Annotated in this window: 45 protein-coding genes and 2 pseudogenes (1 of these 47 running past the window's edge); 11 read left to right on the top strand and 36 right to left on the bottom strand. The window is 55.0% G+C overall.

Annotated features, from left to right (window positions below; all coding sequences use genetic code 11):
* Window positions 1-987, bottom strand: partial view of a glutamine-hydrolyzing GMP synthase gene (gene guaA, locus F7Q90_RS07390; protein WP_006120616.1) — the 5' portion only. The gene continues 594 nt to the left of window position 1, outside the view; only the first 987 of its 1,581 coding nucleotides appear in the window; the start codon lies at window positions 985-987; its stop codon lies beyond the left edge, outside the window.
* 72 nt (window positions 988-1,059) lie between these two features.
* Window positions 1,060-2,526, bottom strand: coding sequence for an IMP dehydrogenase (gene guaB / locus F7Q90_RS07385; protein WP_006120617.1), 1,467 nt, complete (start codon window positions 2,524-2,526; stop codon window positions 1,060-1,062).
* Window positions 2,527-2,694: 168 nt separating this feature from the next.
* Here guaB and xseA point away from each other — a divergent pair, with 168 nt between their 5' ends.
* The 3 genes and pseudogenes from xseA to F7Q90_RS07370 all read left to right on the top strand — a co-directional run bounded on the left by xseA (window position 2,695) and on the right by F7Q90_RS07370 (window position 5,451).
* On the top strand, window positions 2,695-4,068 hold the full coding sequence (gene xseA, locus F7Q90_RS07380) for an exodeoxyribonuclease VII large subunit (protein ID WP_006120618.1): 1,374 nt from the start codon (window positions 2,695-2,697) through the stop codon (window positions 4,066-4,068).
* A 40-nt stretch (window positions 4,069-4,108) separates the two neighbouring features.
* Window positions 4,109-5,122, top strand: a pseudogene (locus F7Q90_RS07375) (M4 family metallopeptidase).
* Entirely contained in the window at window positions 5,119-5,451 is a 333-nt protein-coding gene (locus tag F7Q90_RS07370) for a protealysin inhibitor emfourin (protein WP_006120619.1), read from the top strand. The pseudogene F7Q90_RS07375 and the gene F7Q90_RS07370 overlap by 4 nt, the downstream one beginning before the upstream one ends.
* A 138-nt stretch (window positions 5,452-5,589) precedes the next feature.
* Here F7Q90_RS07370 and F7Q90_RS07365 read toward each other — a convergent pair whose 3' ends face one another.
* The 12 genes and pseudogenes from F7Q90_RS07365 to F7Q90_RS07310 all read right to left on the bottom strand — a co-directional run bounded on the left by F7Q90_RS07365 (window position 5,590) and on the right by F7Q90_RS07310 (window position 25,900).
* The gene (locus F7Q90_RS07365) at window positions 5,590-8,031 is read right to left on the bottom strand and encodes a glucose/quinate/shikimate family membrane-bound PQQ-dependent dehydrogenase (protein ID WP_006120620.1); all 2,442 of its coding nucleotides are present in this window, start codon (window positions 8,029-8,031) and stop codon (window positions 5,590-5,592) included.
* An 806-nt stretch (window positions 8,032-8,837) separates the two neighbouring features.
* Window positions 8,838-10,322, bottom strand: a complete 1,485-nt coding sequence (gene der, locus F7Q90_RS07360; RefSeq protein WP_006120621.1) for a ribosome biogenesis GTPase Der — start codon at window positions 10,320-10,322, stop codon at window positions 8,838-8,840.
* A gap of 174 nt (window positions 10,323-10,496) precedes the next feature.
* Entirely contained in the window at window positions 10,497-11,678 is a 1,182-nt protein-coding gene (gene bamB / locus F7Q90_RS07355) for an outer membrane protein assembly factor BamB (protein ID WP_006120622.1), read from the bottom strand.
* Between the two features lie 19 nt (window positions 11,679-11,697).
* Window positions 11,698-12,315, bottom strand: a complete 618-nt coding sequence (locus tag F7Q90_RS07350; protein WP_006120623.1) for a YfgM family protein — start codon at window positions 12,313-12,315, stop codon at window positions 11,698-11,700.
* A gap of 38 nt (window positions 12,316-12,353) precedes the next feature.
* A complete protein-coding gene (gene hisS / locus F7Q90_RS07345) occupies window positions 12,354-13,628 on the bottom strand; it encodes a histidine--tRNA ligase (protein ID WP_006120624.1) in 1,275 nt (424 codons plus the stop codon).
* A gap of 105 nt (window positions 13,629-13,733) precedes the next feature.
* Window positions 13,734-14,855, bottom strand: a complete 1,122-nt coding sequence (gene ispG / locus F7Q90_RS07340) for a flavodoxin-dependent (E)-4-hydroxy-3-methylbut-2-enyl-diphosphate synthase (RefSeq protein ID WP_006120625.1) — start codon at window positions 14,853-14,855, stop codon at window positions 13,734-13,736.
* A 39-nt stretch (window positions 14,856-14,894) separates the two neighbouring features.
* A complete protein-coding gene (rodZ, locus tag F7Q90_RS07335) occupies window positions 14,895-15,911 on the bottom strand; it encodes a cytoskeleton protein RodZ (RefSeq protein ID WP_006120626.1) in 1,017 nt (338 codons plus the stop codon).
* Window positions 15,901-16,632: a type IV pilus biogenesis/stability protein PilW gene (gene pilW, locus F7Q90_RS07330; RefSeq protein WP_006120627.1), complete on the bottom strand. Its 732-nt coding sequence runs from the start codon at window positions 16,630-16,632 to the stop codon at window positions 15,901-15,903. Before pilW ends, rodZ begins: the two co-directional genes overlap by 11 nt.
* Window positions 16,633-16,713: 81 nt before the next feature.
* Entirely contained in the window at window positions 16,714-17,883 is a 1,170-nt protein-coding gene (locus F7Q90_RS07325) for a bifunctional tRNA (adenosine(37)-C2)-methyltransferase TrmG/ribosomal RNA large subunit methyltransferase RlmN (RefSeq protein ID WP_006120628.1), read from the bottom strand.
* A 174-nt stretch (window positions 17,884-18,057) separates the two neighbouring features.
* On the bottom strand, window positions 18,058-18,489 hold the full coding sequence (gene ndk, locus F7Q90_RS07320; RefSeq protein WP_003848684.1) for a nucleoside-diphosphate kinase: 432 nt from the start codon (window positions 18,487-18,489) through the stop codon (window positions 18,058-18,060).
* A 176-nt stretch (window positions 18,490-18,665) separates the two neighbouring features.
* Window positions 18,666-20,990: a peptidoglycan glycosyltransferase PbpC gene (pbpC, locus tag F7Q90_RS07315; protein WP_006120629.1), complete on the bottom strand. Its 2,325-nt coding sequence runs from the start codon at window positions 20,988-20,990 to the stop codon at window positions 18,666-18,668.
* 12 nt (window positions 20,991-21,002) lie between these two features.
* Window positions 21,003-25,900 (bottom strand): annotated as a pseudogene (locus F7Q90_RS07310) (alpha-2-macroglobulin family protein).
* A 145-nt stretch (window positions 25,901-26,045) separates the two neighbouring features.
* On the opposite strand from F7Q90_RS07310, the gene sseA reads away from it, so the two are divergent.
* Window positions 26,046-26,888 (top strand): 3-mercaptopyruvate sulfurtransferase, encoded by an 843-nt coding sequence (gene sseA / locus F7Q90_RS07305; RefSeq protein ID WP_006120633.1) that lies wholly within the window; start codon window positions 26,046-26,048, stop codon window positions 26,886-26,888.
* A 35-nt stretch (window positions 26,889-26,923) separates the two neighbouring features.
* On the opposite strand, the gene sseB is transcribed toward sseA, so the two are convergent.
* The 5 genes from sseB to trmJ form a co-directional block, all read right to left on the bottom strand.
* Window positions 26,924-27,688, bottom strand: coding sequence for an enhanced serine sensitivity protein SseB (sseB, locus tag F7Q90_RS07300; protein ID WP_170317975.1), 765 nt, complete (start codon window positions 27,686-27,688; stop codon window positions 26,924-26,926).
* Window positions 27,689-27,740: 52 nt separating this feature from the next.
* The gene (pepB, locus tag F7Q90_RS07295; protein WP_006120635.1) at window positions 27,741-29,027 is read right to left on the bottom strand and encodes an aminopeptidase PepB; all 1,287 of its coding nucleotides are present in this window, start codon (window positions 29,025-29,027) and stop codon (window positions 27,741-27,743) included.
* 123 nt (window positions 29,028-29,150) lie between these two features.
* Window positions 29,151-30,311 (bottom strand): IscS subfamily cysteine desulfurase, encoded by a 1,161-nt coding sequence (locus F7Q90_RS07290; RefSeq protein WP_006120636.1) that lies wholly within the window; start codon window positions 30,309-30,311, stop codon window positions 29,151-29,153.
* Between the two features lie 89 nt (window positions 30,312-30,400).
* Window positions 30,401-30,898, bottom strand: coding sequence for a Fe-S cluster assembly transcriptional regulator IscR (iscR, locus tag F7Q90_RS07285; RefSeq protein ID WP_006120637.1), 498 nt, complete (start codon window positions 30,896-30,898; stop codon window positions 30,401-30,403).
* Between the two features lie 133 nt (window positions 30,899-31,031).
* Window positions 31,032-31,781 (bottom strand): tRNA (cytosine(32)/uridine(32)-2'-O)-methyltransferase TrmJ, encoded by a 750-nt coding sequence (gene trmJ / locus F7Q90_RS07280; protein ID WP_006120638.1) that lies wholly within the window; start codon window positions 31,779-31,781, stop codon window positions 31,032-31,034.
* Between the two features lie 119 nt (window positions 31,782-31,900).
* Here trmJ and suhB point away from each other — a divergent pair, with 119 nt between their 5' ends.
* Complete coding sequence (gene suhB, locus F7Q90_RS07275) at window positions 31,901-32,704, top strand: inositol-1-monophosphatase (protein WP_006120639.1); 804 nt, start codon at window positions 31,901-31,903, stop codon at window positions 32,702-32,704.
* Window positions 32,705-32,750: 46 nt separating this feature from the next.
* Here suhB and F7Q90_RS07270 read toward each other — a convergent pair whose 3' ends face one another.
* From F7Q90_RS07270 to F7Q90_RS07260, 3 genes are all read right to left on the bottom strand, one after another.
* On the bottom strand, window positions 32,751-33,764 hold the full coding sequence (locus tag F7Q90_RS07270; protein WP_006120640.1) for a TIGR04086 family membrane protein: 1,014 nt from the start codon (window positions 33,762-33,764) through the stop codon (window positions 32,751-32,753).
* A gap of 190 nt (window positions 33,765-33,954) precedes the next feature.
* On the bottom strand, window positions 33,955-34,935 hold the full coding sequence (locus F7Q90_RS07265) for a nickel/cobalt transporter (RefSeq protein WP_006120641.1): 981 nt from the start codon (window positions 34,933-34,935) through the stop codon (window positions 33,955-33,957).
* Window positions 34,926-35,552 (bottom strand): DUF1007 family protein, encoded by a 627-nt coding sequence (locus tag F7Q90_RS07260; RefSeq protein WP_006120642.1) that lies wholly within the window; start codon window positions 35,550-35,552, stop codon window positions 34,926-34,928. The genes F7Q90_RS07265 and F7Q90_RS07260 overlap by 10 nt, the downstream gene beginning before the upstream one ends.
* 155 nt (window positions 35,553-35,707) lie before the next feature.
* Between F7Q90_RS07260 and csiE the strand changes: the two genes are divergently transcribed.
* Window positions 35,708-36,976, top strand: coding sequence for a stationary phase inducible protein CsiE (gene csiE / locus F7Q90_RS07255; RefSeq protein ID WP_006120643.1), 1,269 nt, complete (start codon window positions 35,708-35,710; stop codon window positions 36,974-36,976).
* On the opposite strand, the gene F7Q90_RS07250 is transcribed toward csiE, so the two are convergent.
* Both F7Q90_RS07250 and glyA read right to left on the bottom strand, forming a co-directional pair.
* Window positions 36,958-38,106: a 3-phenylpropionate MFS transporter gene (locus F7Q90_RS07250; protein ID WP_006120644.1), complete on the bottom strand. Its 1,149-nt coding sequence runs from the start codon at window positions 38,104-38,106 to the stop codon at window positions 36,958-36,960. The genes csiE and F7Q90_RS07250 overlap by 19 nt on opposite strands.
* A gap of 127 nt (window positions 38,107-38,233) precedes the next feature.
* Window positions 38,234-39,487, bottom strand: a complete 1,254-nt coding sequence (gene glyA / locus F7Q90_RS07245; protein ID WP_006120645.1) for a serine hydroxymethyltransferase — start codon at window positions 39,485-39,487, stop codon at window positions 38,234-38,236.
* A 324-nt stretch (window positions 39,488-39,811) separates the two neighbouring features.
* Between glyA and hmpA the strand changes: the two genes are divergently transcribed.
* Entirely contained in the window at window positions 39,812-40,996 is a 1,185-nt protein-coding gene (gene hmpA / locus F7Q90_RS07240; protein WP_006120646.1) for an NO-inducible flavohemoprotein, read from the top strand.
* 238 nt (window positions 40,997-41,234) lie between these two features.
* Here the strand turns inward: hmpA and F7Q90_RS27080 are convergent, their stop codons facing one another.
* The 7 genes from F7Q90_RS27080 to purL form a co-directional block, all read right to left on the bottom strand.
* Window positions 41,235-41,741: a hypothetical protein gene (locus tag F7Q90_RS27080; RefSeq protein ID WP_237166114.1), complete on the bottom strand. Its 507-nt coding sequence runs from the start codon at window positions 41,739-41,741 to the stop codon at window positions 41,235-41,237.
* Window positions 41,742-42,170: 429 nt separating this feature from the next.
* Window positions 42,171-42,509, bottom strand: a complete 339-nt coding sequence (glnB, locus tag F7Q90_RS07230) for a nitrogen regulatory protein P-II (protein WP_003848647.1) — start codon at window positions 42,507-42,509, stop codon at window positions 42,171-42,173.
* A gap of 90 nt (window positions 42,510-42,599) precedes the next feature.
* On the bottom strand, window positions 42,600-43,934 hold the full coding sequence (glrR, locus tag F7Q90_RS07225; protein ID WP_006120648.1) for a two-component system response regulator GlrR: 1,335 nt from the start codon (window positions 43,932-43,934) through the stop codon (window positions 42,600-42,602).
* Window positions 43,934-44,548 carry a hypothetical protein gene (locus tag F7Q90_RS07220; RefSeq protein ID WP_006120649.1) on the bottom strand — a complete coding sequence of 205 codons (615 nt, stop codon included), beginning with the start codon at window positions 44,546-44,548 and terminating at the stop codon, window positions 43,934-43,936. Before F7Q90_RS07220 ends, glrR begins: the two co-directional genes overlap by 1 nt.
* A 3-nt stretch (window positions 44,549-44,551) precedes the next feature.
* Window positions 44,552-45,979, bottom strand: a complete 1,428-nt coding sequence (locus tag F7Q90_RS07215) for a sensor histidine kinase (RefSeq protein ID WP_006120650.1) — start codon at window positions 45,977-45,979, stop codon at window positions 44,552-44,554.
* Window positions 45,980-46,202: 223 nt separating this feature from the next.
* On the bottom strand, window positions 46,203-46,520 hold the full coding sequence (locus tag F7Q90_RS07210) for a hypothetical protein (RefSeq protein ID WP_141119391.1): 318 nt from the start codon (window positions 46,518-46,520) through the stop codon (window positions 46,203-46,205).
* Between the two features lie 26 nt (window positions 46,521-46,546).
* Window positions 46,547-50,437: a phosphoribosylformylglycinamidine synthase gene (purL, locus tag F7Q90_RS07205; protein ID WP_006120651.1), complete on the bottom strand. Its 3,891-nt coding sequence runs from the start codon at window positions 50,435-50,437 to the stop codon at window positions 46,547-46,549.
* A gap of 270 nt (window positions 50,438-50,707) precedes the next feature.
* Between purL and mltF the strand changes: the two genes are divergently transcribed.
* Window positions 50,708-52,165, top strand: coding sequence for a membrane-bound lytic murein transglycosylase MltF (mltF, locus tag F7Q90_RS07200; RefSeq protein WP_006120652.1), 1,458 nt, complete (start codon window positions 50,708-50,710; stop codon window positions 52,163-52,165).
* On the opposite strand, the gene tadA is transcribed toward mltF, so the two are convergent.
* Together tadA and yfhb are read right to left on the bottom strand one after the other, a co-directional pair.
* Window positions 52,162-52,656 carry a tRNA adenosine(34) deaminase TadA gene (gene tadA, locus F7Q90_RS07195; RefSeq protein WP_006120653.1) on the bottom strand — a complete coding sequence of 165 codons (495 nt, stop codon included), beginning with the start codon at window positions 52,654-52,656 and terminating at the stop codon, window positions 52,162-52,164. The two genes, mltF and tadA, sit on opposite strands and share 4 nt — an antisense overlap.
* A 72-nt stretch (window positions 52,657-52,728) precedes the next feature.
* Window positions 52,729-53,367 carry a phosphatidylglycerophosphatase C gene (gene yfhb, locus F7Q90_RS07190; RefSeq protein WP_006120654.1) on the bottom strand — a complete coding sequence of 213 codons (639 nt, stop codon included), beginning with the start codon at window positions 53,365-53,367 and terminating at the stop codon, window positions 52,729-52,731.
* A 155-nt stretch (window positions 53,368-53,522) separates the two neighbouring features.
* On the opposite strand from yfhb, the gene F7Q90_RS07185 reads away from it, so the two are divergent.
* From F7Q90_RS07185 to F7Q90_RS07175, 3 genes are all read left to right on the top strand, one after another.
* Entirely contained in the window at window positions 53,523-54,362 is an 840-nt protein-coding gene (locus F7Q90_RS07185) for a MurR/RpiR family transcriptional regulator (RefSeq protein ID WP_006120655.1), read from the top strand.
* Window positions 54,363-54,910: 548 nt separating this feature from the next.
* Window positions 54,911-55,090, top strand: coding sequence for a type II toxin-antitoxin system HicA family toxin (locus tag F7Q90_RS07180; RefSeq protein ID WP_012906750.1), 180 nt, complete (start codon window positions 54,911-54,913; stop codon window positions 55,088-55,090).
* Between the two features lie 22 nt (window positions 55,091-55,112).
* On the top strand, window positions 55,113-55,523 hold the full coding sequence (locus F7Q90_RS07175) for a type II toxin-antitoxin system HicB family antitoxin (protein WP_006120656.1): 411 nt from the start codon (window positions 55,113-55,115) through the stop codon (window positions 55,521-55,523).
* A gap of 232 nt (window positions 55,524-55,755) precedes the next feature.
* On the opposite strand, the gene F7Q90_RS07170 is transcribed toward F7Q90_RS07175, so the two are convergent.
* The 3 genes from F7Q90_RS07170 to F7Q90_RS07160 form a co-directional block, all read right to left on the bottom strand.
* On the bottom strand, window positions 55,756-56,262 hold the full coding sequence (locus tag F7Q90_RS07170) for a DUF2612 domain-containing protein (protein ID WP_006120657.1): 507 nt from the start codon (window positions 56,260-56,262) through the stop codon (window positions 55,756-55,758).
* On the bottom strand, window positions 56,259-57,449 hold the full coding sequence (locus F7Q90_RS07165; RefSeq protein ID WP_006120658.1) for a baseplate J/gp47 family protein: 1,191 nt from the start codon (window positions 57,447-57,449) through the stop codon (window positions 56,259-56,261). Before F7Q90_RS07165 ends, F7Q90_RS07170 begins: the two co-directional genes overlap by 4 nt.
* Before the next feature lie 125 nt (window positions 57,450-57,574).
* Window positions 57,575-57,671: transposase domain-containing protein (locus F7Q90_RS07160; RefSeq protein ID WP_151160719.1), on the bottom strand; the 97-nt coding region annotated here is incomplete at its 5' end.

The raw sequence follows: 57,671 nt of genomic DNA, 5'->3' as shown, positions 1-57,671 counted from the left end.
GTCTTCCAGGCGCAGCGCCTGCTCGTCAAAAACTTCGACGAAAACGCGGCCAATGATTTTACGCTTCGCTTCAGGGTCACTTTCTCCGGCCAGCGCATCCAGGAAGCGCGCTTCACCATCGACGTGAACAATGTTCAGACCAAAGTGATCGCCAAACATATCCAGCACCTGCTGCGCTTCGTTCAGACGCAACAGACCGTTATCCACGAAAACGCAGGTCAGATTTTTACCAATCGCACGGTGCAGCAGCATCGCGGTCACAGAGGAATCGACACCACCGGACAAGCCCAGAATGACTTTGTCGTCGCCCACCTGTGCACGCAGGCGCTCAACGGCATCCTCAATGATTTTGGCCGGTGTCCAGAGCGCTTCACACTGGCAGATATCGATAACGAAACGCTCCAGCATGCGCAGGCCCTGGCGCGTATGGGTGACTTCCGGGTGGAACTGCACGCCATAGAAGCGCTTCTCTTCGTTCGCCATAATCGCAAACGGACAGGTTTCCGTGCTGGCAACGGTGACGAAGTCAGCCGGAATCGCGGTCACCTTGTCACCGTGACTCATCCAGACATCCAGCAACGGTTTGCCTGATGCGCTGATAGCATCCTCGATATCGCGAATCAGTGCGCTGGCGGTGTTCACCTCTACCTGCGCATAGCCAAATTCGCGCTCGTTAGAGCCTTCGACCTTACCACCCAGCTGCATAGCCATGGTTTGCATGCCATAACAGACGCCCAGCACGGGCACGCCAGCCGTGAAAACGTAGTCAGGTGCGCGCGGACTGTCGTGTTCTGTGGTGCTTTCCGGGCCACCCGACAGGATGATACCGCTGGGATTGAACTCGCGAATCTGCGCTTCGGTAACGTCCCAGGCCCAGAGTTCACAGTACACGCCAAGCTCACGGACGCGACGCGCCACCAGTTGCGTGTATTGAGAACCAAAATCGAGAATCAGAATGCGGTGCTTATGGATATTTTCCGTCGTCATTGAGGGTTTTCCAAAACGGTGACTTGATAAAGTAAAGCGCCCGGCTGTCGCCGGGCGGGAAATCTTGCGGGGTTATGAACCCATGCGGTAGTTCGGCGACTCTTTGGTGATGGTCACATCGTGCACGTGGCTCTCATTGATGCCCGCACCGCTGATACGGACGAATTCTGCTTTAGTGCGCAGATCGTCAATGGTCGGGCAACCGGTCAGACCCATACATGAACGCAGACCGCCCATTTGCTGATGCACGATCTCTTTCAGGCGGCCTTTATAGGCTACACGGCCTTCGATGCCTTCCGGCACCAGCTTGTCAGCGGCGTTGTCGGTCTGGAAATAACGGTCTGATGAACCTTTAGACATCGCACCCAGTGACCCCATCCCACGATAGGATTTAAAGGCACGGCCCTGGTAAAGTTCGATTTCACCCGGCGATTCTTCTGTACCTGCCAGCATAGAACCTACCATGACACAGGAAGCACCTGCCGCGATGGCTTTGGCGATATCACCTGAGAAACGGATACCGCCGTCAGCGATAACAGGGATGCCCGTGCCTTCCAGCGCCGCAACAGCGTCAGAAACGGCGGTGATCTGCGGAACACCGACACCGGTAACGATACGGGTCGTACAGATGGATCCCGGACCGATGCCCACTTTAACGGCGCTTACGCCCGCTTCAACCAGCGCCAGCGCACCCGCGCCAGTCGCCACGTTGCCGCCGACGATTTCGAGATCAGGGTATTTCGCGCGGGTTTCCCGGATGCGCTGCAGTACACCTTCAGAGTGGCCATGAGAAGAGTCGATCAGTAAGACGTCAACACCGGCAGCCACCAGTGCATCCACGCGCTCTTCGTTGCCCGCACCGGCACCGACAGCAGCACCCACACGCAGACGGCCCTGCGCATCTTTACAGGCATTAGGCTTACGTTCGGCTTTCTGGAAATCTTTTACGGTGATCATGCCCAGCAGATGGAAGCTGTCGTCCACGACCAGGGCTTTCTCGACGCGTTTTTCGTGCATTCTTTGCAGAACAACGTCGCGGGCTTCGCCTTCTTTCACCGTCACCAGACGCTCTTTCGGCGTCATCACGGCAGTGACAGGCTGGTTCAGATCGGTCACAAAGCGCACATCGCGACCGGTGATGATGCCCACCAGTTCGTTTTTCGCGTTCACCACAGGGTAACCAGCAAAACCGTTGCGCTCGGTCAGCGCTTTAACTTCGGCCAGTGTGGTGGTGGGCAGTACGGTCTGTGGTTCGGTAACCACGCCGCTTTCATGTTTTTTGACTTTACGGACTTCGTCTGCCTGGCGTTCAATTGACATGTTTTTATGAATGAAGCCCAGACCGCCTTCCTGTGCCAGCGCAATCGCCAGGCCCGCTTCGGTCACGGTATCCATCGCAGCAGAAAGCATGGGAATGCTCAGGCGAATATTTTTGGTCAGTTGCGTGCTGAGGTCGGCCGTATTAGGCAGGACGGTGGAGTGAGCAGGAACGAGCAGGACGTCGTCGAAAGTGAGTGCTTCTTTAGCGATTCTTAACATGGCAATACTCCACCTCGGGTGCGTGAGAATAGATAAAATATTGCCGCGGCATTATACAGGGCGTAATCGATTGCCTCCACTAGTTTTTTAGAAAAAGTCTTGATCCGCGCAACAGGGCCTGTAGTATCGACTAATTAACCTACTGATTTGGAATTTGATCTTCGTCACATGTCGCTGCCACCGAACGCCAATATTTTTACCGTAAGTCGTCTCAATACCACAGTGCGTCAGCTGCTGGAAAATGAGATGGGCCTGGTGTGGCTGAGTGCCGAAATCTCTAATTTTACCCAGCCGGCTTCTGGCCACTGGTACTTCACGCTGAAAGATGATGGTGCACAGGTGCGCTGCGCGATGTTTCGTAACAGCAACCGTCGTGTGACCTTTCGCCCGCAACATGGTCAGCAGATCTTAGTTCGCGCCAATATCACGCTGTATGAGCCGCGCGGCGATTATCAGCTGATTATTGAAAGCATGCATCCCGCCGGTGAAGGCCTGCTCCAGCAGCAGTTCGAACAGTTGAAAGCAAAGCTGGCACAGGAAGGCCTGTTCGCACCAGAACATAAGAAGCCCTTGCCGCAACCGGCAAAGCAGGTCGGCGTCATAACGTCTGCTACCGGCGCGGCGCTGCACGATGTACTGCGCGTGCTTCACCGTCGCGATCCCTCACTACCGGTCGTGATTTATCCCACCGCCGTACAGGGCGTAGATGCGCCTGCCGCGATCGTACGTGCGATTGAAATCGCTAACCAGCGTGCAGAGTGCGACGTGTTAATCGTGGGACGCGGCGGCGGTTCGCTGGAAGATCTGTGGAGCTTTAATGACGAGCGCGTGGCGCGCGCTATCTTTGCCAGCCACATTCCCGTGGTCAGTGCTGTCGGGCATGAAACTGACGTCACGATTGCTGATTTTGTCGCTGACCTGCGCGCCCCAACGCCATCGGCTGCGGCAGAAATTGTCAGCCGTAATCAGCTTGAGCTGTTGCGTCAACTTCAGTCACAGCAGCAGCGGCTGGAAATGGCAATGGATTACTATCTGGCGCGTCAGCAGCGCCTGTTCAGCCGTTTAGATCATCGCCTGCAGCAGCAACATCCGCAGTTGCGCCTTGCGCGCCAGCAGACCCTGCTGTTCCGGCTACAACAGCGCCTGGGCGATGCGATGGAAACACGGCTTCGCCACGCCAGCCGTCAGCAGGATCGCCTGGCACAGCGGTTGGCCCAACAGCAGCCACAAGAACGCCTGTATCAGGCACAAAAAAGTCTGCAGAACTGGCACTATCGCCTGCAGCAGGCCATGGAAAAAATGCTTAACCGCGATAAACAACGTTTTGGTCAGCTTGCCGCGCAACTGGAAGGCGTCAGCCCGCTCGCCACGCTGGCGCGGGGTTTCAGCGTTACGACGGATACCCATGGACAGGTCGTGAAAAAAACTGGTCAGTTGAATAAGGGCGATCGGTTACGCACCCGCCTTGATGATGGCTGGGTTGAAAGCCAGGTCACGCAACTTATTCCTGAAAAACCGAGACGAAAGAAAAGCATTTCTTAACTATACTTCCTGGTACATCCCTCATGCCAAGGAGTCTCAAATGGCTTTCAGCGTTATTCCTCCCTATATTCTTCGCAAAATTATCGATCACGGCACCGGCCACCAGCAGGAGCAGGCACGTCGTACACTGACCCATGTTCAGCACCTGATGGCTGAACACTGGAAAAAGACGGCAGCGCCAAAAACCACGCAGGCCGGGAAGATTGAGCGTGAAATCTATGATGCCAAAAACCAGGAAACATTACCTGGCACGCTGGTGCGTAAAGAAGGCCAGTCTTCAAATGGTGACGTTGCTGCCGACGAAGCCGGGAACTATCTTGGTGTCACACACGACTTTTTCTGGCAAATCTATAAACGAAATTCTCTGGATAATCACGGTCTGAAACTAGCTGGGACGGTTCACTACGGTGAGAAGTACTAAAACGCGTTCTGGAACGGTCAGCAAATGGTGTTTGGCGACGGTGATGGCGAAATCTTTAACCGCTTCACGATTGCGATTGATGTGGTGGCGCATGAGTTGTCGCACGGCGTCACAGAAACCGAAGCCGGTTTGATCTATTTTGAACAGGCCGGTGCGTTGAACGAGTCCATGTCTGATGTGTTTGGTTCGCTGGTGAAACAGTTTAGTCTGAAACAGACAGCCGATAAGGCCGACTGGATCATCGGTGAAGGGCTGCTGGCAAAAGGCATCAATGGTAAGGGTCTGCGGTCAATGTCACATCCCGGCACCGCTTACGATGACCCGATGCTGGGGAAAGATCCTCAGCCAGGCCACATGAAGGACTATATTAAAACACGTGAGGATAACGGCGGTGTGCACCTGAACTCCGGAATTCCTAATCGTGCCTTTTATCTGGCCGCAAAAGCCCTGGGCGGATATGCCTGGGAGCGAGCGGGTCAGGCATGGTACGACACGCTGTGCGATAAAGATTTACATCAGGATGCGGACTTCAAAGCCTTTGCACAACTCACCGTGCAGCATGGTAAAAAGCGCTTCGACACCACGGTGGCGAGCGCAATTGAACAAGCGTGGAAAGAGGTAGGCGTGTTATGAGTCAACTCCCCGAGCTCACCGATGACGCAACGATTGTGGTAACGCAAGAAGGCGGCTTTGCTTTTATTCCTGGCTTACGGAATGAGCGTCGATTTCCGTTGGGCGAACTTCCGCCTCCCGAAAAAGCGCACGTCTGTCAGGTACTGGAACGGGCGATGCCTTTGGGCGAACTCAAGGAAAAAGCAGCAGAGGTGGGACGCGGGGATCAACGTTACTTCCGCATCCAGATTCAATATGCCACGCGCCAGCAGTCCGGCACGGTCGTCATACTGGTTCCCGAGCAACAGGCGCCGCCAGAACTCAAGTCGCTGTTGCGCGACGGTAAGTAACAAAGCCGCCTTCTCAGAAGGCGGCTTCGGGTTTGCCCTGCGGCACGTCTTATGAACCCGTAGCTTATCCTGTCGGGAAAACGGGTTTTCCGTTACGCAAAAAAAAGGGCCACGATGGCCCTTTTGTTTTATCGTCGCTTATTTGCTGTCTGGCAGCGCATAAGCAATCACATAGTCACCACGATCCGGCGACTGGCGTGCGCCGCCCGCGGAAATCACGATGTACTGTTTACCGGTTTTCGGTGAGACATAACTCATCGGTCCACCCTGACTGCCGACAGGCAAACGGGCTTTCCAGACTTCTTTACCGGTGGCGCTATCGAACGCGCGCAGGTAGTAGTCCTGAGTACCGGCAATAAACACCAGTCCACCCTGCGTCGCCAGCGTACCGCCCAGCGTCGGCATGCCAATAGGCATTTTCGCGCGCATTTTGATGCCGAACGGACCGGTATCTTCTACCGTACCTACCGGCACCTGCCAGACGATTTTCTGGGTTTTCATGTCAATCGCAGACAGGGTACCAAACGGTGGCGCCTGGCAAGGAATACCCAACGGTGACATAAAGCGGTTTTTGTTCACGGCATAAGGCGTGCCTTTCAACGGAACCGCGCCCATACCGGTATTGATGGCTTCCCCCCCGTTGCTGCCGCGTGAAATTTTGCTGGTATCAACCGGGATCATCTGTACCCATAATCCTAAACGCATGTCGTTAACAAACAACAGGTTGTTATTCGGATCGGTGGACATACTGCCCCAGTTCATCCCGCCCAGTGAACCCGGGAAACTCAGCGACTTATCAGTGCCAGGTACGGTAAACAGGCCGTTGTAGCGCATTGACTTAAACGCGATACGGCAGGCCAGCTGATCGAACGGGGTTGCGCCCCACATATCCGACTCTTTCAGCGTCTGATTACCAATCATCGGCATACCGGTCGAATGCGGCTGGGTTTTTGTATATTGCTCGTTCGGGATATCACCCTGCGGCATCGGCAGCTCTTCAACCTTGGTGAGCGGCTTACCGGTCAGACGATCCAGCACAAAAATCATGCCGGTTTTACCGCCGATGACGACCGCAGGTTTGGTGCTGCCATCCTTCATCGGGAAGTCGATCAGGCTGGGCTGCATCGGCAGGTCGAAGTCCCACAGATCGTTATGAACGTTCTGATAAACCCACTTCTCTTTACCGGTTGTCGCGTCCAGCGCGAGTACCGAGGCTCCATATTTATGGTCCAGCGCGGTACGATTGGCTCCCCACAGGTCAACGGAGGAGCTGCCCATAGGAATGAACACGGTGTTCATGGCCGCATCGTACGACATCGGCGCCCAGGAGTTCGGCGTACTGCGCGTATAGTCCTTGCCAGGCATCAGGATGGCATTAGGATCGACATTGCCCGGGTCAAACGCCCAGCGCATTTTACCGGTGATCACATCAAAACCGCGCAACACGCCGCCAGGCATGTCGGTTTTCACGTTATCCGCCACGCGGCCGCCCACGACCACCGTGGTTCCGGCAAGCGTTGGGGCTGAGGTCAGCTGATAAAGCGGATCGGGCGCATCACCTAAGCCCGCTTTCAGATCGACGATGCCATGGTTACCGAAGTCTTCACAGAATTCACCGTTGTCGGCGTTGATCGCAATCAGGCGCGCATCGATAGTATTCATCAGAATACGGCGCTGACAGCTGTCTCCTGCCGCCAGCGTTATGGCCGGTACTGGCGTTGAGCCGGGCTGCGTTGGCTGGTTCAGCGGTTTCGTCGCGTCGAAATAGGCCAGACCACGGCAGCGAGGCCAGACTTCAGCCTGTGCGTTGATTTCACGCTTCCAGATCTGCTTTCCACTGTCAGCTTCGACGGCAATGACATTATTGTGCGGCGTGCACAGGTAAAGTGTATTACCGACCTGCAACGGCGTTTCCTGATCTTCCGCACCGTTACCGGTTGGGCTTTCGGGAATGTCCCCCGTACGGTAAGTCCAGGCAACCTGCAGATCCTTCACGTTGTCACGGGTTATCTGATCGAGCGCGACAAAACGGCTGCCGCCAGCGGTATTACCGTAGTTATCCCAGTTTTGCTGTTGCTTCGATTTCTCTACCGGAATCAGCGGCAGTTCAGGACCCGTTGCCGCCACAGTTGGATGCGGCTGGAACATCTGGACTAATGTAGCCACCATACCCACGGCGATGACGGCAGACAGCGCATAAGAGAGTTTTGCCAGCGAAGGTTTATTCTCGCGCTTGCGTAAGGCGGGCCAGGTAAGGAAGGCCAGAATCATTAAACCGGCGGGCACCATCAGGCGAGAAACCAGTGGCCAGAAGACCAGGCCAGCGTCCACCACCGCCCAGACTAAAGTCCCTACAAATGCCAGCAGGAAAAGCACAACCGCTGAGGATTTTGCCCGTAAAAACTGAATGGCTGACAGCACGATAACGATGCCCGCAACCAGGAAATACCAACTGCCGCCAAGCGTTGCGAGTTGTCCCCCGCCAACAGCAAAGAACAGGCCGGTTGCCAGTAGCACCAGCCCGAGCAGCACAGACCATATTCTCAATCCTTTACCGGATCGAGAGGATGTTTCAGCCATAACACTTACTCTCCTGATAAACAAAGTCCGCTCTTTCGCCCGCCGCTTTTCGCGCGTATCGCGGTTAACGTTGCAGGTTAATGAGACGGCGTTGTTTTAATTCCAATTAAATCAGACCTGCGTCCATGAAATGAATGATATGTTTCCGGAGGAAGCCAGAGCAGGCGATACTCCGTCATGACGCGGCGAAATTGTACCACCTGGTACATTATGCAGTGAGGTTTTAAACCTGTTTGTGGCTTTGTTGAATAATAGGGCTTTGTTGAATAATAGGTAATCATTCTGTTTTGTCTGCACTGTTTTGGTAGAAAACGCTGATGCCAGACAGAACACCGTCATACGCAAGCATGTAACGCATTGATTTTATGTTATCTGAAACAACCGTTTTCATAGTACCACAGCATAAAATCCATTTATTCAACAAAGCCCCTGTTTGTTACTAAGCAATAGCATTTTCGCTACAAATTTTTACGCTGGATAAGGCCACGCCGATCCAGAGAGTAGCCCAGCGGACAACTAAAGTGATGTTTTGAGCTTTTAAGGGGGCGAGGATGTACGTCAGTCGGTATCGGGAAAGTAAACCCGCATGCTGGCAGACGTCATCGGTCACCTCGCCTCAGTCACGTAAGGGTTGATGACAATCGGGACAGACAGGCGCCCTGTGACAGCGGATATCCCATCCTGGGCAGTGGACCTTGCCGCTGTCGGGTACGAAATGTCCACAGTTCTGGCGCAGCGTTTTTCACCATTGTGTAAATAAGCACAATGCCAGGGCAAAAAAAAAGGGCCATCTGGCCCTCGATTAGTTAACGCTTATTTTTCTTCATGTGCGCCATCAGACGCTTACGCTTACGCTGTTGCGTTGGCGTTAACAGGTTACGCTTGCCTTCATACGGGTTTTCACCCTCTTTAAACTGAATGCGGATTGGCGTGCCCATTACGTTCAGAGAACGACGGAAATAGTTCATCAGGTAACGCTTGTAGGAGTCCGGTAAATCTTTCACCTGGTTGCCGTGAATCACCACAATCGGTGGGTTATAGCCACCCGCGTGGGCGTACTTCAGCTTAACGCGGCGACCACGCACCAGCGGTGGCTGATGGTCTTCTGCCGCCATGTTCATGATGCGCGTCAGCAGCGAGGTGTTTACACGCTTCGTTGAGCAGTCGTACGCTTCGGTTACCGATTCAAACAGGTTGCCTACACCGCTGCCATGCAGCGCAGAAATAAAGTGCACGCGCGCAAAGTCGATGAAGCCCAGACGGAAGTCCAGCGTCTCTTTGACTTCATCACGCACTTCCTGCGACAGACCATCCCACTTGTTCACCACGATCACCAGTGAGCGGCCGCTGTTCAGGATAAAGCCGAGCAGTGACAAATCCTGATCGGAAATGCCGGCGCGCGCATCGATCACCAGCATCACCACGTTAGCGTCTTCAATCGCCTGCAGGGTTTTGATGACCGAGAATTTCTCCACCGTATCGGTGATTTTGCCGCGCTTACGCACCCCGGCGGTATCGATCAGCACATATTCACGATCGTCACGTTCCATCGGGATGTAGATACTGTCGCGCGTGGTGCCTGGCATGTCATAAACGACCACGCGATCTTCACCCAGAATGCGGTTAGTCAGCGTAGACTTACCGACGTTTGGACGTCCGACAATCGCCAGCTTGATCGGCAGTGTGGTCGGGTCGAAATCGTCCTCTTCTTCCTCTTCCTCACCGTTCTCTTCTGCGGCTAACGCGGCCCAGTAGGCTTCGTTTTCATCTTCTTCGGTGACTTCTACGGGATCAACCTTTTCCATCCACGGCAGCAGCGCCGTCTCCAGCAGGCTGGTCACACCACGGCCGTGGGACGCGGCGATAGCGTAGATCTCCCCCAGACCCAGTGAATAGAAATCCACAATCGCCTGATCCGGATCGAGCCCGTCCGTTTTATTCGCGACCAGGAATGTCGCTTTTTGACGTGCGCGCAGATGTTTTGCAATTTGCTGATCGGCGGGCATCATGCCTGCACGGGCATCCACCATAAACAGCACCACGTCGGCTTCTTCAATCGCCAGCAGCGACTGTTCCGCCATACGCGTTTCAACACCGTCTTCGGTGCCATCAATACCGCCGGTATCGATAACAATGAATTCGCGCCCTTCCACTTCGGCGCGACCATATTTGCGATCGCGAGTCAGTCCAGGAAAATCCGCTACCAGCGCATCTCGTGTGCGAGTTAAACGGTTAAACAGCGTAGATTTTCCCACATTGGGACGCCCAACCAGCGCGACCACAGGTACCATAACAATGCCTCAATAATGTATTAATTCGCCCGAATGGCGTGATTATAACGGCTTTAGCCGTTCAGTTCAGGCTTACGGCGCAAAGGATACCATGCCTGACTAAAAACGAAACGGCCCCTGATGAAATCAGGAGCCGCTGTGCCGGAAGGATAACCCTGCCTGACAACTTACCCGTTAGCGGGTAATGGCATAAACTTCACCATCTTTCGACTGAATCAGCAGCTTGTCGCTGGCGACAACAGGCTCAGTCTGGAAGCCCGAGCTATCCAGTTTTTGCTGGGCAACAAAGCGGCCATCCGTGGTGTTCAGCCAGTGCAGGTAGCCTTCGCCGTCACCGACGACGATGTAGCCATTATACAGCACCGGTGAGGTCAGATTACGATGCAGCAGCTCGCTTTGACGCCAGATAGCGACACCGCCATCCGCATTCAGGGCAATCACACGATCGTCCTGATCCACCAGGTAGATACGCCCGGCATCGACAATCAGATCTTTCACGCCGCCAATTTCACGTTTCCATAAAATCTGCCCTGAACGCAGATCCAGTGCGGAAAGGTTGCCATTGTACGCCAGCGCGTAAACCACACCATTTACAATGATCGGCGTGGTATCCACGTCGCTCAGGCGGTCGATTTCCGTCGCCCCGCTCGGCTGTGAAATACGCTGCTGCCAAATCAACTGGCCCTGATTCATGATCACGGCGCTGACGCGTCCGTTGTCGCCGCCCACAATCGCGCCACCAAAGGCAACTGACGGGGCTGATTCACCGCGCAGCGACAGCGCAGGCATGTCCAGGTTCACGGTCCACTTCACCGCCCCGGTCGCCTGATCCAGACCCTGCAACATACCGTTACTGGTATGAATCAGCACCAGGCCATCGCTGACCACAGGACGCGACAGCGCTTCGCCAGCCGCTTTAGCTTGCCATACAATCGAACCATCACTGGTGTTCAGGGCATAAACCTGACCGCGCTCACTGCCGATATACAGGCGATCGCCGCTGACGGTAATACCACCGGACAGCATGGCAGACAGGTTTTTAGAGAAGAAGCCGGTTTTCTCAGAGAGGTCGACTTTCCATTTTTCTTTGCCATCCGCTGCATCGAGCGCTTTTACGATACCAAAGCGGTCAGCCGCATAAACGGTGCCGTCTTGCCAGGTCGGATGCAGGTTGGAATAGAAATCGCCAATCCCGTCGCCCACGCCTGTACTCCATACTGTCTTCGGCGTGAACTGGTTTTCCACTTTCGGCAATGGGGCCATTTTCACTACATCTTCTTCGCCGCTGAACAGCGAGCAACCGCTGAGCAGGGTGACTGAAATCAGCCCCGGCAGCAGGTATTTACGTAATTCCATGCGCTCTCTCTTGACTGGCTTAGCTTAAGTTATTCATCTTCATCTGCATCATTTGCTTCAGCGCCGGAGACGCGTCAGATTCGACGCCTTTACTCCATGCATCGCGCGCGCCCTGCTTATCGCCTTTGCTCAGCAGCGCTTCGCCGCGGATGTCAGCCACAATGGCTGTCCAGCCATCACCCTTCACACCGTCAAGGGTTTTAAGTGCCGCATCAGCCTGATTCTGTTGCAGTTGAATGCGTGCCAGGCGCAGGTTAATTACCGCCTGCAGATTGGCATCTTTGGTGTCTTTTAATCCGTTTTGCAGCAGGCTTTCGGCCTTGTCCAGCTGATTGCTGTCGACATACTGCTTCGCCAGATCCAGCGCCGCCAGGGCACCATAGGTGTTGCTGTTTTCGCGGGCAAACGTGTTAACGGCTTCCAGCGTTTCAGGCTTGCTGACCTGCATGGCACTGGTGAGTTTCTGGTACTCAGCCGACACGGTTTTAGCAGAATCCTGCTCATGGCTCGACCAGTAACGCCAGCCACCTAATGCAGCAATACCGATAACCACACCAATGGCTAATGCTTTACCGTTGTTGGCGAAAAAGCGACGCAGCGCATCAACCTGTTCGTTCTCATTGCTATACACTTCCACGCAATCCCTCTCCTTTCAATGGTTGTGCCATAACGCGCTTACTGTAACAGCGTGCGCAGTGCAGCCGCAGCATCCGCCTGCGCCAGCGTTTGCTGTTCGCCATTGCGCAGATCTTTAATCACGACCTGGCCGGCTTTCTGTTCATCTTCACCCAGCACCAGCGCCACGCGAGCGCCCCACTTATCTGCGCGTGCAAATTGCTTCTTGAAGTTCCCGCCGCCGAAGTTAGTCATCAACTTCATATCGGGCAGCTGATCACGCAATTTTTCGGCCAGCTGCATTGCCGCTGACTGAACGCCCTGACCTGAAGCGATAACATAGACATCGACATTACGCGCGGGTTCAAATTCTGGGTTCACCGCCTGCACTAACAACACCAGACGCTCCATGCCCATGGCAAAACCGACACCTGGCGTCGCACGTCCACCCAGTTGTTCGACCAGGCCATCGTAACGTCCGCCGCCGCATACGGTGCCCTGCGAGCCAAGGCTGTCGGTGACCCATTCAATCACCGTGCGGTTGTAGTAATCGAGCCCACGTACCAGGCGCTGATTCACCGTGTAAGCGATACCGGCATCATCTAACAACGCACGCAGGCCATCGAAGTGGGCACGTGATTCTTCATCGAGGAAGTCACCAAGCTGAGGCGCATCGTTCAGCAGCGTCTGAATATCCGGGTTTTTACTGTCAAGCACGCGCATTGGGTTGCTGTACATGCGGCGTTTGCAGTCCTCGTCCAGCGCCTCTTTATGCTGTTCCAGAAAGGCAACCAGCGCCTCGCGGTAACTGGCGCGCGCGTCAAGTGAACCGATAGAGTTCAGTTCAAGGCGCACATGGTCGGCGATACCTAACGCTTTCCACCAGCGGGCGTTCAGCATAATCAGCTCGGCATCAATATCCGGCCCCTGCAGGCCAAAGACTTCCACACCAATCTGGTGGAACTGGCGATAGCGCCCTTTTTGCGGACGCTCGTAGCGAAACATAGGGCCCATGTACCACAGGCGCTGTTCCTGATTGTAAAGCAAGCCGTGTTCGATACCGGCACGTACGCAGCCTGCCGTCCCTTCCGGACGAAGCGTCAGGCTTTCGCCATTACGATCGTCAAAGGTGTACATCTCTTTTTCAACCACATCGGTGACTTCACCGATTGCACGTTTGAACAGGGGAGTTTGCTCTACAATAGGTAAGCGAATTTCGCTGTAACCATAACTCGCCAGCACGGACTTCAGGACATCTTCAACTCGTTGCCAGATGGCCGTATCCGCAGGCAGAAAATCGTTCATCCCGCGAATCGCTTGAATATTCTTCGCCACGTTAAAATCTCTTAATGCAAAAAAACCTGTCCGGCATCATACCTCATGAGGATGAAACCGCACAGGCTCAGCTAAAAAAGTCGTGCATGCCGTACGCGCAAAGGATTATTTTTCCAGTTGCTGTACGTCGATACGACGGGTTTCATCCAGCATCGCCGCTTTGGCGCGAATGCGTGCTTCCAGTTGATCGATCATATTGTCATTGTCGAGACGATCGCGCTGACGGACACCGTCTTCGTAGAAACCGCTTTTCTTGTTGCTGCCGGTCACGCCCAGCGTGGACACTGTCGCTTCGCCCGGACCATTCACCACACAGCCAATGATAGAGACATCCATCGGCGTGATAATGTCTTCCAGTCGCTGCTCCAGCGCGTTTACCGTGCCAATCACGTCAAACTCCTGACGAGAACAGGTCGGGCAGGCAATGAAGTTAATGCCGCGTGAACGGATACGCAGCGACTTCAGGATATCAAAGCCCACTTTAACTTCTTCTACCGGGTCAGCGGCCAGCGAGATACGCAGTGTGTCGCCGATGCCTTCTGAAAGCAGTAATCCCAGACCAATAGCGGATTTTACTGCCCCCGCGCGTGCGCCGCCCGCTTCGGTGATCCCCAGGTGCAGCGGCTGCTCAATTTGTTTGGCCAGCAGACGATAGGACTCAACGGCCAGGAACACATCCGAGGCTTTTACGCTGATTTTAAACTGATCGAAGTTGAGGCGATCCAGATGATCGACATGACGCATGGCCGATTCCAGCAGGGCCTGCGGCGTAGGTTCGCCGTATTTTTCCTGCAGATCTTTTTCCAGCGATCCGGCGTTAACCCCGATGCGGATGGGAATATTTTTATCGCGGGCACAGTCAACAACAGAGCGGATACGCTCGTTGTTACCAATGTTGCCGGGGTTGATGCGCAGGCAATCCACACCGTACTCCGCCACTTTCAGCGCGATACGGTAGTCAAAATGGATATCGGCGACCAGCGGGACATTGACCTGCTGCTTAATCAGTTTAAACGCTTCGGCGGCATCCATCGTGGGCACCGACACGCGAACGATATCCACCCCCACGCGCTCAAGGGCTTTGATCTGACTGACCGTCGCGGCCACATCGGTGGTGCGGGTGTTCGTCATTGACTGAACGGCGATGGGCGCACCATCGCCAATCGGCACCTGGCCGACGTAAATACGTTTGGACTTACGGCGGATAATGGGTGCTTGGTTATGCATATTTCTTCTCCACAATTGCCCGGAACACGCGTTACGCTGTTATTGCGCACCCAACGTCAGGCGAGCAACCTGGTTATTACGGATAAAGCGACTTAAATCAACGGGTTTATTCTGATATTCGACATGAACAGCTGCCGGCGCACCAATTTTCAGACGATACGGGGCCGTTCCTGACAGGCTCAGTTTACCGCCACTGCGCTGAATACCGCTAAACAGTTTTTTGCCCGTCGCATCGCTGACTTCCAGCCAGCAATCAGCCGTGAAAGTCATCACCACCGCATTCGGATCGGCGGCAGGTTCGCTGACGGCCGCTGCGCCCACAGGCATGGGCTGCGTAGCGTTCGACGACGTCGGTGCAGTAGTGTTCTCTACGGGTGCCTGACTGGGTGAAACCACGGCATTGTTCTCTGCCGAAGAGGAGGTGGCTGCATTTGCGTTGTCGTTTTCAGCGGGCGTGCTGGCCGCTGTGCCACTGTTAGCAGGAGCAGGGTTCGCCGCGCTGTTTCCACTGGTTAACGGCACGCTGGTACTGTTATCCGCTGCCGCGGAGGACGAACCACTGTTTTGCCCTAAGGGAATCGACTGGCTGTTGTCACCGCTGCTGCCGTTTTGGTCGGACATCGACACCAGTTCATCCTGAGAGGCTTTATGGTTTTGCCACCACCAGGCCCCCGTCAGACCCACGACAACAAAGACCACCAGCCAGGTGAAGATCATTAACCAGCCGTCCCGCTTCTTGCGGCGTTTACCCAATGAGAAGCTTTGCATCGGTTCGATTTTGGCTGCCCGCACTGGCGTCTGTTTTGCCATCATCGGCAGCAGTTCCTCTTCAGGAATATGCACCAGACGCGCATAGGAACGAATATAACCGCGCAGGAAGGTAGAGGCTAAATCCGCAGGTGACTTGTCTTCTTCAATATCACGCACGGTAGAAAGTTTAAGGCACAGGCGTTCAGCGACATTTTGCTGCGTAAGTCCCATTTGCTCACGGGCGATACGCAGGCGGGCACCTGTGGAATGAACTGCAGAATTTTCTTGAGTGGCTTCAGTATTCATTAGCTAAATAACGCTGGTACTTTATCGATTGCGGAAAACGTCGCACTAACTGGTCGCCATAACGTGAAACGTCTGCGTGATTTCCCTGTTGCGCGGCGAAACGTATGTGTAACGCCAGGCTGCGTGCCGTCTCCGGCAGCGGCTGGTAAAGCTCTAACAATAGCGCCAGGTTAGCCCATTGGTCATGTTCGACCGCTCTTTCAGCTTCAGCCAGCAGCGATTCTCCCTTACTTCTGTCCACATCACGCGCATAAGACAATGCTGCTCGCGCTGACTGTCTGTCCCCTGCCCGCAGATAACAATATCCCGACAGTTCGTACGCATCGATGCGGGCGTCTCCTTCCTGCGCATCTTTTGCCCGGATAAACTGTTGATGCGCTTCATCATACTGCCCTAAAGTGCAAAGAAACGCACCGTAATTGTTAGCGATGTAACCATTATATGGGGCAATTTGCTGCGCCTGTAAAAAATGAAGATGCGCAGCAGAAGTTTGCCCTTGACGCTGAGCGAGCCTGGCAAAGGCCAGCTGCACCCGATAATCCTTTGGCGCTGCCGCCTGCGCGCGAAGGAAATTACGGCGCGCCGCACTGTAATCGTTTACGGCAAGGTAATGCATACCCAGCTGTAAACGCAATTCTGCGGCCCCGGGTTGCGACGGTGAACTGACACAACCGCTTACAACAAAAACGGTCAGTAGCCGCGCGCCTGCTCCTTTGCGCATAAGGTTTCCTCCCTGTCATCCGTGTGGTGAGCAGCAGCCTGCCACGCCGGTAACCGATCAGAAACCCTGTTCGTCCGCCTTTCAGATCGCCTTCACAGATATGGCTTCACCGGCCATCTTCTTACGCAGGGTACGTTTGGTGCGGTCGATGACTTCACCCGCCAGCTGACCACAGGCGGCATCAATATCGTCCCCGCGGGTTTTACGCACAATGGTGGTAAAGCCATAGTCCATTAGCACCTTAGCGAAGCGGTCAATGCGGCTGTTTGAGCTGCGCCCATAAGGTGCGCCCGGGAAGGGGTTCCAGGGGATCAGGTTAATTTTGCACGGTGTTTCTTTGAGCAGTGCAGCCAGCTCATGCGCATCATCGGTGCTGTCGTTCACGTGGTCCAGCAGCACATACTCAATCGTGACACGTCCCTGGTTGGCGTTGGATTTACCAATATAGCGTTTGACTGCCGCCAGGAAGGTTTCGATGTTGTACTTCTTGTTAATCGGCACGATGTCATCGCGCAGTTTATCATTGGGCGCATGCAGCGAGATAGCCAGCGCCACGTCAATCATGTCACCCAGCTTGTCGAGAGCCGGAACCACGCCCGAGGTCGACAGCGTCACACGGCGTTTTGATAAACCGAAACCGAAGTCATCCAGCATGATTTCCATTGCCGGGACGACGTTATTCAGGTTGAGCAGAGGTTCGCCCATGCCCATCATCACGATGTTAGTGATAGGACGCTGGCCGGTCAGTTTGGCTGCACCGACAATTTTTGCCGCACGCCAGACCTGGCCGATAATTTCGGAGACGCGCAGATTGCGGTTAAAGCCCTGTTGCGCCGTTGAGCAGAATTTACATTCCAGTGCACAGCCCACCTGGGAGGACACGCACAACGTGGCACGGTCGCCTTCCGGGATATATACCGTTTCCACCAGTTGATCGCCCACGCGAATAGCCCACTTAATGGTGCCGTCCGTTGAACGCATCTCTTCGGCCACTTCCGGCGCGCGAATTTCGGTGAGTTCCATTAAGCGGTTACGCAGCTTTTTATTGATGTCGGTCATCTGCTCGAAATCGTCGCAGCAGTAGTGGTAAATCCACTTCATCACCTGATCGGCACGGAACGGTTTTTCACCCAGGGACACAAAGAATTCGCGCATCTGCTGACGGTTAAGATCCAGCAGGTTAATTTTTTGGCTTTTGGGCGAAACGGAAAGCGGTGAGGTGGACGCGGGCGTCACAATCTGTTCGGACATAGTGTTCTCTGGCCTCGTTGTTACACGTTATGGCGCGGTTGGGAAAAGAAAAAATTACGCCTTCACTAAGCTGGCTCAATGAAGGCGCAATATTGTACAACATCTGCTGCCCGATAACAGGTGCGAGTGACCGCGGGTCAGCAGATTTTTGTAAAGCCGTGTACGCGTCAGTAATTAACGGGTACGTGGACAGATTTCGTTTTCGCCGAAGAAGTACGCGATTTCACGGGCTGCAGACTCTGCAGAGTCAGAACCGTGAGTAGCGTTTTCGGTGAAGCTGTCAGCATAGTCAGCACGCAGTGTACCGGCCAGTGCGTTGGCTGGGTTAGTTGCACCCATCAGGTCACGGTGACGCTGAACGGCATTTTCGCCTTCCAGTACAGAAACCACAACCGGGCCAGAGGTCATGAATTCAACCAGACCGTCGAAGAACGGCTTGCCCTGGTGCTCTGCGTAGAAACCTTCAGCCTGCTCTTTGCTCAGCTGCAGCATTTTTGCGCCAACGATTTTGAATCCTGCGCTTTCAAAACGGTTGTAGATAGCACCGATCACGTTTTTCGCGACGGCGTTTGGCTTGATGATAGAAAAAGTACGTTCGATTGCCATGATGACCTCTGTCTTGACGTTCTGAAGAAACCGAGGGCGCACGCCCCGGCTAAGAAACGGCGCCGATTATAGGGGTTGAGTGTGACGTTGCCTATCACAGAACCCATAATTTCTTGAAAAATCTTGATCTGTGTCGATGCGGAAGGCTTTCAAATCTGATTTAGCGCAAAAAACCATCATCCCCGTGTGAAGTTAACGGTCGCAAGCTGCCCGGCTTCATCCATCACCACCAATTGATAGTCACCTGAGCGATCAAGACGCAGCGACAGCGTGCCGCTCTGGTTTTCCGCCGTCACGGGTTCACCGTTCAAAAACCACCAGCGCTGATTACCCTGCCCGCCCTGTGCCGCAACCGGCATGACCAGGGTGGAATTACCCGGCAACGGCTGCACCCGTTGCCCGTCAATGACGCCTGTGACAATCAGCGGCGCACTGCTGCCCTGCGTAAGTGGCGGGCACTGACTGTCGATAGCCGGTAACCGCTGACGCCGTCGCTCCTGCAACGGTAGCCAGGCTTCCAGCGGTAAGGGCCACAGTAAACGATCGTGGCTGACAGCGTGCGGACAGTCAGCCGCCACGCGGCGGCCCTGGTCATTTAGCCAGTAGCGCAACCGTAAACCGCTGAGGCTTTCCTGGCCCGATGCCAGCAAGGTGGGCGGCAACGTGTCATTCAACACCCAGCTCTGGCGGCGCTGGCGGCAGTTTTCATCGCCCACAGGCAGCGGCTGTCCGCCCGGCCAGCAGATGCTGGCCACCGTAACCGATGCGGGACGAGGATCAACGGGCACCTCCTGTCCGCCTAAACGGTTCATCAGTACGCTGTTTACCTGATTCATCACGGGAACGGCAGACGCAAAACCAAACTGCCCTGCGACGGGCGTTGCATCGGGACGGCCAACCCAGACGCCGATCAGATAGCGGGGATTCATGCCCACCGCCCAGGCATCGCGATAGCCATAGCTGGTGCCGGTTTTCCACGCCAGCGGTACAACCGCAGGCAGGTTCCCTTTGCCCGCAGGCTGCGCTTCACCCGCCAGGACACGGCGGATAATCCACGCCGCGCCGGGCGAAAGCAGAGGCCGCTGCTGCAACGGTTGATCGGGCATCCAGCGCAGTTGCGCGGCGTTGCCCTGACGCACGAAAGCGCTATACGCCGCAACGATCTCGTCCATGCGCGCGCCGGTGCCCCCCAGGATCAATGACAAATTCGGCTCGGCGCCGGGCGGAAAGCGCAGGTTAAGCCCGACATTGCGCAGGCGGGCCGCGACATTTTTGGGACCCAGCGCTTCCAGTACCTGCACCGCAGGCAGATTAAGGGAACGCACCAGCGCTTCGCTGGCGCTGACCGGCCCATGAAAACCGGTATCGAAGTTACCCGGACGGTAGTCGCCAAAACGGCGCGGCACATCCTGCAGCAGCGACTCGGCATGAATCAGCCCGTCATCCAGCGCCATGCCATAAACAAAGGGTTTTAAGATCGATCCCGGTGAGCGTACGCTGGCAATCATATCGACATGCCCGAAGCGGTTGTCGTCAGCAAAGTCAACGGAGCCAACATACCCACGTACGGCCATGGTGGTGTGATCGACCACCAGAATGGCCAGCGAGGTGCGCGGCGGCAGCTGATTTTTGATGTTCAGCGTCATACTTTCCAGCTCACGCTGCAGCGACGGATCCAGCGTTGAGACGATTTTTTCGTGAGTGCTGATCGACAACAGCCGCCGGGCCAGCAAGGGAGCCATCTGCGGCATTTGCCGTGGTGGCAGCCAGACCGGCTCCTGGCGGATCTCGGCCACCTGACGCGCAGACCAGACGTGATATTGCGCCAGACGGTCCAGCACTTTATTGCGTGCCGCCTCAGCCCGTTCCGGCCAGCGATCGGGCCGCAGACGGCTGGGTGACTGCGGCAGCACGGCCAGCAAGGCGGCTTCCCCGCGGGTTAACTGCGACGGGGCTTTGCCCAGCCAGCTCCAGCTGGCTGCGCCAATGCCTTCCAGCGTGCCGCCAAAGGGCGCGCGATTAAGATAAAGCGTCAGGATGTCGCGTTTTGACAGGTGCCACTCCAGTTGGAGGGCACGCCATGTCTGAATCAGCTTGCCGCGCAGCGTCCGCGGCTGCGGGTCGATAAGCCGTGCCACCTGCATCGTTAAGGTGCTGCCACCGGAAATCACACTACGATAGCGAAGATTCTGCCAGGCGGCCCGCAGCACAGACAGCGGATTAATACCAGGGTGATACCAGAACCAGCGATCTTCATAGGTCAGCAACGCCTGGATATAGGCGGGCGAAACCTCTTCCGGCGTGACCGGATAGCGCCAGATCCCCTGACTGTCGGCAAATCGCCACAGCGGCGTACCGTCCTCCGCAACCACCACTCGCGCAGGCTGGACCGCTTTAAGCGGCAGTGGTGACAGCCGGTCCAGTATCAGCAGCGCAAGCAGCAGCCCCAGAACACAAAGCGGCAGCGCCAGCAGCCACCGCTTTCTGATGTGCCTGATCACGCACGCACCCGATTACTGTACATGCAGCTGCTGCGGTGTGCTGCCAATGGCGCGCCATTCGGGCACGTACATGGATTCCACCTGCGGCGGGGGCAATTGATAGCGCCCCGGTGTAACTGCCCGCGCCAGATAAATCAGCATTGTGGGACGATACGTATCGACGGCCAGAGCGGCAACAAAGCGGTCATCACGGAACTCAATATGCCTGATGCTGGCCTGTTGCATATCCATCATGCTCTCTTTTAAGGCATCGGCGCTGTCCCCCAGACTGGCACTGCTGTCCGCCAGGTTCTGATTTTCCAGCTCCAGACCGGCGGGCAATAAATCCACCACCAGCGCATCGCTAATGCTGCGTTTGGCTGAGACCGTCAGGCGCACCACCAGCAGTTCTCCGCTGCGCAGATTATTCAAATCGGCAGCCTGCCCATCCAGCGTAAAGTACTCGCGTTTAATCGCCATCATATGGCTGACTGGCGCAGGTGGACTCAGCGGATAGCCGACCACGTTCAGACTGGCGTACAGCGGCGTGCTGCCGACATTACGTACGTCAACGCCCTGAGTCAGTTGCTGATGATCCAGTCCTTTATTTAGCGGCGCATCTCCACTCACAGGCTGATCGCTACCCGAAAGTTGCGCCTGCCAGCGTTGCCGGTTGGCGGTTTGCAGCGTCCGGGCCGCCAGGTAAAGGGCATTATTCTCCTGAGTGGAGAACCAGCGCTTGCCCGTCACCTCTTTAGACAGTGACAGCAGCAGGCTGTTTTGCAGGTCCGGCTGCAGTTGATTTTCAGCCAGCAGCGCAATCATCATGCCCTGATCGCGCACGGTACTGCCGTAGTCGCCAAACCAGCGGTTCTCAGCGCGTGGCAGCGTTGCCCCCTGCATCACCGCCAGTTGCGCACGCTGTTCATCACCCATTAGCTTCAGCGCAATGCCCAACTGCATCAGCGCCAGGCCCGACTGGGTCTTGTCACGCTTTTCATACAGCGCACGTAAGGCACCCAGCGGTGCCCGCTGCTGGCGTGCCAGCACCAGTCCGGCATAAGCCTGCACGCTGAAACGTAACGCTTCGACGTGCTGGCTGCCGCCTCCGGTGATCTGCGCCGGGTCCTGAAGATAACGCAGCAGGCGCGCGTTCGCCCGGCTGACGACCTCATCAGGCAACGCATAGCCCGCCTCACTGGCGCGCAGTAAGAAATCCGTTACGTAAGGCGTTAACCAGAATTCTTCTTCGCTCTGTTTGCCCCATAAACCAAAGCTGCCGTCCGCGCGCTGCATGCCCGCCAACCGGGCAATACCGGTTTCTACCGCTGCCCGGCGAACCTCATCAGAGCTGGTTTTGATACCCATGGCGGTAAGTTGCGCCTGGCTGGTGTACAACGATGGCCACAGCCCGTTCGCCGTTTGCTCCAGACAACCGTAGGGATAGGCATAAAGCGCACTGATATAGCGCGCAATATTCAACGGTGGGCGATTACTCAGCGTCAGTTGTCCACTGAGCGTTGCCGCGTCCAGGCCGGCAAAGGCTGCTGCCGTTACCTGCCACGGCTGCTCGCCGTTGATCACCGCGTCAAAACTGAGCGTCTGGGTCGGATAAGGGGGCCTGACACCAATCTTCCACTGCTGCTGGCTGGGCCGCACCTGCTCACCCGGCAGATTCAGGCCTGAAATCGTGACCTGAACGTCACCGTCACCAAAACCATTTTGCGCGGTGACCGGCACCTGTAGCGTTTTCCGCTCACCTTTGGCCAGCGTCACGTTTTGCGTGGCCGCGCCGGACAGCGCAATAAGCCCCCGGGCTGCGAGATCCACCTTCAGCGTTTGCGGTAAATCAGTCAGGTTGGTGATATCCAGCGCCAGCGATGCGCTGTCGCCGCTGGCCAGGAAGCGCGGCGTGGCCAGTTCACTGACCAGCGGCGCCGCCACAACCAGCTTGCGCTCTGCCGCGCCAAAGCTGTCATCGCTCCAGACCTGCGTCATCAGGCGCAGTTCACCGTTAAATGCCGGGACAGGGAGCGTGATCGAGCCCTTGCCGTTTTTATCCAGCGTAACAGCCTGTAGCTGCTGCGCCACAATGTTGACGTGGGTAACGGGTTTCTTGCCGCCGCGCGTCAGCGTGTCGTCTTCGCCGTCGCCGCCAAAGCGCAGCGCTGCCAGGCGTCCGCCGCCTTCAATCAACTGCCCAAACACATCGTACTGGTCGACGTTATAACGTTTACGGCCGAAAAAGGCCTGCCAGGGATCCGGGGTTTTGTAATCCGTCACGCTCAAAACCCCGCTGTCCACCGCCGACAGCAGCACATGCACCTTATCCGGCAGCGGGCCGCCTTCACGACTGGCCTGCACATTGACCGTCAGGTTCTGCTCAGGGCGAACTTTTTCAGGCGCATCCAGCGTCAGGGTCAGGCGGCGCGCGTCGGTCGCCATCGGCAGATGTAGCAGTCCGACGGCACGTTTTGGCGTAGCGCCGCTGGTCTTGTCCCCTTCCCGTACGACAATGGCACTAAAATAGAGATCGTGACGCTGCCAGCTGTTGGCAATCGGCACATCCACCGTCGTCCCGCCCTGCGGAACGGTCAGCGGCTGCCACCACAGCGTGCCGCTGCTGGACTCAACCATCAGATAGCCCTTACCGGCCGTGGGCGATTCCACCTGCAGATGCACGGTTTCTCCGGGCTGATAAGCGGCTTTGTCTAAGCGGAGTTTGACCTGATCCGGGCGCAGAGCGCCGCCCGTACCATTGGTATTATCCTGCCAGTCATAGCCCGCCTGAAAACGCACGCTGCTGACAATTTTTCACCCGCCTGCACTTCCAGTCGGTAGCTGCCCCACTCGACCGGGAAGCTGACTTTGGTACTGCCCTCAGCGGGCACCGTAATCGATCGCTCATCTTCCTGCAGATCTTTCGCGTCGTAGCGTGACTGCCAGCCTTCACTGTCAGAGAAGCTCCAGTAGTAGTCACGACGTTCGCGAATCAAGCGCACATTCAGCTTTTCTGCCGCCAGCTTTTCGCCCTGACTGTTGGCGTAAACAATGTCAAAATCGGCCAGGCTGTTTTCCGGCACGGTCGGCTCATCGCGATAACTGTCACTGCGGTAATCGTAGATCGACTTGTTGCCGAACAGGGGACGAATGCCCGGCAGCGCCTCCGCGGGCCAGATCGCCTGAGTGGCACGTCGGGTCACAGGCCGTCCACCCGTTTCCAGCAGGCTGGCCTGTAAAATCAGGTTTAGCGGCGAGTGGAGCTGGTCCCACTGATTCTCGACGGTTAGCTGGGCTTTGCCGTTCGCATCCAGTTTGATATCCACATCACCCAAGCTGCGTTTGACGCCCTCCTCAGTGATATCCCCAAACTGATAGCCAGGCAGCGCTGCCACCGCGTCCCGGGCAGGACGTAGATAGAGCTGCCCCTGCAGCGCATTCCCCGCCGCAGGCGCACCATAGAGATAACGCCCCTCAACGTTAAAGGTGATATCCGCATCGGCAGGCTGAGGTTGCTCATCGTTTTTCAGCGTCAGCGCCATGCGCTCTGGCAGGAAATCTTCGACGCGGAAATGCCACTGACGCGGCAGGTTATCACCGGTGTTAAGTCACAGCATCCAGCCACCGGTCATGGCGGTCGTGGGCAGGCTGAATCGCTGCTGATACAACCCGTCCTGCGGTTGCCAGACAAAGGTGCGCACCACTTCACCGTCGGGCTGTACCACTTCGGCTTTAACCGGCTGGGCCGGTAACGGTTTGCCATCAGCATCACGCAGCAGCGCATTGACGATCACCGTTTCGCCGGGACGGTAGATATCGCGCGGGCCAAACACGAACAGCTGCTTGTCATAGCCCTCCGGTCCCGCCACGGGAAATTCGGCTAAATCTAATGCCGGGCGAGCCAGATCGATGAGGGAGGTTTGATCGCCCTGTATTGCCAACAGGAACTTGCCCTTGTCTTCGGCTTTCAGACGCACATGCCCGCTGCTGTCGCTGGTGCCGTTTTGCAGGACCTGCCCTTTATCGTTCAGGACTCTGACATTGACGCCTGAGAGCGGATCGCCGTTTTCCAGACTCTGGGCAAACAGCTCAAACTGGCCCGGAAAACGGTGCAGTGACAGGCCGATATCGCTCAGGGTGAAGAGCGTGGCTGGCATACTGTAATGATACGTGCCGGCCTGTTTCATCACGGCCAGATAAACGCCCGGTTGCTGAAGCGGCTTGATGTCTTTTAGCGGCAGCTGCAGTTTTTCCCGCGTATTGCGTGCCGGGTTAAGCTCAAAGCGGCCGCTGTAAACCAGCTCACTGGTTTTAAGCAGCTCCTGAGATTGCCAGGTTGAGAGATTACTCCCGTTATTCCACTGGGACAGGAATTGCGCCAGGCCCGCGTTTTTAATCCTGAAAAAATCGACATCCACCTGATCGACATTCAAGGCCAGCACCGGCAGGCCCTGCGCAATACGCAATGGCAGCAAAGAACCGCGACTGGCGAAGCCCACCATCGGCTCAATGTCGCGCGTGGTGATTTTTTGGCTGTAAGCCGCGGTCAGCGTTTCACCACTGGCGGCGCGCAAGCCCGGATCGATGGTCACAGTAAAGTGCCGTGAGGGTTCAGGATGGCGAAAACGCAGCGCCTTGCGATTCCCGGACAGCTCCCAACCGCCATCCACCTTGCCGCGCTGATCGTCCGTCAGCCGGACTTTTTTGGCCACGTCCTGCTTATCATCAAGCGGCTGATTGAACGTTAACACCAGTGCGGCGGCACCATCGAGCTGGAGCTCGGAGAGGTCGATAATGCTCAGCGGCTTACTGACCTGCGCACTGGCGGCAGGCGTTTCAGCGCTGACGGAAAAAGCAGGTAACGTGGCGGCAGACAGCAGCGCCCCGCCGATCAGCATGCTGAACAGCAGCCGGTTAATGCGTTGTTTCATGGTAAATCCTTCACCGTGCCCCAGGGGAATTGTTTTATAATGCTGCACGATTTCACATCAACCTTCGCATTTAATCAACGCTTCTCTTGAGATGGTGGGCACATTGCCCGACACTGGCATCAAAGATTGCAGAGAAGAGGTTGTTATGACGACGCCACTGTTTGTGTCCGCCGACTGGTTACAAGAACATTTTAATGACGGCACGCTCCAGGTTCTGGATGCGCGTATGCTGCCGCCGGGCATGGAAGCCACGCGCGATATTCAAAAAGAATATCTGGCGGAGCATTTGCCTGGTGCGCCTTTTTTCAATATTGAAACGCTTTCCGATCACACCAGCCCTTATCCCCACATGTTACCCCGGGCCGAAAGCTTCGCGGTGGCGATGCGCGAACTGGGCATCAACAGTGATAAGCATTTGATTGTTTATGATGAAGGCAATCTGTTTTCTGCGCCCCGCGCGTGGTGGATGCTGCGCGCTTTTGGCGTGGCACAGGTCTCCATTCTGGCTGGCGGTCTGCAGGGCTGGAAAACGGCGGGTTATGCGCTGGCTGAGGGCGAGGTCAGTCTGCCGGAAGGTGAGTTTGATGCGCAGTTCGATGAAGGCCTGGTGAAACGCCTGACGGATGTCTTGCTGATTAGCCATGAAGGCGGCGCGCAAATTGTCGATGCGCGCGCGGCGAACCGTTTTAATGCTGAGGTCGATGAACCCCGTCCGGGATTGCACCGTGGGCACATTCCCAACAGCCTTAATCTGCCCTGGAATACCCTGGTCGAGCAGGGCGCACTCAAGCCGGAAGCCGAACTTCGTTCACGCTTTGCGGAAGCCGGTGTGGATATCAGCAAACCCATCGTAGCCAGCTGTGGCTCTGGCGTGACTGCGGTGGTGTTGATTCTGGCGCTGACGGCTCTGGGTGCAAGGGAAGTGACGCTGTATGACGGATCCTGGTCCGAATGGGGCAGCCGGGATGATTTGCCGATTGCGAAGTAACGGTAAACGCGCGGCCGAACAGGCCGCGCAGTGTGTCAGATGATCCGCTGACCACCTTTGAACTCACGCAGGAAACTGCCCCAGCGGCGTTCATAAAAGGGCGTAATGTGCGCGGTAAAGAAGTGACTGATTCCGCGGTCCTCTGCCGTAATCTCACACACATCAATGGGTGCATCATCCAGTAATGTATCGGTGGCTACGCTGCCGGCCGCCTGAATAATTGCCTCAATATCGCTGTCCGCTTCAATACCAATCAACAGATTAGGCACATCATCCGCCTGTTCACGAATGCTGGCAATGAAAGCGCGTTTAACCTGCTTGTATTTGCTGAACAACTGCGTCAGCGAGTCGATCATCTGCGCGGGCGGTTCCGCGATTTCTGACAGCAGCAGTGACTGACCGCCTTCCAGCACCGTTTGCTGCATCAGGGCACTGCCCTCTTCCCCCAGCAGATGACTGATTTCCGCCGCAGAAAACTCTTTGCCCGTGGGCAACTTTGGATTAAGAAACAGCGTTTCGCCACGGGTCATTTCAAACAGCGTACGTACCGGCAGCCGCACATAAGGCTGCTCATCGTTGATCGCCTCGCTCATCGCCTGTTCGGAGGTAAAAAACGGGATCACACTGCTGCCATCTTCTTTTTCCCAGTGCGGCAGGTCGACAGGCGTGCTGGCATCCAACTGCTGCTGGGTGCTTTCCCCCGGCACCCATGCATCCGCCTCCAGCAGTAGCTGAAAAAACTCAGGACGATGGGCAGGCTCCGTGGCGGCCAGCTTCAGCACCTCTTCAAGACGGTTCATCATTCACTTCTACCTTCAAAAAGCGGTGACCAGGTCACCGCGGAGATTGCATTTATTTCAGTAACAGGTTGGCGATAGTGCGCACGCCCAGGCCGGTTGCGCCTGCCGACCATTGATCGACCGCGCTCTTACGGTACGTCGCTGAGCAGTCGATATGTAACCAGCCTTGCTGATAGTGGCTGACGAAATAGGACAGGAACGCTGCCGCGCTGCTGGCACCGGCAGAATGTGCCGGGCTGGCGATGTTATTCAGATCGGCAAAGTTTGACGGCAGATGACTGCGATGGAACTCTGCCAGCGGCAAACGCCAGAACGGTTCGTTTTCACTGACCGCACTGCCCATCACCGACTGCGCCAGCACATCGTCGAAGGTAAACAAGGCGTGATAATCGTTGCCCACCGCCGTTTTCGCGGCACCGGTCAGCGTTGCCGCATCGATCAGCAGCGTCGGATTCTGCTCGCTGGCATCGATCAGACCATCTGCCAGGACCAGACGACCTTCCGCATCGGTGTTCATCACTTCTACCGACTTGCCATTGCGGTAACGAATGATGTCACCCAGCTTAAAGGCGTTGCTGCTGACCATGTTATCCGCGCAGCACAGGTAAAGTTTGACGCGCTTTTTCAGTCCGCGCGCGATGGCCATGGCCAGTGCACCGGTCACCGTCGCGGCACCGCCCATATCTGACTTCATGGAGTCCATGGTGGCACTGGTTTTGAGGCTGTAGCCACCGGTATCGAAGGTAATCCCTTTACCGACCAGGCAGGCGTAAACCGGCGCTTCGCTGTCGCCGGTGGGGTTAAAATCCAGTGCCAGGAAAACCGGCGGACGGTTTGAGCCCCGTCCTACCGTGTGCAGGCCCATATAGCCTTGCTCACGTAAATCATCGCCTTTGGTTATGCGATAGCTGACCGCTTCGCCACCTAACTCGCTCAGTAAGTCTACGGCACTGTGCGCCAGCGTCTCTGGCCCTAAATCGTCTGCAGGCAGGTTAATCGTATCGCGCACCCAGCCTACGATCTTACGGCGGCGATCAAATTCCGCCTGTTCATGTTCACCCAACTGCGGCCAGTCAACGCTGTTTTTGGCTTTCGGGCTGCGATAGCCCTGCCAGAAGGCCCAGCACTGCTCCAGATGCCAGCCTTCGCCCGTCAGGGCAACATGACGAATGCCCTGCCCATCCAGCTTACGCGCGGCACGCTGGATGCTCATCAACGCATCGGCTTCACGCAGGTGCACGGTCATACCGTTTTCATTGCTGCTTAACAGTGCTTTGTCACCCCAGCGCGCATCGGCGGGCTGGTTGCTGAGCGTGATATTCATCGGTTGTGTACTCATTGTAGGGCTCCGTATTCGTTATTCGTTTCATCCAGCCTGTTTTAGCGACGGCTTTTCATACAGATGTTACGCCGCACACCGCAGGCGTTGCCGGTGCGCAGTGGTCAGCCTCTTCAGGCCTGATTATGACTTCATGAGTTCACGCAGGCGCGTCACGGACTTCTGCACCAGCGCAATGGCATAATCGATCTCTTCTTCAGTGGTGAACCGCCCCAGTGAGAAGCGAAGTGAACTGTGGGCCAGTTCTTCGTTCAGACCGAGTGCGCGCAGAACATAGGAAGGTTCCAGACTGGCGGAAGTACAGGCCGATCCGGACGACAGTGCAAGATCTTTCAGCGCCATGATCAACGACTCACCTTCAACATCAGCAAAACTGACGTTAAGTATGTTGGCGCAGCTGTGTTGCAAATCACCATTCACCGTTACGCCGCCTGTCTCACGGATGCCGTGCCACAGTTTGTCACGCAACAGCGACAAGCGGGCCATCTCTTCTTCACGCACCGTTTTGGCAATGCGGTAAGCCTCACCCATGCCGACAATCTGGTGCACCGGTAAGGTGCCCGATCGCATATTGCGCTCGTGACCGCCGCCGTGGATCTGCGCATCAATCTGGATACGCGGCTTACGACGGACATAGAGCGCGCCAATGCCTTTAGGACCATAAACTTTATGACCGGAAAACGACATCAGATCAACAGGCAGTTCAGCGAGATCGATAGCCAGTTTCCCGACGCTTTGCGTCGCATCGACGTGGAACAGGATGCCCCGCTCCCGGCACAGGGCGCCCAGCGCAGCGATATCCTGAATCACACCGATTTCGTTATTCACATGCATGATGGAAACCAGCACCGTGTCGTCACGTAGCGCGGCGCGCAGGTCGTCAGGCGCGATCAGGCCATTCGCTGCTGGCGTCAGCCAGGTGATCTCAAAGCCTTCACGTTCAAGTTGCAGGCAGGTATCGATGACCGCTTTATGTTCGGTTACGCTGGTGACGATGTGTTTACCACGCGACTGGTGGAAATGGGCTGCGCCTTTAATGGCGAGATTGTCGGATTCGGTGGCCCCGGAGGTGAAGACGATTTCACGTGGGTCAGCATTGACCAGCTCCGCGACCTGATTGCGCGCAACGTCCACCGCCTCTTCTGCCTGCCAGCCGAAACGGTGCGAACGGGAGGCCGGGTTACCAAACGTGCCATCCAGCGTCAGGAATTGCATCATTTTGCTGGCCACACGCGGATCGGCCGGCGTCGTGGCGGCATAATCCAGGTAAATCGGTAATTTCATTGCGCTACAGCTCCGTATAAAAAATCATACGTATTTATAGCAGATTCAGCCCCTGCCGCGTTAGCAGTAAGGGCCGGAGAAGCAGAGGATTAGGAGGCGCGGAGGTTAACGTTGATTTCCTGTGCGCGGGCGTGCTGGAAACGACGATTGTCGTTAGCATTCTGGCGGTCGGCCACATCCAGGATTTCCTGATTATTCACCAGCTCAGCCAGCGTAATGTTGTTCAGGAATTCGCTAATACGGACGCTCAGGTCACGCCACAACACATGGGTCAGACAGCGCTCGCCACCCTGACAGCCTTCTTTGCCCTGGCATTTGGTGGCGTCCACAGATTCATCAACCGCGGTGATCACTTCACCCACCGCAATCGCGCTGGCTTCTTTGCCCAGCAGATAACCGCCACCCGGACCACGAACGCTGGATACCAGATTGTGCTTACGTAACCGCGAGAACAGCTGCTCCAGATAAGAGAGCGATATACCCTGGCGTTCAGAGATGTCAGCCAGTGGAACAGGGCCCTGGTGAGAATGCAGGGCAACGTCCAGCATAGCGGTAACAGCGTAACGTCCTTTGGATGTCAGTCTCATAGCATACAACCTCAATAGCGTCCGGTTATCGGAGGATTAGCGAAGATGACGGCAAGTCTGACATTCCCGAGTGATTTGGTCAACCACTTAACCAAGTAATTTACTCAACTATTTAACCTGGCGTTTTACTCAACTATTCAGGGCCGTTTTGTTTCGGTCCTTTACGCTTCTCAAACGAGGCGAGCATCCCGCGCAGAATATTGAGTTCGTCGCGCTCAGGACGGGCACGCGTATACAGACGACGCAGCTTGCTCATTACCTGGCCGGGATTGGCTTCACGGATAAATCCGCTTTCCAGCATCATCTGTTCCATGTGCTGGTAGAAACGCTCCAGGTCGTCAACCAGCGGATAAGGTGATTCCTCGTACTGCGGTTTGGGACTGGCGTTGTCCTGCGCCTGCAGCCAGGCCATGCGGACTTCATAGGCAATGATCTGCACCGCCATCGCCAGGTTAAGCGAGCTGTATTCCGGGTTCGCCTGGATGGCCACATGATAATGGCACTTTTGCAATTCATCGTTAGTCAGCCCGACACGCTCGCGACCAAATACCAGGGCGACGGGGGCCTGCCGGGCCTCTTCAATACTTTTCAGGCCACATTCACGTGAATCCAGCATCGGCCACGGCAGCGAGCGGGAACGTGCACTGGTGCCGACCACCAGACTGCATCCGGCAATCGCGTCATCCAGTGAGTCGACAATTTTCGCCTCGCCAATCACGTCACTGGCCCCGGCAGCCAGCGAGATAGCCTGTGAATCCGGCTTCACTAACGGATTGACCAAATAGAGGTTAGTTAAGCCCATAGTTTTCATCGCGCGCGCGACGGAGCCCATGTTGCCGGTGTGAGAAGTTTCTACCAGTACGATACGAATATTTTGCAGCATAATTGGGATCGGTCAGAAAATGATGACGCGTACTCTAACATAAAGCAGGACATTTACCGAACACCCTGCTATACTCCGCGCCGTTTTCCCCGTTCTTTAACATCCAGCGAGAGATACCGATGCATCCAATGCTCAACATTGCCGTGCGCGCAGCGCGCAAGGCCGGAAATTTAATTGCCAAGAATTATGAAACCCCGGACGCCGTCGAAGCCAGCCAGAAAGGCAGTAACGACTTCGTAACCAATGTTGACCGCGACGCAGAACGCCTGATTATCGAAGTGATTCGTAAATCCTACCCGAAGCACACCATTATTACTGAAGAGAGTGGTGAACTTGAAGGTGAAGATCAGGACATTCAATGGGTAATCGATCCGCTGGATGGCACGACCAACTTTATCAAACGCTTGCCCCACTTCTCTGTTTCTATCGCCGTACGCATTAAAGGCCGTACTGAAGTGGCGGTGGTATATGATCCTATGCGTAATGAACTGTTCAGTGCCGTACGTGGCCAGGGCGCGCAGCTTAACGGCTACCGTCTGCGCGGCAGCATCGCTCGCGATCTGGATGGCACCATTCTGGCGACCGGTTTCCCGTTCAAGCTAAAACAGCACGCGCCGGCTTACATGAACATCATGACCAAACTGTTCACACAGTGTGCGGACTTCCGTCGTACCGGCTCTGCCGCACTGGACCTGGCCTATGTTGCCGCAGGTCGTGTGGATGGCTATTTTGAAATCGGTCTGAAACCGTGGGATTTTGCCGCGGGTGAACTGCTGGTGCGTGAAGCGGGCGGACTGGTTACTGACTTCACCGGCAATCATGGTTACCTGCATTCAGGTAACATTGTGGCCGGTAATCCTCGTGTGGTTAAAGCGCTGCTGTCGTCCATGCGCGATGAACTGAGCGAAGCGCTGAAGCGCTAAAGAAAAATGCGGCACATTCTGTGCCGCCTTTTTTAACGCCTTTCGGTTAGCGACGTTCGTTCGCCAACACCTGACGTGGCTGAGTACGACGTCCCACCATGCCCATCACGCCTGCCAGGACTGCTTCAATAATCAGGATAAAGAAGGCGTACCAGCTGGCTTTCGCTGTCGCTTTAGCCGCCTGCTCACCGGCTTCACGGGCTTTCTGCTCTGCCTGCTGTTTCAGCTCCTGATATTTCTGCATAGCCTGCTGATAGCTCTGCTCTGCCTGATTAACGATCTGCTCTGCTTCCTGATCGCTTTTGCCGGTGCGCGCTTTAATAATATTTTTCAACGCCTCACGGTCGGCTGCCTGTAATGTATCAGCATGACGATCAATAACGCCTTTAAACCAGTTAGCTAAATCCGTGTCTGCGGTTTGCGGATGATTAGCGGTGTTATTTGCCTGGTTCTCTGCATTCTGCGCTTCATTATTCGCATCCTGCTTCAGTTTTTCAGGTTGTAATTCAGGCTTGCCTGTTTGACGCAGCGTCGTTTCCAGCTCACGCTGCATGTCATTTAAATTAATATTGTTTTCCTGCAGCTTGTCTTTTGCCATTTGGGTAACAGATGGCGCAGCGGCTGAAATACCCTGACCGACAGCCTGGAAGCCCGTGCCCAGAATGTTCATCGCACCGCCTAATACGCTACTGGCAAGACTGACGGCTAAATAAATCGTTATCACCGTGCTGATGCCAAAGATCAGTAACCCATGCAGCGCGCCTTCGCGCTGTGCCAGACGTCCGGCAACATAGGCGCCCGCGACGATGGCGAGAAGCATTTCAATCGCCGTCCACACCAGCGCACCGGTGCCCAGATGTTTAAACGGATTGCCTTCCTGCAGGGGATCAATAGTCGTCGCGCCGATAGCTGTTCCCAGCAGAGTTAATAATATGTGAATTATCAGTGCGCAAATAACACCGGCAAAAACGGCACTCCATGAAATACGTTTTAGGGGCAAACCCGCTGTTCCAGTTACCAGCGGATCGGTGTAGCCATTATTAATACGGGTATCAGCCATGAGATATTTTCCTCGCAAAGCACGGAATCGTTCCGTTTTTATTCATCCCATTATTGGGAGGTGATTTAACTATTAACAGCGTAGACAGTGAAAACAAATTTCACCACTAAACAGTCAGCAGAAAAATAAAAAATAGTGAGGAAAATATTGCAGAATGAGCAGCGAAAAACGCTTTTCGCTGCTATAGAAATCAGAAATGCCGGATGCCGCCCGCCAACCCCGGCTGAGCCGATTGCCATAACGCACAGCCCGCAACGATCAACATGACGCTACCCAGCAAAGCCAACAAAGGCAACAGACTGCGTGCGCGATCGCTTATGTGGCTGTTTGCACTCAGCCGTTGCGCCAGCGAACGCGAGCGCTGCACCAGCAGACCAATCGCCGAAATGGTCAGGGCCGTTCCCATCGCCATCACCGCCGCCGAGAGGACGCCCCAGAGGTAAACGCCAATCACCTTAGCAAACAGCAGCATCATAATGGCTCCTGAACAGGGCCGCAGCCCCATCGACAGAACTACCAGTAACTGGGTTTTCACGTTAACGGCACCGGCTACCTGCTGTGCACTGGGCAGATGAGCATGACCGCAGCCGCACTGATCATCATGATGATGGTGTGGATGCAGAGCACGAATGTTCATCGCCGGTTTCGGTCGGAACAGTCGCCACAGAGAGTTGACCGCCCGATAACCTGTCCAGATTCCCAGGGCAATCACCAGAAGATAACTGCCCTTCTCCAGCCAGAAACTGCTCAGATGCAACTGGCGTGATGAGGTGTGCAATACCACCAGCATCAGGGTTACCAGAACAATCGCGACTGAACCCTGTAACAGCGATGCCAGCAGCGTCAGCTTCATGCTGGTTTTCAGTTTTGCCGGATGAGTGGCCAGGAAAGTGGTGATAACAACCTTACCGTGCCCAGGTCCTAACGCATGCAGGATGCCGTACACCAGACTAAACGCCAGTAATGACAGGCCAGCCCGGTGCGGATGTTCGGCGACCTGTTGCAGGAGCTGCGTCATCTCGCGATTGAGAATTTTTTGCCAGAGCACACTTTGCAGCAGAATCTGCGGCCAGTACAGCCAGATCGCGCTGACCGCCGTCACCAGCCCAACCATGAATACTGCCAGTGGCCACAACCGTTTTTTGGGCCGCGCTATGGTCGTCAGTGACATGTCAGAATCACCGTTTGCGCGAACTGCCTGCCCAGATCCATCTCTTCGGGTGGCGCATCGGCCTTGTCGAGCGATAAGGCATACTGCTTCAACGAGTCATTCGGCTTTGGCGTATGCAAGGTGAAGGCGCAGCGTGACTGCAACGCTGGTGGCACGGTCAAGGCATCAGGCTTGTCATAGAACATGTCGACGAAATACGTGGGATCGAAGGTGAGAATCTCAAAGCGCTGACCGGTTAATGTGGGTGGCTCGGCCAGCGGCAACACAAACTCCAGCACCGCTTTGTTGCCACTGCGTGACAGATTATATTCTTTTGGTAGATTCAAGAACTTCACCCGCTGCTTGTTATGCCAGATTTCAGAAAAATAATGTTGTCCCAGCACATTCGCCATCACGCCGGCTGCCAGTTTTTTCCAGACCACGGTGCCCGGTTTCGCATCGCTCGCGTCGTAAAGAAGATCGGCGGAGGTAATCTCATCCATGGTCCAGATCATTTTCAGGCCCGTAAACCGATCGCCGTCAGCAACCAGTTCCGTTTTCATATCAATAAAGCTGTGAGGATGTGCCAGTGCTGACGAACTTATCAGGGTTAGCAGTGCGAAAAACATGCGTTTCATAATGTTATAAAGTAACGTTCCTGATAAAAAGGTTTCATAAGTAACAAAATTTTGTGACCCGCCTTAAACCTCTGAACAAAAAACCGGGTAAACCATTCACCGGTCAGGGCAGTTGACTATTCTTAGCTAAAAATAGCCAGCGGGAATATTGATTGATGAGTTCTGCTACATCTTCAGCACCACTCTTCACCGTTTCTCAGCGTCGCTGCCACCTGTTGTTATTGCTGTTTCTGCCCACTCCCGTGCTGACGCTCACCCGGTTAAGCCTGCTTAACGGCGTGGATGCTGCCACCGCCAGGCAAGATATTGCCGCCGTGGGTGATGAGATACAGCGCTATCATCAACTGGAACTTCACCAAATGGTGGATGGCAGCTTGCGCATTCATGGTACAGAGCTGGACAGACGAATTTGTCTTATACATAACCTGCGGCGCAGTTTGCGTCTGTCGCAGACGTTTGTCTGTGAGCATTTTGCGACACCGCTTCGCCAGCGCCTTAAGCAAATGAAAATTGAGAAGGCGCTCTACGATGAAACCAATCTACAGGCACTCATCCAGCACTGCAGCCTGTGCCTTGATCGCCCCTTCAGTACACGCGATCAACTCTTTTTACAAATATTTATGAAATACGGCCTGTGCCAGCGCCAGCCTGCCCTCTTTACTGCACAACAGCAGGCCTGGCTGGCGATGAAGGCGGAGCGCCGCGCGGCCACTGATGTCATTCGTCACTGGAAAAAACGGTGCCATCTCGCACCGGATGCGAGTGAAACCGACTTCTGGACATTACTGTTCAGCCTCATCCACGCGCCGCATCCGGACGCCATCCGTCACGCCAGTGAACAGCGGCTCATGCGCGCCACGCATCAGCTGATCGATGACTTCGAGGCTTCGTCAGGCGCCCCTTTTCCTGAACGTGCCGAACTCCAGCAGCAACTGTATACGCACCTGGCGCAGGCGCTGGATCGCACTTACTTTACTATTGGCATTGATGACAGTGTGGCACAAGACATAACCAGGCTTTATCCGCGCCTGCTGCGAACCACTCAGCAGGCGCTGGTGGCGTTTGAGCAGGAATACGCGATTTGTTTTAAACCGGAAGAAGTCAGTCTGATAACCATTATTTTTGGTGCATGGCTGATGCAGAGCAGCGCCCTTCAGGAAAAACAGGTGCTGCTCCTGACGGGTGACGATCCGGCGCTGGAACAGGACGTTGAGCAGCAGATCCGGGAAATCACCTTATTACCCGTTAATATCACCTATCAGCATGTGGATGACTTTCAGCGCGACGGCGCGCCGCGCGAAGTTGATTTGATCATCTCGCCTTACGTCACCTCCCTGCCGCTGTTTTCGCCCCCGCTGATCCATGCAGAATTGCCGTTGACCGAATATCATCAGCAACGCATTCGCTATTTGCTGGAGTCCTGACGCGGGCGCAGAAACAGCGCAGGCAGCGCCACCAGCGCCATCACCCAAAACAGCTGTCCATGAAGATGGGTAAACAGCACGCCACAAATCATCGTCATCACGGCGATACCGCCACCCATCGCCAGCGCCGAATAGAGCGACTGCAACCGAATTACCTCCGCACCCTGCCGTGAAGCAATGAAACGCATGGCTGCCAGATGGCAGACCGTAAACGTACCGCAGTGGAGAATTTGCGCCACAATCAACACCGGCAGTGCCGTGCTGGCCCCCAGCAGGCTCCAGCGAATTAACGCGCAAACGCCGGACAGCAGCAGTAAATCGCGCGCCTGCCAGCGGTGAAACAGACGGTGACTCAGCGCAAAGATCACAATTTCTGCCACCACGCCAAGCGACCACAGATAACCAATGCGCGAGGCGGAATAGCCACTTTCCTGCCACCAGATCGCGCTGAAGCCGTAATAGGCCGCATGCGCTCCCTGCAGCAGGGTGACGCACACCATGAAACGCCAGACCGCGTTTTCCCGTATCAGATCGCGCCAGGCCTGCCAGCCACCGCTGACGTTGCTCTTGCGTTCGCTGCCCTGAGGGTGTGTTTGCGGCGTCAGTAACATGCCCGCCAGCATACTTATGACGCCCGCTGACAGCAGCATTAAAATCGCCTGGGATGAAAAAGCCGTCACCAGCATACCGGTCAACGACGAACTGATGACGAAGGCCAGAGAACCCCAGAGGCGCACCGGCCCGTAGGCCAGACCAATTTGTTGCGTCCAGGTCGCCGCCAGCGCGTCACTTAAAGGCACCAGCGGGGAGAAAAACAGATTAAAGCCGGTCATCACTAACAGCAGCCACAACCACTGTTGTCCAGTCCAGTATCCCACGGCAAAAAGACAGGTCAGCAGCGCCAGCAGCCGCAACGCCGTAATCAGTTGAGAAGGATGTTTAACCTGCGAGGCGATGAACAAACTGCCTACAAAACGCGCCACCATGCCGCAGCCAAGCAGCAGGCCAATTTGTTCGGGGTTCAGTCCCACGCCTTTTAGCCAGACGCCCCAGAAAGGCAGGTAAATACCGTAACAAAAAAAGTAGGTGAAATAGCTTAATCCAAGCCATCTGGCGGAGCCGATTGCCATATTCCCTCCAGCAATAGTGTGACCGGTCGTGTTAAGAGGTCGATACTTTGTCAGAGCCACGTGAGACGGGCAATAAAAAAGGATGGCCGGGGCCATCCTTTTTCAACCGTTGACTCACCTGACGGGATCAGGCGTAAACCGGTAAGCGCGCACAGATATCCAGCACTTTTTGCTTCGTGCGTTCAATCGTGGCTTCGTCGTTCACATCGTCCAGCACGTCAGCAATCCAGCCGGCCAGTTCACGCACGTCCGCTTCTTTAAAGCCACGACGCGTGACCGCTGGGGTACCGATACGTACACCGGAGGTGACAAACGGGCTTTTCGGATCGTTCGGCACGCTGTTTTTGTTCACGGTGATATTGGCACGGCCCAGTGCCGCATCCGCTTCTTTACCGGTCAGGTTTTTGCTCACCAGATCAATCAGGAACAGGTGGTTGTAAGTGCCGCCTGACACGATGTTATAACCGCGTTCCAGTAAGACCTCGACCATCGCTTTCGCGTTTTTTGCCACCTGCTGCTGGTAGGTTTTGAACTCGGGTTCCATCGCTTCTTTGAACGCCACGGCTTTACCCGCAATGACGTGCATCAGCGGGCCGCCCTGGCCGCCAGGGAAAACCGCAGAGTTAAGCTTTTTGTACAGTTCTTCGTCGCCACCTTTCGCCAGAATGATGCCGCCACGCGGACCGGCCAGCGTTTTGTGGGTTGTAGAAGTCACAACGTGCGCGTGCGGTAAAGGGTTCGGGTAAACTTCAGCCGCAATCAGACCCGCAACGTGCGCCATATCCACAAACAACCAGGCACCAACGCTGTCTGCGATTTCGCGCATTTTGGCCCAGTCGCAAATACCCGAATACGCAGAGAAACCGCCAATGATCATCTTAGGCTGGTGCGTTTTTGCCAGCTCAGCCAGTTCGTTGTAGTCAATTTTACCGGTTTCATCGATACCGTAAGGCACGACATTGTAGAGTTTGCCCGACAGGTTAACAGGCGAACCGTGCGTCAGATGACCACCGTGCGCGAGGTTCATACCCACAATGGTATCGCCTGGCTGCAGCAGGGCGGTAAACACAGCAAAGTTAGCCTGTGAACCTGAGTGCGGCTGTACGTTGGCATAATCTGCACCAAACAGCGCTTTCGCACGATCGATAGCCAGCTGCTCAACAATATCTACATACTCGCAGCCGCCGTAATAACGTTTGCCAGGATAGCCTTCAGCATATTTGTTGGTGAGCTGTGAACCTTGCGCCTGCATTACACGCGGGCTGGTGTAGTTTTCAGAAGCAATCAGTTCAATGTGCTCTTCCTGACGCACTTTCTCTTGCTCCATCGCCTGCCACAACTCGGCATCATAATCGGCAATGTTCATTTCACGCTTTAACATCCGCATCTCCTGACTGGCTATCTTTAAATCGGCAAATTACGCCCCCAAAGGGCGAAGGCAGACAGTGTAAACCCTTTTACCAGGGGACGGTAGGGCCAATCCCCTCTTTTTACGCAAACGTTTGGCTTCGCATTGGCGATGTGTTTTTGGCTCGCTTTGCAAGCGGTTTTCCGCTGTTTTTCCCCGCACCCTGTAACGGAAATTTTCCATTTCTCCATCTGAAAATTTGCCGCTCAGTCTTCTTGTAAACCACAACGCTATTTACAGAACAAAACGCCCGGCCATAAGATGCATTTAAAATGCAGCTTTAAGTGAGGTATTCCCATGCTTGATGCCAAGACGATTCACATTGTGAAATCCACCCTTCCCGCGATTGCCGCATGCGGCCCCGATCTGACGGCCCATTTTTACAGTCAGATGCTCTCTCATCATCCAGAGTTAAAGCATGTCTTTAACAGGGCCAACCAGCGCAATGGCGCACAGCGTGAAGCGCTGTTTAATGCGATTTGCGCCTACGGGGCCAATCTGGACAATCTGACGGCGCTACGGCCAGCCGTCGAAAAAATTGCCCAAAAGCACGCCAGTCTGACGATCCAACCTGAGCAATATAAAATTGTGGGTGAGTATTTACTCTCCTCTATCGACGCCATGCTGAATCCTGGCGAAGCGGTGCTCGCCGCCTGGAGACGCGCTTACACAGTGCTGGCCGATATCTTTATCCAGCGTGAAGAAGCCCTTTATCAGGCATCGGCACACCAGCAAGGCGGCTGGCGCGGCACGAGAGCCTTCTTCATCAGCGCGATTGAGCAACAAAGTGACGTGATCAAAAGCGTTACCCTCGCTCCTGTTGATGGTAAACCCATTGCGTCCTTCAGGCCGGGGCAGTATGTGTCACTGCATCTGCAGCCAGCGGGCTTCCGTTATCAGCAAATTCGTCAGTACTCACTCACCACCGTCAGCAATGCGCAGACCTACCGAATTGCGGTAAAACAGGAAGCCGGGGGAAGAGTCTCAGGCTGGCTGCATCAACAGGCCAAAGCAGGCGATGAGATTCAGCTGACGCCTCCACACGGGGATTTTTTTCTCCAGGCAAGTCCGACGACGCCGGTCACGTTGATTTCAGCGGGCGTAGGGCAAACGCCGATGCTGGCCATGCTGCATGCGCTGGCTGCCCGGCAGCACCCGGCAGCGGTCAACTGGTTACATGCCGCTGAAAACGGCCAGCAGCATGCCTTTGCAGATGAAGTGCGCGCGGCCGGTGCCCTGTTGCCTGATTTTGCCCAACATATCTGGTATCGCGAGCCAAATCAGGGTGATGCAGGTCGTTATGATGCGCAAGGCCTTATGGATCTGGCGAGCGTTTCACCACGTCTGCAGGAGGTGAATACCCACTTCTATCTTTGTGGGCCGCTGGGCTTTATGCAGTTCGTCGTTCAGCAGCTGCTGGCGGTCGGCGTGACGGCGGACAGGATTCACTATGAGGTGTTTGGTCCGCATAAGGTAATGTAATTTGCGGCTATGAACGGCCCTTCTGGCATCTGTTATACGCTGAAAGTAAAGAGCCGTTTCGTGCGTATTACTGTGTTCATGCGTGAAGAGCGACGCGTCGGAGTCGGAGTCGGAGTCGGACATATTTTCATAGCGGAACAGATTACCGCCTATCCAGGCGCTTTCGCACGCATGGCAGCGTTTTACTTACCACTATTGAGCCGGGTAATCGTTAACGCATGGGAAGAAATAGCATAGTTTAACTTTCTTTTATTGATGGCAATGTATCAGCGAGGGCCTTTCTTAGTTTCAGCAAACAGGATTGTTTCCAGTATCCTTCTGACAAAGCTTTATGTAATGTCGGGAATGTTTCGTTAAAATAGTCACGCAGTTCATCACGGCCCGGTTCGATAAAAGGCGCTGCACATATTTGATCAATATTTGCCTCATCAACAAATTTTAACACCTCGTTGGGATTCTTAGGTAAAGCACAGGCCATGACAATATTTAAACTTTCCTGAAAAGAGGTCATCCCTAAGAATGGCGATTTGCTTAACACGGGATAAAGTCTTATCCAGCGGGTTTCCCCCTGGGCTATAAGCTCCCCTATTTTGTCGTAATCGCTGTCTGATAAGCCCTTACTATCATGATAATGCGAAGCGGTTAATACTTTACTGTAAAGCGCATCTTCGCCGGAAACGGTCTGACCGGATGCGAGAATCAGAGCGAATATCATTATCCCTTTTACTTTCATTGTATAAGCCATTTTCTGTCAACGCGCCTTCGGTTTTCCTGTAGATATTAAGAGAGTAAATTACACTTCCCTTTATTAACGGCCGTAGTTATAACACGCGAGAACATAAAGCTATGATTAACTGCACCCAATTATAAAAGCGCCATGATAATGTTAAGATTATTAGTTGTTTTTGATTTAGATTAATAGCCAAATGAAAGAACATTAACCTTAAATAACAAACAACATGCTAATCGAAATAAAAAACCAAAAAATTAATGCGATACAAAGAGATAATAAGTGAGTTGTACAATTTGAAGTTAATGTTGCCCAGATGATAACGTGCTGGAAATGACAGATTATTGCCCCTTCTTGCAATCAGGCAGGGGCACACTGACCAGCGATGAACGTTGTCCCGCATCGCAGGCGCAGTTCAGAAGCAAGCTTCGCTTCTGAAAAGGATTAAATCGCTTCCTCGTCTTCTTCACCGGTACGGATACGCACTACGCGAGCGACATCGAAAACAAAGATCTTGCCGTCGCCAATTTTGCCGGTTTGCGCGGTGCGCATGATGGTTTCGACGCAGGTGTCCACGATATCATCGCCAACCACCATTTCAATTTTCACCTTCGGCAGGAAGTCCACCATATACTCTGCCCCACGGTAGAGTTCCGTGTGCCCTTTCTGGCGGCCAAAGCCTTTCACTTCGCTTACGGTCATCCCGGTGATGCCGACTTCAGCAAGCGCTTCGCGCACATCATCAAGTTTGAATGGTTTAATTATTGCATCGATCTTTTTCATGTCAGACCCTTTCCTCGCGCCCTCCGTGGTCAGAGGGATTTTTTAAGTATAAATGTCGCTGGCCATGCTGCAGGCTGGTGCGGCAGAAAATTACTCTTTAAAGTCACTGGCGTCCAGTTCGTGACGTGACAGCAGCTTATAGAATTCAGTACGGTTACGTCCAGCCAGACGCGCCGCGTTGGTCACATTTCCTTTGGTCATCTGCAACAGCTTGCGCAGGTAATTGAGTTCAAACTGATTACGCGCCTCGACAAAGGTTGGTAATGCGCTGTTTTCGCCGCTCAGTGCCTGCTCTACCAGCGCATCGCTGATCACCGGCGAGGAACTGAGCGCCACGCACTGTTCAATCACATTCACTAACTGACGCACGTTACCAGGCCAGCTGGCGGAGATCAGGCGCTTCATCGCATCCACCGAAAAACTGCGCACCTGCGGTTTGTGACGGTCCGCGGCCTGGCGCAGCAGATGATTAGCCAGCAGCGGAATATCCTCGGTACGTTGATGCAGCGCCGGTATTTTCAGGTTAACGACGTTCAGGCGATAAAAGAGATCTTCACGGAATTCGTTTTTCTCCATCGCTTTCGGTAAATCCCGGTGCGTGGCGGAGATAATCCGCACATTGATATCAATATCGTTGTTGCTGCCAAGCGGCCGGACTTTACGCTCCTGTATGACCCGCAGCAGTTTAACCTGCAGCGCGGGCGGCATATCGCCAATTTCGTCCAGAAACAGCGTCCCGCCTTCGGCCGCTTTAAACAGGCCGTCGCGCGCGCTGACCGCACCGGTAAAGGCACCTTTCGCGTGACCAAATAACTCCGATTCCAGCAACTGCTCGGGCAAGGCACCACAGTTGATCGCGATGAACGGCTTGTCGGCGCGCGGACTGGCCGCATGGATAGCCTGCGCCAGCACCTCTTTACCCGTCCCGCTTTGCCCGTTGATCAGCACGCTGACATCCGACTGAGCAACCATGTGCGCCTGTTCAAGTAAGCGCAGCATCTGAGGATTGCGTGTTACGATGGCTTCCCGCCAGCGGTCGTCGCTGACCGGGACGCGCTGCGCGAGCGCTTCATCGATTGCCTTATAAAGCGCATCGCGATCGACCGGTTTGGTTAAAAAGCTAAATACGCCCTGCTGGGTTGCCGCGACGGCCTCTGGAATCGAACCGTGTGCGGTTAAAATGATGACCGGCAAGCCCATATGGCGTTTCTGGATTTCGCCAAAAAGCGCCAGGCCGTCCATCTCATCCATGCGCAAATCGCTTATCACCAGATCGATTTTCTCTTTCTGCAACAGCCGAAGCGCGTCAGGCCCACTGGCTGCGGTGGTCACCTGATAGCCTTCGCTGCTCAGCCGCATCCCTAACAGTTTCAGCAGGCTGGGATCATCATCCACCAGCAGCAGATGTGCCGCATGTTTTATCATTACTGCTCTTCCTCTTGTGGCAATGCCGTTCCATGACTGCCTTCTGGCATCTCTGAGGTTTTGCGCGACGAAAGCTGGCGTTCGATATCGGTTAACCGCTCCAGCTTGCTTTGCGTATCGCTTAACTGCTGCAGATGGACGTACCGCGAACGTAGCGCACTTAAATCCAGCTGTGCCGCCTGGTTACTGCGCCAGAGCTGGATGAGTGCCCGCAGGTTTTGCGGGAACTGCTCACTGTAGCTGTCCAGCTCGGTGATATAGTCGCGCCGTTCCAGTGGCGTTACGTTGCCATTTGCCATGAGTACGCCCTGTTTAAAGGCTCGCGACCAGCTGTCTACTGGCCAGCGGTGCGCCTCGGCGCGGGCTTCCGCGGGCGAAAGTCGTTCGGCGCAGTCAATACTGCGCATCCAGTAAAGGGGATTGGCAAGCGCGGCAGTGTTTTCAATATGCCAGATATCGCTACAGCGGGTTGTCAGATAATCCACCAGGCGCGTTTCAGGCACCGCGACAGAGTTTGGTGCGGGCTGGGATGCCGAGGTCGCCGGTGAGGAGGCACAGCCGCTGAGCATCAGGGTGCTCAGTGCGCTTATAAGAATCGCGGCAAAAAATTTCATACTTCAGACTTTCCCGGCGGTGGTATTCAGTTCAATGCGAAAACAAACATCCGCGTCATCGCGGCTGACCAGTTGCAGGTTGCCGTGCATACGGCGCAGACAATCCTTTGCGATACTTAACCCCAGCCCACTGCCTTTAACCGGCCCTTTGCGCTGATGGCTGCCCTGAAAAAAGGGCTCAAAGATCATTGCCTGCTCATGCTCGGGAATGGGCGTACCGCTGTTAGCGACCTCAATGATGACTGTATCGCCCTGCTGCTGGCTACGAAGCCAGATGTTACCGGATTCATTGCCATAGTTCACGGCGTTAGAGTAGAGGTTATCAATTACGCTCATTAATAGCATAGGCTCAGCCAGGCAATCTGTGGCCTTCAGATCGATCTCAACATGCATCTGTTTGTTACGCGCCGAAAGGGCGTGGGCATTCACAACGTCATGCACGATATCGTCCAGTTTGATCGCCTCAAGCGTGATTGGCCCATCAGCGAGCCTGCGGTTGTAGTCGAGCAATTGTTCAATCAGGTGCTGCAAATGACGGCTGCTGGTATCGAGTATGGAGACGATTTCTTTCTGCTCCGGATTTAGCACGCCCGCGACTTCATCCGCCAGAAGCGCCGTGCCCTCACGCAAACTGGCCAGCGGGGTTTTCAGTTCGTGTGAAAGGTGGCGTAAAAATTCGTGTCGCTGAGATTCAAGCCAGTGCAGCCGCTCGCTCAGCCAGACAATACGTTGCCCCAGCGAACGCAATTCCCGTGGCCCCCGAAACACCATGCTGCTGCCCAGTTCCCGCCCTTCGCCAAGGCGGTTAATCATCCGTTCGACACTTTTGACCGGACCGATGATCATGCGGGTAAACAGCAGCGTGAGTGTCAGGCTGATAATGAACAGAATCAGCGCCTGCCAGCCAAAGAACTGACCGCGATCGGCGATTTCGCGCTGAAGCTGTAAGCCGCGGGCGAATACCACCTCCCGCGTGTCGTGCACCAGTTGTGCGTTGGTTGCGGAAAAACGGTCAAGCGCCTGCGCAGCACTGCCCATCGGATTACCGTTCTGGCACTGCAGGGTTTCCAACAGCGGCAGCGTGTCCCGTAGCGTCTTAAAAGCCGGTAAATCGGGCAGATTATCAGCATGGGAGCTGAGCATCTGGCTGTAACGAATCCGCTGCGTCTGATACAGCTTCGCCAGCGAGGCATCACCCAGTACGCAATACTGGCGATAGCTGCGCTCCAGCTCAATGGCGGTTCGTGCCATGGCTTCGCTGCGCCGGACATCGGTAAAGGTGTTGCGGTTAGTGTCCGCCGCCTGATTGCTGAGTGCGGAGAGGCTTTCCCATGCCTGCCAGGCCAGTACCAGTAAGGGCAGGAGCACCAGCAAAAAGGCCATCAGCACCAGCTGACGCAGAGATTGGGGGAAAAAACGCCATTTTTTCACGCGACGGCTTCCATAAAGATACGCTTACCGGATGCTAGCGGAGTCGGCCCGGAGAAGGAAGAGGCAGAAAAGAAAACGGCAGACCATCTGGCCTGCCGCAGACGCGCCGCCTTAGCCACGCGTGAGAATGGGTGGAGCCTAACTCAACGTTACGTCCGATGCTTGATAACGATGCAATGCATACGATTATCGGTGTGGTGGACGGCAGGCTCCGTTTGGTGCGTCATTCGGGCTTTATGAGCTCTGACCGCAGCGCGGTGGCATTCATAAACAAGTGAATGAGCAGCGCGATAATTATAGCAAAGATCATGCCAACAATAAAAGCCCCTTTCTGTTCAGGCTCTTGCAGGTAAGCGAGCAGTGAAAGCGGCCCGTTCAGACCATCCGGTCTGGCAAATGTGTCGCCAAATGCCAACACATTTTCATCGTACCTCTGCCGTATAATAAAATCATAGAGATAGATGTCACCAATCAGCGACAACAAAAGGTGACGGCTGTCTCCTTTTGCCAACATCTCGTGCCCATAAAAAAAGGGAGGCACCTGGCCTCCCCATTTTTTTACGGCAATTAACCCAGTTGTTTGCGCGCGTTACGGAAAATGCGCATCCATGGGCTGTCTTCCCCCCACTCCGCCGGATGCCAGGAGTTGCTGACCGTACGGAAAACACGCTCAGGATGCGGCATCATAATGGTGACGCGCCCGCTTTCGTTGGTCACGGCAGTGATGCCATTTGGCGAACCGTTCGGGTTGGCCGGATAGGTTTCCGTCACCTTACCGCTATTGTCCACAAAGCGCAGCGCCACCAGCCCTTTGGATTCCAGCGCCGCCAGGTGAGTACCATCGCGCACTTCTACAAAACCTTCTCCGTGTGATACCGCAACAGGCATCCGCGAACCCGCCATGCCATCCAGCAGTAATGACGGGCTGGCGGCCACTTCAATCAGGCTGAAGCGCGCTTCAAAGCGCTCAGACTGATTACGCACGAAGCGCGGCCACAGTTCGCTGCCAGGAATCAGCTCGCGCAGGTTGGACATCATCTGGCAACCGTTGCAAACACCCAGCGCCAGCGTTTGCGGACGATGGAAGAAGGCTTCGAACTGATCGCGCACACGCGGGTTGAACAGGATAGATTTCGCCCAGCCCTCACCGGCTCCCAGTACGTCACCGTAAGAGAAGCCACCACAGGCCACTAACGCTTGGAAACGTTCCAGATCGATGCGTCCTGCCAGCAGATCGCTCATATGAACGTCCACGGCGGTAAAGCCTGCGCGGTCAAAGGCTGCGGCCATTTCCACATGAGAGTTAACACCCTGCTCACGCAGCACGGCCACGCGCGGACGGGCACCTGTAGCAATCATCGGCGCGGCAACGTCCTCTTCCGGCCTGAAGGTCAGGCTGACGTTAAGACCCGGATCGTTGTCGTCCTGTTTTGCCTGATGTTCCTGATCAGCACAGGCCGGGTTATCACGCAGACGCTGCATCTGCCAGGTGGTTTCCGCCCACCAGGTACGCAGCGTGGTGCGACTTTCGCTGTACACAGCACTGTCGCCTGAACGAATCACGAAGCGATCGCCCGGCTGTGCGCTGCCCAGCACATGACTGCACTGCGCCAGTCCATGTTGAGCCAGAATCTGCTCGACACCTTCACGATCGGCGGCCTTGATCTGAATGACTGCGCCCAGTTCCTCAGTAAACAACGCCGCCAGCGCATCACTGCCCAGCGCCGCGATATCAACATCTACACCGCAGTGACCGGTAAAGGCCATTTCTGCCAGCGTGACCAGCAGGCCCCCATCGGAACGGTCATGGTAGGCCAATAGTTTCTGTTGGCTGACCAGCGCCTGCATCGCATTAAAGAAGCCTGCCAGCTGCTGTGCATCACGTACATCGGCAGGCTTGTCGCCCAGTTGACGATACACCTGCGCCAGCGCGGTTGCGCCCAGAGTATTGGCACCGTTACCCAGATCGATCAGCAGAAGCAGGTTGTCCTGATCCGCCATCAGTTGAGGCGTCACGTTGCGACGAACATCTTCGACACGAGCAAAGGCGGTAATCACCAGCGACAGCGGCGACGTCATTTCGCGTTGTTCAGTGCCTTCCTGCCAGCGGGTTTTCATCGACATGGAGTCTTTACCCACCGGGATAGTAATGCCCAGTGCCGGACACAGCTCCTCACCGACAGCTTTCACGGCGTCATACAGGCCCGCATCTTCGCCCGGATGACCCGCGGCTGACATCCAGTTTGCCGAGAGTTTCACACGCTTCAATGACCCCACGGGCGTGGCGGCCAGGTTTGTCAGCGCTTCACCAACAGCCAGTCGTGCTGAGGCGGCAAAGTCGAGCAGCGCCACCGGCGCGCGTTCGCCCAGAGCGAACGCTTCACCATGATAGCTGTCGAGGCTGGCGGTCGTGACCGCACAGTTGGCTACCGGGATCTGCCAGGGTCCTACCATCTGATCCCGTGCCACCATGCCGGTCACACTGCGATCGCCGATGGTGATCAGAAAGGTTTTTTCCGCCACGGTCGGTAAGTGCAGAACGCGATTCACCGCCTCCGTTAAGACGATGCCATCACGGTGTAACGGTGTGCCCTGCGCCTGCTGTTTGACGACATCGCGCGTCATTTTCGGGGTTTTCCCCAACAGCACATCCAGCGGCATATCAATTGGGCTGTTATCAAAGTGGCTGTCGTTGAGCGTCAGATGCTGCTCTTCTGTGGCTTCACCGATAACCGCAAAAGGCGCGCGCTCACGCTCGCAAATCGCCGCAAATTCAGCCAGCTTTTCGGGTGCCACCGCCATGACGTAACGCTCTTGCGATTCATTACACCAGACTTCCAGCGGGCTCATCCCTGGCTCATCGCTGAGGATATCGCGCAGGTTGAAACGTCCACCGCGCCCGCCATCGCTGACCAGCTCAGGCATGGCGTTCGACAGCCCGCCCGCACCGACATCGTGGATAAACAGAATCGGGTTGTCGTCGCCTAACTGCCAGCAGCGGTCAATCACTTCCTGGCAACGCCGTTCCATTTCCGGGTTGTCACGCTGTACGGAGGCAAAGTCGAGATCAGCGTCAGACTGGCCCGATGCCATAGATGAGGCCGCCCCGCCGCCCAGACCGATATTCATTGCCGGTCCGCCCAGTACGATCAGCTTTGCCCCGACAGTAATCTCGCCTTTCTGGACGTGATCGGCACGGATGTTCCCGATGCCACCCGCCAGCATAATCGGCTTGTGGTAACCGCGCAGTTCGGTGCCGTTGTGGTTGTTGACCTGTTCTTCATAGGTCCGGAAATAGCCATTCAATGCAGGACGGCCAAACTCGTTGTTAAACGCCGCGCCGCCCAGAGGGCCTTCAGTCATAATGTCCAGTGCGCTGACGATGCGCGCGGGCTTGCCAAAATCCTCTTCCCACGGCTGCTCAAAGCCCGGAATACGCAGGTTCGACACCGAGAATCCGACCAGACCGGCTTTCGGCTTCGCGCCTCGTCCGGTCGCCCCTTCGTCACGAATTTCGCCGCCGGAGCCGGTTGCCGCGCCAGGCCACGGCGAAATCGCCGTAGGATGGTTATGCGTTTCGACCTTCATCAGAATATGCGCCGCTTCCTGGTGGTAGCCATATTCCCCGTTTTCGGCATCCGCAAAGAAGCGTCCTACTTCAGAGCCTTCCATCACCGCCGCATTGTCTTTATAAGCCGACAGGACATAATCCGGCGTTTGCTCAAAGGTGTTCTTAATCATTTTAAACAGCGATTTCGGCTGTTTTTCGCCGTCAATAATCCAGTCGGCGTTAAAAATTTTGTGACGACAGTGCTCGGAGTTCGCCTGAGCAAACATATAGAGTTCGATGTCGTTAGGGTTACGGCCCAGCTTCGTAAAGGCTGCCAGAAGGTAGTCAATTTCGTCGTCTGCCAGCGCAAGGCCCAGCGATGTATTGGCATGAACCAGTGCCTGACGGCCTTCACCCAACACATCAACGCTTTTGACCGGCTGAGGTTCGTGGTGGGCAAACAGTTGTTCGGCCTGATGGAGGTCGCTGTACACCGTTTCCATCATGCGGTCATGCAGCAGCGCTGACAGCGTTTGCCACTGGGTTTCCGTCAACTGGGGTGCCTGAACATAAAACGCCAGACCGCGCTCCAGTCGACGGACATGTGACAGATCACAGTTATGCGCAATATCGGTCGCTTTTGAAGACCATGGCGAAATGGTGCCTGGACGTGGCGTGACCAGCAGCAAACGCCCTTGTGGCGCATGTTCAGCGAGAGAAGGACCGTACTTGAGCAGGCGCTGCAGACGGGATTTTTCATCCTCACTCAACGGCGCGCTGACATCGGCAAAATGGACGTACTCAGCGTAAATATCACTTACCGGCAGATGAGCGTCCTGAAAGCGGGCCAGCAGTTTGTTTACACGAAATGCCGACAGGGCGGGCGAACCACGCAGAATTTCCATCATAAGATCTCTCGTCTTTGAAACGCCGGGTGCGACGCTTCATTGGGCGCAACAGGGGGAAAACGGGGCGTATTATAGAGAAAGCCACTCCGCGACGAAACCGTTTGCGCAAAATTTATGGCCAACAAGATTTGGCTGATAATTGCGCAAAAATTGCTTTATAAGTTGCTCTGCCTCAGTTTGTTGCGCAAAATGCCCCTCGCTCTGGGAGTTAAAACAAGATCAATACTGCCTTAAAAGACAGAGGCCTTGGAGCCATCGAGAGATAACTATTTGAAACGCCTGAAATTAAATTATCTGTTTATCGGTCTGCTCACCGTGCTGTTAGCACTGGCACTGTGGCCGTCCATTCCCTGGCATGGGAGCGGGCAGGATACGATTTCACAGATTAAATCACGGGGAGTGCTACGGGTCAGTACCGTAAACTCGCCGTTGACTTACTACACCGTGAATAAAGCACCGGCCGGGATGGATTACGAGCTGGCGAAGCGTTTCGCCCGTTATCTGGGCGTCAGGCTGGAAATCACGGTGCGCGCGAATATCAGCGACCTGTTTGATGCGCTTGACGACGGCAAAGCCGATTTGCTGGCCGCAGGCCTTATCTATAATAATGAGCGACTGAACCGCTATCAGACGGGCCCCAGCTATTACAGCGTTTCCCAGCAGTTGATTTATCGTGTGGATAAAACTCGCCCGAAAAACCTGGGCGATTTAAAGGGACGGCTCGTCGTTGCATCCGGATCGGCTTATCTGTCTACACTCAAGAGCGCCAGAGCGGAGCACTATCCCGACCTTGACTGGGCTATCTCGACCGATCAAAGCCCGAAAGCGCTACTTGAGGCCGTCGCCGAGGGCAAGCTGGATTATACGATTGGCGATTCCGTCACCATCGCACTGCTTCAGCGCATCCATCCACAAATGGCGGTCGCCTTTGACGTCACGGATGAAGAGCCGGTGACGTGGTATATGCCCCGCGAAAGCGACGACAGCCTGAACGCGGCCATGCTGGATTTCTTTAATGGCATGGGCGAAGAAGGCGCAATGGCGCGGCTGGAAGAGAAATACCTCGGGCACGTTGGCACCTTTGATTATGTGGATACGCGCACCTTCCTGCGTGCGATTGATACGGTTCTGCCTGATATCAAACCGTTATTTGAGAAATACGCCAGTAATATCGACTGGCGTTTGCTGGCCGCTATCTCCTATCAGGAATCACACTGGAATCCGCAGGCGACATCACCGACCGGCGTGCGCGGCATGATGATGCTGACGCGCAATACTGCCGACAGCGTGGAAGTGGGCGATCGAACCGATCCTGAGCAAAGTATTCGCGGCGGCAGCCAGTATCTGCAAAATATGATGGATAAAGTCCCGCAGTCCATTCCGGAAGACGAACGTATCTGGTTTGCGCTGGCCGCCTACAACATGGGTTATGCTCATATGCTGGATGCCCGTAAGCTCACGGCAAAACAGGGTGGCAACCCGGACAGTTGGGCTGATGTGAAACTGCGCCTGCCGATGCTGAGCCAGAAACGTTATTATGCGCAAACGACCTACGGCTACGCGCGGGGCCAGGAAGCGTATAACTACGTGGAAAATATTCGTAAATATGAGATTAGCCTGGTGGGCTATTTGCAGGAGCAGGAAAAGCGCCTTGCCCAGCAGGCCGCGCTGGAAGCGGAGATGGGCAAAGGCTATCCTGCCGTTTCGCCACAAGTGGCAATGAATTAGCTTTCGCGCTGCGCCTGTCGCAGCGCTTTTTGTTGCTGACGACGCATGCGGAAAAAGTCGCTCAGCAGCGCCGCGCACGCGTCTTCCAGCACGCCGTGATCTAACCTTACCTGATGGTTCATCCCCGGATGGCCCAGCACGTCAATCAGCGAACCGGCTGCGCCGGTTTTCACATCGTGCGCGCCATAAACCAGACGACCTATCCGGCTATGCACCATCGCGCCGGCGCACATGACGCACGGCTCCAGCGTCACATAAAGCGTGGTATCCAGCAGACGGTAATTTTCCAGTACTTTCCCGCCCTGACGAAGCGCCATAATCTCTGCGTGCGCGGTGGGATCATGCTGACCGATAGGCCGGTTCCAGCCTTCGCCAATGACGCGGTCGCCGTGAACCAGGACGGCGCCTACCGGCACCTCGCCCTCATCCCATGCGCGTTGCGCCAGCGTCAGCGCCCGGCGCATCCAGTATTCATCTTGTTCTTGTGTCACACGAACCACTCCCGGCAGCAAAAAGCGGCGCATTATACCGGGCATGCCGGCAAAACCGAAGCTCAGTACAGGTTATTCTAACTGCTGCAATTCACCCGCCGGCGTGACGCGCCAGCGATGCTGACAAAAGAACAATAACGGGTTGTCCTGCTTGCTGTCGCTGTAACCACTATAGAGTTGCAGTGGTGTGCCGATTTGCTCTTCTAACTGCACCACTTTTTCGTGGCCCAGACAGCGCAATTTCAGCACGCGCCCACCCAGGCCGCGCTGCATCTGGCTGGCAATCAACTTTACTCTGGGCAGAAACGCCGAATCGTAATAGACCTGCTCCACCAGCGACTGCGGCGAGCCCGTAATCAGCCACACATCCGCATCATCGCTGCTGAGGTACTCGCTGAGACGCTTCTGCACCACCGGAAACGCTTTCACGCGCTGGCGAAACCACTGAGCAAACTCGGCTTCCAGTCGTAACAGGGTGGTTTCAGATCGGCCAAAGGTGATTGACCAGAGTAACAGGCTCATCGGCCAGCGGGCCGCACGCCCTTTGAACAGCAGCCCTGCGCCGACGACGGGCAGCAAAGGCACGACCAGTAGCAGATTCAGGGGCTTGCGGCGCAGCAAATAGCGCATGAAAGTGCCAAACATATCCTGTTGGTGCAATGTGCCATCAAGGTCGAAAAACACCACGCGACGTTGTCTCTCGTTGGTCAAACAGCTCTCCTTTTTAACGAATATGCATCAACAGCCTCTATTGTAGTCATCTTCGCGCAGCGAGGCGATGACTGTCATTTTTTATTCCAGTGGCTACAATGCTTTTAGAATCATTTATTCCTTGGGGACGCACCGCTACATCATGAGGACTGGGCATGAGTTCATTGCTGCGCATTCGCCAGCTTTATCCTTCACTGGCGCTGAACGAGCGCCGGCTGGCGGATTTTTTACTGTCACAACCGGATCGGGCACGGCATTTAAGTTCACAAAAGCTGGCAGAAGAAGCTGGCGTCAGTCAGTCCAGCGTCGTTAAGTTTGCGCAAAAGCTGGGATACAAAGGTTTTCCGGCACTCAAGCTGGCACTGAGCGAATCGCTGGCCGATAAAGATGCCATCACCGTGCATAATCAGATCCTCAGTGACGATCCCCTTAAGGCTGTGGGCGAAAAATTACTGACAGAAAAGCTGTCGGCCATTCGCGCGACCCTGGATATCAACAGCGAAGAGAAGCTGAATGCCGTCTTGCAGCTGCTTAAGCGCGCACGCCGTATTTTACTGGTCGGAATCGGCGCATCCGGCCTGGTGGCAAAAGATTTTTCCTGGAAGCTGATGAAGATTGGCATCAATGCCGTCGCGGAGCAGGACATGCACGCGCTACTGGCCAGCGTACAGGCCATGTCATCCGGCGATGTGCTGCTGGCGATCTCTTACACGGGTGAACGTCGTGAGATTAACCTGGCCGCGCAGGAAGCAGTGCGGGTGGGCGCGGACGTGCTGGCCTTTACCGGCTTCACGCCTAACACACTGCAGCAGTGCGCCACGCACTGCCTGTACACCGTTGCAGAAGAACAGAGTACGCGCAGCGCCGCGATCTCCTCGACTACCGCCCAGTTGGCGTTAACGGACCTGCTCTTTATGGCGCTGGTACAGAACGATCCTGAGCGCGCGTCCAGCCATATTCGCCACAGCGAGGCGCTGGTGAAGAAGCTGATTTAGCCGCGCCGGGCTCAGAGTGCGCGATATCCTCATAACGGCCCGGTAACGTTCCGCTTACATGAGTGTTCATTTATCTGCATCATGTTTGCGAGTAACACGCTGTGTTATTGTACGCAACGTAGCGCGCCAGAGCCGGATCCTTAATTGAGTGACGAGGAGAAGGCGATCCATCGTGCTATAACGGCGTTATTTCGGGTGCTGTGGCGAGCATACTTGTTCGCCGCAGAAACGCCCTGCTCCCTTTACTGACTCAGAAACCGCGATGTCTTTACTGATTACAGAACGATGCATTAACTGCGATATGTGTGAGCCATACATTAAAACCATTATAAAACAATAAATTGAGTTTATGTGTTACCTTTTGCGTTGCGCTGGATAACACATAAATTTCGCATCAATAAGTCACCGTAACACAAAACTCTACTACCCCGCTTGCGACTCTCCCGCGTCAAGACAACCATTATAACTCCTATAACCCCGAAAAGAGTTGACCGCCAAAATAATTAGGGTTATTATAACCCCATCAAAACGACACAGAGAGCCGGAGGATGGATAGCAGGAATGCAATAGCGATGATAGAAGCCGATGGGTGGTATCTGGTGAGAGTTAAAGGCAGTCATCACCAGTTCAAACACCCAACGAAAAAGGGGCTGGTAACGGTAAAACATCCACAAAAGGACATACCGCTACCAACACTGAAAAGTATCAAAAAACAGGCGGGGCTTTAAGCCCCTCCTACTGGAGGTTTAAATGTTATACCCTGTTGCTATTGATAAAGGCGATTCATCCTTCGGCGTTCGCGTACCTGATATTCCCGGCTGCTTTTCTGGCGGCGACAACTATCAGGATGCGATTGAGAGCGTGCGTGAGGCTATCGACGCGCATATCGAATTACTGGTGGAAGATGGTGAAGCGGTGCCAGAAGCAACCAGCGTGGAAAACTGGCTGGCCGATCCCGATTATGCTGGCGTCGTGTGGGCGCTGATTGACGTGGATGTTACCCGATTGATGGGAAAAGCGGAAAAAATCAACGTAACACTCCCTTCTTTGCTGATCCGCCGTATCGATCAGTTTGTCGCTGCACACCCTGAGTACGGTAGCCGCTCCGGCTTCCTGTCCCGCGTGGCGGCTGATAAAGTGATAGGACGCGAAAAACGTTAAGCCTCGCAAGAGGCTTTAACTATCTTAGAAAACAAGGAAATATCATCCAAATGAGTTCCTCACTACTTCAGCAAGGCTTTGTTGAATAATAGGTAATCATTCTGTTTTGTCTGCACTGTTTTGGTAGAAAACGCTGATGCCAGACAGAACACCGTCATACGCAAGCATGTAATGCATTGATTTTATGTTATCTGAAACAACCGTTTTCATAGTACCACAGCATAAAATCCATTTATTCAACAAAGCCTACCTCCGGCACAACGCCGCCCGTCAGGTAAACATCCATCGACATATTCTGATTGTCGGTGAAGAAGATTTTTACCGATTCATCGGGGATAACGCCCTGGTAAATATCGGCCAGCATTTCGCAAGTACCGTCCCAGTGATTGGCGCGAATTTTAGCCCGTAATATAGACCTGTAGGTATCATCGTCGAGTTCGGTAAAACCACTGTCTGCGTCAAAGCGCCTTTTCCAGCTTCCCTGGTCAAAACCCACCCCTTCCGTATCAAGCGCAAAATAGACGCCGGTTATCGGTGTTTTGACGTAGCGTGACAGGCCGATCCATTCCCCCACGGCATCAAGCTGTGGCCCGTTACCGTGGTCAATACTGAACAGCGCGTTCAGTTGCCCTGCCTGCGTGGCAATGTCGGTAAACGGGCGGGTGATAAGACTGATGTGCCGGACGAATTTATCTGCGGTCAGATGTGCAGGTGTAATGTAGTCGGTATAGTCTCTCATGACGTAACCACCAGTCGGACATCATCCGCCGTACAGCTAACCGCCTCGTTGAAGGCCACCAGCAGATTTTCTTCACTGACGGCATCCTCGGAGCGACCGATTTTTATCGCTGTAATATCGTAGGTCTGTCCCTCCTCATCACCGGATAAGTTGGCAGGGGAATACAGTCGGGTCAGGTACAGATTGTCGCCTATCAGTTGCGCATTAATGTATGCCGCGACCGCAGAACGAATTTTATCGCCGGTAAGGGTTGTGTATCCGGTAAATGCCGTCAGGTCTATCTCAACCGATACACGCACATCTTTCGGGCGGGAAAAGCTGATCTTACGCGGCATCCCGTAACTGTCGGTCACCATCGCAGACGTGTCGCCAAAGGTGCCTGCTCCCGGCGTCTTTTTTAATGCAATAGCGCTGGCAATGGCGTTCACATCACCACCATCAACGATCATGGCGATAGAATGGGACGGAATACCATTTTTATCCGTCTCGCTGGTGTCGTTCTCAAACCCACGCTGGCGCACCACGCCGGAAAGCAGTGCCACCGCGCCCTGAATGCCGTCAAGCACAGTGCGCGAGGGCAGTGCAACAGATTTCTTCTGGCGATTGCGTAACTGGTTATCCGTCTCCACCGGCCTCCCGGTTGCCGCCGCTGCCGGGTTAGTCACGCTCTGCCAGCCTCGTGTTGGCGTGGCAATTTCACTGATATCGCCAGGTAGCGCTGTAATCTGACCGGTCTGAGTACAGACGGCGGTCACTGTAGCGCTGCCATGCGTGTCGAGCGTAACGGTTGATGGCAGACTCCACAGATTGCCGTTCTTATCGCGCACGCGGCCATTCTTTATCACCGTTCCCACCTGCCCCGTGAGCAGCACATCGGCATTCGAATACCCCGATGCCTGCCGCGAAATACCGTTAATGGCTACATTGTTTGACAACGCGGCCCCCGTGCTGGTGGCCGGACTGTAGCTGTTATACGCTGCAATGATAGCGTTATTGGCATCGTGCATTGCCAGCGCATAAATGGCGATCATCTGGCCGTCCTTGCTGTCCGGGTCAAGATAGCTGTCCGCACCGTAGATCTGCCGGAAATATCCCGTGAGTCGGCTGAGTATCGTCTGATAATCAGGCGCACTTATCCCGCTGTCGGTCACGGTGGCCGCCAGCCCTAAAGAGTCTAGATTCAGCATGGTTAACCTGTAATTGAAGGTAAGCGTCACAGACAGACCGTATTGACAGAATAATTAGAGGTAGTGAGTCGATAGTACAATACTGCAGAATTACCGTAAGCGTCGCATTCAGACCGTATTGACGTTCAGGCAGAGGGAAGCTCGACCTTCCATGGCAGCAGATCGCGGACCCGGTTCACCGGCCAGTCCTGTATATGACCGATGACGTAACGCAACCACGTC

The organism is Pantoea stewartii subsp. stewartii (assembly GCF_008801695.1).
In the GTDB taxonomy this organism is placed as follows: Bacteria; Pseudomonadota; Gammaproteobacteria; order Enterobacterales; family Enterobacteriaceae; genus Pantoea; species Pantoea stewartii.
This window is presented reverse-complemented; position numbering and strand designations above follow the sequence as displayed.

Excerpts from the sequence above, each read along its gene's own strand:
- sseA (WP_006120633.1), top strand. The coding sequence starts at position 26,046 with ATGACGACGCCACTGTTTGTGTCCGCCGACTGGTTACAAGAACATTTT.
- F7Q90_RS07325 (WP_006120628.1), bottom strand. The coding sequence starts at position 17,883 with ATGTCCGAACAGATTGTGACGCCCGCGTCCACCTCACCGCTTTCCGTT.
- suhB (WP_006120639.1), top strand. The coding sequence starts at position 31,901 with ATGCATCCAATGCTCAACATTGCCGTGCGCGCAGCGCGCAAGGCCGGA.
- F7Q90_RS07370 (WP_006120619.1), top strand. The coding sequence starts at position 5,119 with ATGAGTCAACTCCCCGAGCTCACCGATGACGCAACGATTGTGGTAACG.
- guaB (WP_006120617.1), bottom strand. The coding sequence starts at position 2,526 with ATGTTAAGAATCGCTAAAGAAGCACTCACTTTCGACGACGTCCTGCTC.
- xseA (WP_006120618.1), top strand. The coding sequence starts at position 2,695 with ATGTCGCTGCCACCGAACGCCAATATTTTTACCGTAAGTCGTCTCAAT.
- F7Q90_RS07270 (WP_006120640.1), bottom strand. The coding sequence starts at position 33,764 with ATGGCTGATACCCGTATTAATAATGGCTACACCGATCCGCTGGTAACT.
- pilW (WP_006120627.1), bottom strand. The coding sequence starts at position 16,632 with ATGCGCAAAGGAGCAGGCGCGCGGCTACTGACCGTTTTTGTTGTAAGC.
- ispG (WP_006120625.1), bottom strand. The coding sequence starts at position 14,855 with ATGCATAACCAAGCACCCATTATCCGCCGTAAGTCCAAACGTATTTAC.
- rodZ (WP_006120626.1), bottom strand. The coding sequence starts at position 15,911 with ATGAATACTGAAGCCACTCAAGAAAATTCTGCAGTTCATTCCACAGGT.
- purL (WP_006120651.1), bottom strand. The coding sequence starts at position 50,437 with ATGATGGAAATTCTGCGTGGTTCGCCCGCCCTGTCGGCATTTCGTGTA.
- glnB (WP_003848647.1), bottom strand. The coding sequence starts at position 42,509 with ATGAAAAAGATCGATGCAATAATTAAACCATTCAAACTTGATGATGTG.
- hmpA (WP_006120646.1), top strand. The coding sequence starts at position 39,812 with ATGCTTGATGCCAAGACGATTCACATTGTGAAATCCACCCTTCCCGCG.
- csiE (WP_006120643.1), top strand. The coding sequence starts at position 35,708 with ATGAGTTCTGCTACATCTTCAGCACCACTCTTCACCGTTTCTCAGCGT.
- F7Q90_RS07220 (WP_006120649.1), bottom strand. The coding sequence starts at position 44,548 with ATGAAATTTTTTGCCGCGATTCTTATAAGCGCACTGAGCACCCTGATG.
- pepB (WP_006120635.1), bottom strand. The coding sequence starts at position 29,027 with ATGAGTACACAACCGATGAATATCACGCTCAGCAACCAGCCCGCCGAT.
- der (WP_006120621.1), bottom strand. The coding sequence starts at position 10,322 with ATGGTACCTGTGGTCGCGCTGGTTGGGCGTCCCAATGTGGGAAAATCT.
- sseB (WP_170317975.1), bottom strand. The coding sequence starts at position 27,688 with ATGAACCGTCTTGAAGAGGTGCTGAAGCTGGCCGCCACGGAGCCTGCC.
- F7Q90_RS07180 (WP_012906750.1), top strand. The coding sequence starts at position 54,911 with ATGGATAGCAGGAATGCAATAGCGATGATAGAAGCCGATGGGTGGTAT.
- iscR (WP_006120637.1), bottom strand. The coding sequence starts at position 30,898 with ATGAGACTGACATCCAAAGGACGTTACGCTGTTACCGCTATGCTGGAC.
- F7Q90_RS07290 (WP_006120636.1), bottom strand. The coding sequence starts at position 30,311 with ATGAAATTACCGATTTACCTGGATTATGCCGCCACGACGCCGGCCGAT.
- trmJ (WP_006120638.1), bottom strand. The coding sequence starts at position 31,781 with ATGCTGCAAAATATTCGTATCGTACTGGTAGAAACTTCTCACACCGGC.
- bamB (WP_006120622.1), bottom strand. The coding sequence starts at position 11,678 with ATGGAATTACGTAAATACCTGCTGCCGGGGCTGATTTCAGTCACCCTG.
- F7Q90_RS07175 (WP_006120656.1), top strand. The coding sequence starts at position 55,113 with ATGTTATACCCTGTTGCTATTGATAAAGGCGATTCATCCTTCGGCGTT.
- F7Q90_RS07165 (WP_006120658.1), bottom strand. The coding sequence starts at position 57,449 with ATGCTGAATCTAGACTCTTTAGGGCTGGCGGCCACCGTGACCGACAGC.
- F7Q90_RS07250 (WP_006120644.1), bottom strand. The coding sequence starts at position 38,106 with ATGGCAATCGGCTCCGCCAGATGGCTTGGATTAAGCTATTTCACCTAC.
- glyA (WP_006120645.1), bottom strand. The coding sequence starts at position 39,487 with ATGTTAAAGCGTGAAATGAACATTGCCGATTATGATGCCGAGTTGTGG.
- F7Q90_RS07170 (WP_006120657.1), bottom strand. The coding sequence starts at position 56,262 with ATGAGAGACTATACCGACTACATTACACCTGCACATCTGACCGCAGAT.
- F7Q90_RS07265 (WP_006120641.1), bottom strand. The coding sequence starts at position 34,935 with ATGTCACTGACGACCATAGCGCGGCCCAAAAAACGGTTGTGGCCACTG.
- glrR (WP_006120648.1), bottom strand. The coding sequence starts at position 43,934 with ATGATAAAACATGCGGCACATCTGCTGCTGGTGGATGATGATCCCAGC.
- F7Q90_RS07185 (WP_006120655.1), top strand. The coding sequence starts at position 53,523 with ATGAGTTCATTGCTGCGCATTCGCCAGCTTTATCCTTCACTGGCGCTG.
- F7Q90_RS27080 (WP_237166114.1), bottom strand. The coding sequence starts at position 41,741 with ATGGCTTATACAATGAAAGTAAAAGGGATAATGATATTCGCTCTGATT.
- F7Q90_RS07260 (WP_006120642.1), bottom strand. The coding sequence starts at position 35,552 with ATGAAACGCATGTTTTTCGCACTGCTAACCCTGATAAGTTCGTCAGCA.
- ndk (WP_003848684.1), bottom strand. The coding sequence starts at position 18,489 with ATGGCAATCGAACGTACTTTTTCTATCATCAAGCCAAACGCCGTCGCG.
- F7Q90_RS07365 (WP_006120620.1), bottom strand. The coding sequence starts at position 8,031 with ATGGCTGAAACATCCTCTCGATCCGGTAAAGGATTGAGAATATGGTCT.